Origin of the sequence: Kitasatospora sp. NPDC004745, assembly GCF_042873275.1 — a bacterium.
Taxonomy (GTDB): domain Bacteria; phylum Actinomycetota; class Actinomycetes; order Streptomycetales; family Streptomycetaceae; genus Kitasatospora.
This window is the reverse complement of the sequence record NZ_JBIALK010000022.1, coordinates 110,475-165,715: the sequence shown is the minus strand read 5'-3', so window position 1 is coordinate 165,715 and position 55,241 is coordinate 110,475. Positions and strand designations below refer to the sequence as shown.

53 protein-coding genes and 1 tRNA gene (2 of these 54 cut by a window edge) are annotated in these 55,241 nt (G+C 74.0%); 30 read left to right on the top strand and 24 right to left on the bottom strand.

The window, feature by feature from the left end:
- Both ACFYUY_RS29810 and ACFYUY_RS29805 read right to left on the bottom strand, forming a co-directional pair.
- A protein-coding gene (locus tag ACFYUY_RS29810) for an alpha/beta hydrolase family protein (RefSeq protein ID WP_387905194.1) crosses the window boundary here: on the bottom strand, window positions 1–611 show its 5' portion. 547 nt of this gene lie to the left of the window's left edge; the window shows 611 of its 1,158 coding nt (coding positions 1–611); its start codon is at window positions 609–611; the stop codon falls past the left edge of the window.
- Window positions 612–708: 97 nt separating this feature from the next.
- Window positions 709–1,629 (bottom strand): zinc-binding dehydrogenase, encoded by a 921-nt coding sequence (locus ACFYUY_RS29805; RefSeq protein WP_360213126.1) that lies wholly within the window; start codon window positions 1,627–1,629, stop codon window positions 709–711.
- A 248-nt stretch (window positions 1,630–1,877) separates the two neighbouring features.
- Here ACFYUY_RS29805 and ACFYUY_RS29800 point away from each other — a divergent pair, with 248 nt between their 5' ends.
- Window positions 1,878–2,858: a LysR family transcriptional regulator gene (locus ACFYUY_RS29800; protein WP_360213128.1), complete on the top strand. Its 981-nt coding sequence runs from the start codon at window positions 1,878–1,880 to the stop codon at window positions 2,856–2,858.
- Window positions 2,859–2,965: 107 nt separating this feature from the next.
- On the opposite strand, the gene ACFYUY_RS29795 is transcribed toward ACFYUY_RS29800, so the two are convergent.
- Complete coding sequence (locus tag ACFYUY_RS29795) at window positions 2,966–3,973, bottom strand: serine hydrolase domain-containing protein (protein ID WP_387905192.1); 1,008 nt, start codon at window positions 3,971–3,973, stop codon at window positions 2,966–2,968.
- A 727-nt stretch (window positions 3,974–4,700) separates the two neighbouring features.
- On the opposite strand from ACFYUY_RS29795, the gene hrpA reads away from it, so the two are divergent.
- Both hrpA and ACFYUY_RS29785 read left to right on the top strand, forming a co-directional pair.
- Complete coding sequence (gene hrpA / locus ACFYUY_RS29790; protein ID WP_387905189.1) at window positions 4,701–8,687, top strand: ATP-dependent RNA helicase HrpA; 3,987 nt, start codon at window positions 4,701–4,703, stop codon at window positions 8,685–8,687.
- A 113-nt stretch (window positions 8,688–8,800) separates the two neighbouring features.
- A tRNA-Asp gene (locus ACFYUY_RS29785) sits at window positions 8,801–8,874 on the top strand.
- Window positions 8,875–9,233: 359 nt separating this feature from the next.
- On the opposite strand, the gene bldC is transcribed toward ACFYUY_RS29785, so the two are convergent.
- Complete coding sequence (bldC, locus tag ACFYUY_RS29780) at window positions 9,234–9,440, bottom strand: developmental transcriptional regulator BldC (protein WP_014137253.1); 207 nt, start codon at window positions 9,438–9,440, stop codon at window positions 9,234–9,236.
- Window positions 9,441–9,925: 485 nt separating this feature from the next.
- Window positions 9,926–10,822, bottom strand: coding sequence for a hypothetical protein (locus ACFYUY_RS29775; RefSeq protein WP_387905187.1), 897 nt, complete (start codon window positions 10,820–10,822; stop codon window positions 9,926–9,928).
- A 198-nt stretch (window positions 10,823–11,020) separates the two neighbouring features.
- Between ACFYUY_RS29775 and ACFYUY_RS29770 the strand changes: the two genes are divergently transcribed.
- Window positions 11,021–12,178 (top strand): Glu/Leu/Phe/Val dehydrogenase dimerization domain-containing protein, encoded by a 1,158-nt coding sequence (locus ACFYUY_RS29770; RefSeq protein ID WP_387905186.1) that lies wholly within the window; start codon window positions 11,021–11,023, stop codon window positions 12,176–12,178.
- 383 nt (window positions 12,179–12,561) lie between these two features.
- The gene (locus ACFYUY_RS29765) at window positions 12,562–12,819 is read left to right on the top strand and encodes a DUF3073 domain-containing protein (RefSeq protein ID WP_360213136.1); all 258 of its coding nucleotides are present in this window, start codon (window positions 12,562–12,564) and stop codon (window positions 12,817–12,819) included.
- 201 nt (window positions 12,820–13,020) lie between these two features.
- Here the strand turns inward: ACFYUY_RS29765 and purM are convergent, their stop codons facing one another.
- The 3 genes from purM to ACFYUY_RS29750 form a co-directional block, all read right to left on the bottom strand.
- Complete coding sequence (gene purM / locus ACFYUY_RS29760; RefSeq protein ID WP_360213138.1) at window positions 13,021–14,106, bottom strand: phosphoribosylformylglycinamidine cyclo-ligase; 1,086 nt, start codon at window positions 14,104–14,106, stop codon at window positions 13,021–13,023.
- A 98-nt stretch (window positions 14,107–14,204) separates the two neighbouring features.
- Entirely contained in the window at window positions 14,205–15,788 is a 1,584-nt protein-coding gene (gene purF / locus ACFYUY_RS29755) for an amidophosphoribosyltransferase (protein WP_360213140.1), read from the bottom strand.
- Between the two features lie 294 nt (window positions 15,789–16,082).
- The gene (locus ACFYUY_RS29750) at window positions 16,083–16,937 is read right to left on the bottom strand and encodes a diacylglycerol kinase (RefSeq protein WP_360213142.1); all 855 of its coding nucleotides are present in this window, start codon (window positions 16,935–16,937) and stop codon (window positions 16,083–16,085) included.
- A 126-nt stretch (window positions 16,938–17,063) separates the two neighbouring features.
- Here ACFYUY_RS29750 and ACFYUY_RS29745 point away from each other — a divergent pair, with 126 nt between their 5' ends.
- From ACFYUY_RS29745 to ACFYUY_RS29735, 3 genes are all read left to right on the top strand, one after another.
- Window positions 17,064–18,347, top strand: a complete 1,284-nt coding sequence (locus ACFYUY_RS29745; protein WP_360213144.1) for an adenylosuccinate synthase — start codon at window positions 17,064–17,066, stop codon at window positions 18,345–18,347.
- Window positions 18,348–18,496: 149 nt separating this feature from the next.
- Window positions 18,497–19,099 (top strand): GNAT family protein, encoded by a 603-nt coding sequence (locus tag ACFYUY_RS29740; RefSeq protein WP_360213146.1) that lies wholly within the window; start codon window positions 18,497–18,499, stop codon window positions 19,097–19,099.
- Window positions 19,100–19,152: 53 nt separating this feature from the next.
- Window positions 19,153–19,347 (top strand): DUF397 domain-containing protein, encoded by a 195-nt coding sequence (locus ACFYUY_RS29735; RefSeq protein WP_360213148.1) that lies wholly within the window; start codon window positions 19,153–19,155, stop codon window positions 19,345–19,347.
- 111 nt (window positions 19,348–19,458) lie between these two features.
- Here ACFYUY_RS29735 and ACFYUY_RS29730 read toward each other — a convergent pair whose 3' ends face one another.
- A complete protein-coding gene (locus ACFYUY_RS29730; RefSeq protein ID WP_360213150.1) occupies window positions 19,459–19,614 on the bottom strand; it encodes a hypothetical protein in 156 nt (51 codons plus the stop codon).
- A gap of 260 nt (window positions 19,615–19,874) precedes the next feature.
- On the opposite strand from ACFYUY_RS29730, the gene ACFYUY_RS29725 reads away from it, so the two are divergent.
- From ACFYUY_RS29725 to metG, 3 genes are all read left to right on the top strand, one after another.
- Complete coding sequence (locus tag ACFYUY_RS29725; RefSeq protein WP_360213152.1) at window positions 19,875–20,729, top strand: helix-turn-helix transcriptional regulator; 855 nt, start codon at window positions 19,875–19,877, stop codon at window positions 20,727–20,729.
- Complete coding sequence (locus ACFYUY_RS29720; RefSeq protein ID WP_360213154.1) at window positions 20,726–20,926, top strand: DUF397 domain-containing protein; 201 nt, start codon at window positions 20,726–20,728, stop codon at window positions 20,924–20,926. Before ACFYUY_RS29725 ends, ACFYUY_RS29720 begins: the two co-directional genes overlap by 4 nt.
- 116 nt (window positions 20,927–21,042) lie before the next feature.
- A complete protein-coding gene (gene metG, locus ACFYUY_RS29715; RefSeq protein ID WP_360213156.1) occupies window positions 21,043–22,776 on the top strand; it encodes a methionine--tRNA ligase in 1,734 nt (577 codons plus the stop codon).
- An 87-nt stretch (window positions 22,777–22,863) separates the two neighbouring features.
- On the opposite strand, the gene cutA is transcribed toward metG, so the two are convergent.
- The gene (gene cutA / locus ACFYUY_RS29710) at window positions 22,864–23,208 is read right to left on the bottom strand and encodes a divalent-cation tolerance protein CutA (RefSeq protein ID WP_360213158.1); all 345 of its coding nucleotides are present in this window, start codon (window positions 23,206–23,208) and stop codon (window positions 22,864–22,866) included.
- 163 nt (window positions 23,209–23,371) lie between these two features.
- Here cutA and ACFYUY_RS29705 point away from each other — a divergent pair, with 163 nt between their 5' ends.
- Complete coding sequence (locus tag ACFYUY_RS29705) at window positions 23,372–23,683, top strand: helix-turn-helix domain-containing protein (protein WP_360213160.1); 312 nt, start codon at window positions 23,372–23,374, stop codon at window positions 23,681–23,683.
- A 45-nt stretch (window positions 23,684–23,728) separates the two neighbouring features.
- Here ACFYUY_RS29705 and ACFYUY_RS29700 read toward each other — a convergent pair whose 3' ends face one another.
- The 5 genes from ACFYUY_RS29700 to ACFYUY_RS29680 all read right to left on the bottom strand — a co-directional run bounded on the left by ACFYUY_RS29700 (window position 23,729) and on the right by ACFYUY_RS29680 (window position 27,688).
- Window positions 23,729–24,625 (bottom strand): class I SAM-dependent methyltransferase, encoded by an 897-nt coding sequence (locus tag ACFYUY_RS29700; protein ID WP_360213162.1) that lies wholly within the window; start codon window positions 24,623–24,625, stop codon window positions 23,729–23,731.
- 300 nt (window positions 24,626–24,925) lie between these two features.
- Window positions 24,926–25,843 (bottom strand): hypothetical protein, encoded by a 918-nt coding sequence (locus ACFYUY_RS29695; protein ID WP_387905179.1) that lies wholly within the window; start codon window positions 25,841–25,843, stop codon window positions 24,926–24,928.
- Window positions 25,844–25,931: 88 nt separating this feature from the next.
- Window positions 25,932–26,501 carry a GNAT family N-acetyltransferase gene (locus ACFYUY_RS29690; RefSeq protein ID WP_360213166.1) on the bottom strand — a complete coding sequence of 190 codons (570 nt, stop codon included), beginning with the start codon at window positions 26,499–26,501 and terminating at the stop codon, window positions 25,932–25,934.
- Window positions 26,502–26,665: 164 nt separating this feature from the next.
- The gene (locus ACFYUY_RS29685) at window positions 26,666–27,088 is read right to left on the bottom strand and encodes a DUF350 domain-containing protein (protein WP_360213168.1); all 423 of its coding nucleotides are present in this window, start codon (window positions 27,086–27,088) and stop codon (window positions 26,666–26,668) included.
- A gap of 111 nt (window positions 27,089–27,199) precedes the next feature.
- Complete coding sequence (locus tag ACFYUY_RS29680) at window positions 27,200–27,688, bottom strand: LURP-one-related family protein (RefSeq protein ID WP_360213170.1); 489 nt, start codon at window positions 27,686–27,688, stop codon at window positions 27,200–27,202.
- Window positions 27,689–27,779: 91 nt separating this feature from the next.
- Between ACFYUY_RS29680 and ACFYUY_RS29675 the strand changes: the two genes are divergently transcribed.
- The gene (locus ACFYUY_RS29675) at window positions 27,780–28,304 is read left to right on the top strand and encodes a GNAT family N-acetyltransferase (RefSeq protein WP_387905175.1); all 525 of its coding nucleotides are present in this window, start codon (window positions 27,780–27,782) and stop codon (window positions 28,302–28,304) included.
- 23 nt (window positions 28,305–28,327) lie between these two features.
- Here ACFYUY_RS29675 and ACFYUY_RS29670 read toward each other — a convergent pair whose 3' ends face one another.
- Window positions 28,328–28,603, bottom strand: coding sequence for a hypothetical protein (locus tag ACFYUY_RS29670; protein ID WP_387905173.1), 276 nt, complete (start codon window positions 28,601–28,603; stop codon window positions 28,328–28,330).
- Between the two features lie 117 nt (window positions 28,604–28,720).
- Here ACFYUY_RS29670 and ACFYUY_RS29665 point away from each other — a divergent pair, with 117 nt between their 5' ends.
- The gene (locus ACFYUY_RS29665) at window positions 28,721–30,535 is read left to right on the top strand and encodes an NHL domain-containing thioredoxin family protein (protein ID WP_387905170.1); all 1,815 of its coding nucleotides are present in this window, start codon (window positions 28,721–28,723) and stop codon (window positions 30,533–30,535) included.
- A gap of 104 nt (window positions 30,536–30,639) precedes the next feature.
- Here ACFYUY_RS29665 and ACFYUY_RS29660 read toward each other — a convergent pair whose 3' ends face one another.
- Entirely contained in the window at window positions 30,640–31,950 is a 1,311-nt protein-coding gene (locus ACFYUY_RS29660) for a M18 family aminopeptidase (RefSeq protein ID WP_360213177.1), read from the bottom strand.
- 397 nt (window positions 31,951–32,347) lie between these two features.
- Window positions 32,348–34,177, bottom strand: a complete 1,830-nt coding sequence (locus ACFYUY_RS29655; RefSeq protein ID WP_360213179.1) for an acyl-CoA dehydrogenase — start codon at window positions 34,175–34,177, stop codon at window positions 32,348–32,350.
- A gap of 214 nt (window positions 34,178–34,391) precedes the next feature.
- Here ACFYUY_RS29655 and ACFYUY_RS29650 point away from each other — a divergent pair, with 214 nt between their 5' ends.
- Window positions 34,392–34,898: an SseB family protein gene (locus tag ACFYUY_RS29650; protein ID WP_387905168.1), complete on the top strand. Its 507-nt coding sequence runs from the start codon at window positions 34,392–34,394 to the stop codon at window positions 34,896–34,898.
- Between the two features lie 125 nt (window positions 34,899–35,023).
- Complete coding sequence (locus ACFYUY_RS29645; RefSeq protein ID WP_387905166.1) at window positions 35,024–35,983, top strand: pirin family protein; 960 nt, start codon at window positions 35,024–35,026, stop codon at window positions 35,981–35,983.
- A gap of 102 nt (window positions 35,984–36,085) precedes the next feature.
- On the opposite strand, the gene ACFYUY_RS29640 is transcribed toward ACFYUY_RS29645, so the two are convergent.
- The gene (locus ACFYUY_RS29640; protein WP_387905164.1) at window positions 36,086–36,907 is read right to left on the bottom strand and encodes an integrase; all 822 of its coding nucleotides are present in this window, start codon (window positions 36,905–36,907) and stop codon (window positions 36,086–36,088) included.
- 203 nt (window positions 36,908–37,110) lie between these two features.
- Here ACFYUY_RS29640 and ACFYUY_RS29635 point away from each other — a divergent pair, with 203 nt between their 5' ends.
- Window positions 37,111–37,236, top strand: a complete 126-nt coding sequence (locus tag ACFYUY_RS29635) for a hypothetical protein (protein WP_360213185.1) — start codon at window positions 37,111–37,113, stop codon at window positions 37,234–37,236.
- 29 nt (window positions 37,237–37,265) lie between these two features.
- On the opposite strand, the gene ACFYUY_RS29630 is transcribed toward ACFYUY_RS29635, so the two are convergent.
- Complete coding sequence (locus ACFYUY_RS29630) at window positions 37,266–37,895, bottom strand: TIGR03086 family metal-binding protein (protein WP_360213187.1); 630 nt, start codon at window positions 37,893–37,895, stop codon at window positions 37,266–37,268.
- Complete coding sequence (locus ACFYUY_RS29625; RefSeq protein ID WP_387905161.1) at window positions 37,892–38,761, bottom strand: alpha/beta hydrolase; 870 nt, start codon at window positions 38,759–38,761, stop codon at window positions 37,892–37,894. The genes ACFYUY_RS29630 and ACFYUY_RS29625 overlap by 4 nt, the downstream gene beginning before the upstream one ends.
- 142 nt (window positions 38,762–38,903) lie before the next feature.
- Between ACFYUY_RS29625 and ACFYUY_RS29620 the strand changes: the two genes are divergently transcribed.
- Window positions 38,904–39,569: a TetR/AcrR family transcriptional regulator gene (locus ACFYUY_RS29620; RefSeq protein WP_360213191.1), complete on the top strand. Its 666-nt coding sequence runs from the start codon at window positions 38,904–38,906 to the stop codon at window positions 39,567–39,569.
- Here ACFYUY_RS29620 and ACFYUY_RS29615 read toward each other — a convergent pair.
- Window positions 39,566–40,894 (bottom strand): amidase, encoded by a 1,329-nt coding sequence (locus ACFYUY_RS29615; protein ID WP_387905158.1) that lies wholly within the window; start codon window positions 40,892–40,894, stop codon window positions 39,566–39,568. The genes ACFYUY_RS29620 and ACFYUY_RS29615 overlap by 4 nt on opposite strands.
- Before the next feature lie 32 nt (window positions 40,895–40,926).
- Window positions 40,927–41,157 (bottom strand): hypothetical protein, encoded by a 231-nt coding sequence (locus ACFYUY_RS29610; protein WP_360213195.1) that lies wholly within the window; start codon window positions 41,155–41,157, stop codon window positions 40,927–40,929.
- A 204-nt stretch (window positions 41,158–41,361) separates the two neighbouring features.
- Between ACFYUY_RS29610 and ACFYUY_RS29605 the strand changes: the two genes are divergently transcribed.
- Window positions 41,362–42,345, top strand: coding sequence for an LAETG motif-containing sortase-dependent surface protein (locus ACFYUY_RS29605; protein ID WP_360213197.1), 984 nt, complete (start codon window positions 41,362–41,364; stop codon window positions 42,343–42,345).
- An 84-nt stretch (window positions 42,346–42,429) separates the two neighbouring features.
- Here ACFYUY_RS29605 and ACFYUY_RS29600 read toward each other — a convergent pair whose 3' ends face one another.
- Entirely contained in the window at window positions 42,430–43,068 is a 639-nt protein-coding gene (locus ACFYUY_RS29600) for an ATP-binding protein (protein ID WP_387905155.1), read from the bottom strand.
- 229 nt (window positions 43,069–43,297) lie between these two features.
- Between ACFYUY_RS29600 and ACFYUY_RS29595 the strand changes: the two genes are divergently transcribed.
- From ACFYUY_RS29595 to ACFYUY_RS29545, 11 genes are all read left to right on the top strand, one after another.
- The gene (locus ACFYUY_RS29595; RefSeq protein WP_360213201.1) at window positions 43,298–44,131 is read left to right on the top strand and encodes a hypothetical protein; all 834 of its coding nucleotides are present in this window, start codon (window positions 43,298–43,300) and stop codon (window positions 44,129–44,131) included.
- 180 nt (window positions 44,132–44,311) lie between these two features.
- Window positions 44,312–45,076, top strand: a complete 765-nt coding sequence (locus tag ACFYUY_RS29590) for a YcnI family protein (protein WP_387905152.1) — start codon at window positions 44,312–44,314, stop codon at window positions 45,074–45,076.
- 79 nt (window positions 45,077–45,155) lie between these two features.
- Window positions 45,156–45,821, top strand: a complete 666-nt coding sequence (locus ACFYUY_RS29585) for an SCO family protein (protein ID WP_360213205.1) — start codon at window positions 45,156–45,158, stop codon at window positions 45,819–45,821.
- The gene (locus tag ACFYUY_RS29580; protein ID WP_387905150.1) at window positions 45,818–46,324 is read left to right on the top strand and encodes a copper chaperone PCu(A)C; all 507 of its coding nucleotides are present in this window, start codon (window positions 45,818–45,820) and stop codon (window positions 46,322–46,324) included. The genes ACFYUY_RS29585 and ACFYUY_RS29580 overlap by 4 nt, the downstream gene beginning before the upstream one ends.
- Window positions 46,325–46,339: 15 nt before the next feature.
- Entirely contained in the window at window positions 46,340–48,334 is a 1,995-nt protein-coding gene (locus ACFYUY_RS29575) for a FixH family protein (RefSeq protein ID WP_387905147.1), read from the top strand.
- Window positions 48,335–48,339: 5 nt separating this feature from the next.
- Window positions 48,340–49,662, top strand: coding sequence for an iron uptake transporter deferrochelatase/peroxidase subunit (efeB, locus tag ACFYUY_RS29570; protein ID WP_387905144.1), 1,323 nt, complete (start codon window positions 48,340–48,342; stop codon window positions 49,660–49,662).
- A gap of 159 nt (window positions 49,663–49,821) precedes the next feature.
- The gene (pheA, locus tag ACFYUY_RS29565) at window positions 49,822–50,757 is read left to right on the top strand and encodes a prephenate dehydratase (protein ID WP_360213213.1); all 936 of its coding nucleotides are present in this window, start codon (window positions 49,822–49,824) and stop codon (window positions 50,755–50,757) included.
- Between the two features lie 518 nt (window positions 50,758–51,275).
- The gene (gene serS, locus ACFYUY_RS29560) at window positions 51,276–52,550 is read left to right on the top strand and encodes a serine--tRNA ligase (protein ID WP_360213215.1); all 1,275 of its coding nucleotides are present in this window, start codon (window positions 51,276–51,278) and stop codon (window positions 52,548–52,550) included.
- 59 nt (window positions 52,551–52,609) lie between these two features.
- On the top strand, window positions 52,610–53,470 hold the full coding sequence (locus tag ACFYUY_RS29555; RefSeq protein ID WP_360213217.1) for an HAD family hydrolase: 861 nt from the start codon (window positions 52,610–52,612) through the stop codon (window positions 53,468–53,470).
- A gap of 192 nt (window positions 53,471–53,662) precedes the next feature.
- Window positions 53,663–54,394, top strand: a complete 732-nt coding sequence (locus ACFYUY_RS29550; protein WP_360213219.1) for a FadR/GntR family transcriptional regulator — start codon at window positions 53,663–53,665, stop codon at window positions 54,392–54,394.
- A gap of 64 nt (window positions 54,395–54,458) precedes the next feature.
- On the top strand, window positions 54,459–55,241 hold the 5' portion of the coding sequence (locus ACFYUY_RS29545; protein ID WP_360213221.1) for an MFS transporter. It continues 459 nt past the right edge of the window; only the first 783 of its 1,242 coding nucleotides appear in the window; its start codon is at window positions 54,459–54,461; the stop codon falls past the right edge of the window.

Below are 55,241 nucleotides of genomic sequence, written 5' to 3'. Positions count from 1 at the left end.
GGGCCGTCGATCGCGAGGACGGCGAGGCCACGGGCCAGCAGGGCCTCGGCGACGGCGTGGAACTCCTCCTTGCCGGAGTCCGTCCCCGGCACCACCAGCACCACCGGGAGGCCGCCCGCGACAGCCGCCCGGGGGCGGCGCAGCCAGCCCGCGAAGCCCTCGCCCTCGACGCGTCGCGCGTCCGGTTCGAGGAGGGCCAGCGCCCGCCGCATCGCCTCGTCGGCCTCGGTGGCGGCGCGGGCGGCGGCGGCCCGGTCGGGGTGCGGCAGCAGGCAGGCGAAGTGGAACCAGCGGGCGGCCGCCCGGTAGCCGGTGCCGGCGGTGACGGTCCGGCCCTCGGCCTCGGCCCGGCCGGCGGCCTCGGCGTGCCGCCGGCCGGCGGCGCGGCAGGCCGAGGGCCAGTCGTGCAGGGAGGTCAGGGCGGCGGTCACCCGGGCGTACTCGTACGGGTCGAGGCCGGCGCCGTGGGCGCGCGGGCGGGTCTCCTCGACGAAGGCGGCCGTCAGGCCGGGGGCGTCCAGGAAGGAGAGGTCGGGGGTGTCGGCGGCATGGGGGGTGTCAGCGGCATCAGGGGTGTCGGTGGCATCGGCGGTGTCGGGCGTGACGGTCATCGCGGGCTCGCTTCCGGCGGCGTGGGACGGGCGGGGTGGAAGGGCAGGGGTCGACGGCCGGGTGAAGGGGCGGAACGCCCGGCGGCCGCGCCGGGGCTCAGCCGACGGTCAGCACGGCCTTGCCGCGGATCCGGCGCTCGCGCAGGTCGGTGAGGACGGCGGCGGTCTCCTCCCAGGGCGCGACCCGGCCGAGCTCCGGGGTCAGCCGGCCGCCCGCCGCCAGGCGCACCAGGGTGGCGAGGTCCTCGCCGTCGGGGGCGTCGGAGTCGGCGTAGTGGAAGTGCCGCAGGGTGGCGGACTCCGGGCCGGCGAAGAAGTCGAAGAAGTCGAGCGTGGCGGGCGTCCTGGAGGCCTGGCCGAACCAGATCAGCGTGCCGCGCCGGGCCAGCCGGGCGAGCGCCACCGGCAGGGCGGCCCCGCCGGTGGACTCCAGCACCAGGTCGTACGGGCCGCGCGCCGCCGCGACCTCGTGCACCACCTCGGCCGCGCCCAGCTCGGCCAGCCGGCGGCCGCGCTCCGGGGACGCGGTGACCGCGGTCAGTTCGGCGCCCGCGGCGGCGGCCAGCTCGGTGACGTAGTGGCCGACACCGCCGGAGGCGCCGGTCAGCAGCACCCGGCGGCCGGCCAGCGGGCCCGCGGTGCGGAGCAGGCGCAGCGCGGTGAGACCCGCGAGCGGCAGTGCGGCGGCGCGGACGGTGTCCAGGGTGTCGGGCAGTTCGGCGAGCGAGGAGGTCGGGACGGCCACGTACTCGGCCCAGCCCCCGGCCGGCGGGTGGCCGACCACCCGCCGGCAGACGGCCGGGCCCGATCCGTCGGCGGCCGCCTGGACGACCAGCCCGGCGACGTCCTTCCCGGGCCGCCAACCGGGCCGGGGGGCCTCCAGCTGGAAGGTCTCGCCGCGGTTCACCGAGAACGCCTCGACCTTCACCAGGGCCTCCCCCGGCCCCGGCTTCGGCTGGTCCACCTCGGCGAAGCCGACCGGTACGTCCCGCCGCCCGGTGCCCAGCAGTGCCCTCATCGCGCTCTTCCCTCCACGGCCGCCCGGGCCCTGGTGGCCCGGGAACGGCCCCAGCTCACCGCGCCCGCCGGGGGCCGGTCCAACAACGAGGGGGCGGCGGCGACAACCGCCGGTTGTGCTGCCGGGCCCGGCGGGCCCGCACGGGCGTCGGGGACGGGCCCGGGGGCGGGCGCGTCGGGGACGGGCCCGGGGGCGGGCTCCGGCCGCGCCCGCCCGGCGGGGGTCCGCGCGGCATAGGCTGGCCGGTCATGGATCTCGATCTCGCGCAGGTGCGGGCGTTCGTGACGGCCGCGGAGGAGTTGCACTTCGGCCGGGCGGCCGGGCGGTCGGGCATCACCCAGCAGGCGCTCTCGAAGCGGGTGGCCCGGCTGGAGGGGGTGCTCGGGGTCCGGCTGCTGGAGCGGGACGCCCGCGGGGTGGCGCTGACGGAAGCGGGGCGGCGGTTCCTCGGACCGGCCCGGCGGGTGCTGGAGCAGGGCGAGCGCGCGGTGGCGGCGGTGGGGGGTGCCCGGCGGCCGCTGCGGATCGACGTGTGGGGGCACCTGTTCGCGCCGATGCGGACGGTCGCGCAGGCGCTGGGCGGGGTGCCGGGGCTGGAGGTGGAGCCGGTGCCGGGCCGGGACCTGCCGTCGGTCGCGGCGGCGGTGCTGCGCGGGGAGTCGGACGCCGGGTTCGGCCGGGTGCACGCCCTGCCGGACGGCGGCGACGCCGGGTTGACGCACCGACTGGTCCGGTTGGAGCCGGTGGACGCCCTGCTGAGCACCGACCACCCGCTGGCCGACCGGGAGGTGCTGAGCCCGGCGGACCTGCGCGACGGCGTGCTGCGCTTCCCGGCCGCGGTGGACCGGCTGGACTTCCTGACCCGTTTCGCCGACCGCTTCGGCATCGCCGGGCGGATCGGTTCGACCAACCTGGGCCCGGAGCACTTCGTCGAGCGGATCCGCACCGACCCCGGCTGCTTCTCGCTCGTCCCGGCCGACTGCCCGCTGCCGGAGGCGCACCCCGGCCCGGGCCGGCCGGGGGTGCGGACGGTGCCGCTGGCCGGCCCGACGCCGCTCTACGCGTGGTCGCTGCTCTGGCGCGAGGACGGCGGCGGCGCCGGCCCCGACGCCCTGCTGGAGCCGCTGCTCCGGGCGTTCGCCGCCGAGGCCGGGCGCAGCAGGTGGCTGGAGTACGACCCGGCCCGGGACTGGCTGCCGGACGCCGACGAGGCCGCGCTCACCACCTGAGCCCGCCCGGTCCGGCGCCCGCCCCGCCCGGCCACCCGGACCCGGGCCACGCCCCCGCCCGCTCCCGGCGACCACCCGTCACCCGGGCCGCGGGGACGCCCCGCCCGTCACCCCGCCAGGGCCTGGTACGCCGCCGTCTCGAAGTCGCGCGCGATCGCCGGCGGCGTGGCGGACTCGAACATCCGCTGGGTGAGCAGCACCCCGGTCAGCCGCTCGGCCGGATCGTTGAACCAGACCGTGCCGAGGCCGCCGTCCCAGCCGTAGCGGCCGGGGGCGGCGAGGCCGGTCCGGGCGGTGGTGACGGAGACGCCGAAGCCCCAGCCGGTGAGGTCCTCCCGGCCGAGCAGCGGTCCGGAGGCGGCCAGTTGGGCGGGGGTGAGCTGGTCGGTGGTCATCAGCTCGACGGTCGGCCGGGAGAGCACCCGCACGCCGCGGTGGCTGCCGCCGCCGAGCAGCATCCGGGCGAAGGCCAGGTAGTCGTCCAGGGTGGAGACCAGGTCGGCGCCGCCGTCCGGGAACGCCGCGGGGCGGGCCCAGGCGCTGTCGCCGGTGGCGCCGTCGTAGGGGACGAGCCGCCCGCCGGCGGGGTCGTACAGGTATTCGACGGGCAGCCGGTGGAGCTGGTCGGCCGGGACGACGAAGCCGGTGTCCCGCATGCCGAGCGGGTCGAGGACGCGCTCGCGCAGCACCTCGCCGAGCGGTCGCCCGCAGGCCCGGGCGAGCAGGACGCCGAGGACGGCCGAGCCGGTGTGGTAGAGCCAGCCGGCGCCGGGCTGGTGGAGCAGGGGCAACTCTCCGAGCCGGCGCAGGAACTCGTCCGGCTCCGGCTGGTCGGCCCGGGGCGCCCGGACGTTGACCCCGCGCTCGGCCAGGGCCCCGACGATCGGGGCGGTGGGCGGGAGCATGGCGAGGCCGTGGCCGAGCCGGAAGGTGAGCAGGTCGCGCAGGGTGATCGGCCGCGCGGCGGGCTCGGTGTCGTCGAGCGCGCCGTCCGGGCGGCGCAGCACCCGGCGGTCGGCCAGCTCGGGCAGCAGGTCGTCGACCGGGTCGTCGAGCCGCAGCACGCACTCCTCGACGAGGGTGAGGGCGGCCACCGCGGTGACCGGTTTGCTCATCGAGGCGATCCGGAAGGGTGTCCCGGCGCATCGGGGTGGTGCCGGCGAGGTCGTGGTGGCCCAGGACCTCCACGTGTTCGTCGCCGTCCCGGGCGACGGCGGCCACCAGGCCGGGCACCCCGCCGCCCTCGACGTGGCCGGTCAGCACCCGGTGCATCCGGCCGAGCCACTCCTCGGACAGTCCCGTCGGTCCGCCGCTCATCACCCACCGCCCTCCGGGCCGCCGACGGCCCGTCACGTCCGTTGTCGCCCACCACTGTGGCGCACGGGACCGACGGACCGGGCGCACGTCGCCGCCGACCGGGCGCGGCCCGGGGCCCGACGGGCGCGGAGCCGGCTGGTCGGCGGCGGCCGAGCCGTCCGCCGCGTAGGAGGTGATGCCCCTGGCGTCCGAGTCCGGCTTCGCCCGGACGGCTGGAGCCCGGATCCGCCTCGAACCGTTGCCGCCCCGAACCGCTGTCGCCCCTCCCGATCACCCGCCCCCGCGCCCGCCCCGGGCGCCCCTCCCGATCACCCGCCCCCGCGCCCGCCCCGGGCGCCCCGCCCGATCACCCGCCCCCCGACCCGCCCCCCGACCCGACCCCGATCGCTCCGATCCGATCACCCGCACCCGATCACCCGCTCCCGACCCGACCCGCCGTTCGCGCTCGGCCACCGGCGACTGTGACACTGGAGGGGCTCGAAAACCGAGGTGCGCGCCGCCGCCCCTCCTTGCGAACCTAGAGGGATGCCCGCAGTGAGTTCTCCCGCAGTCCAGTCCGCCGCCGCCCCCGCCGACGGGCCAGGGATCGGCGAGCTGGCCGCCCGCCTTCCGGAACTGACCCTGCGCGACCAGGTCCGGATCGGGCGCCGGCTGGAGGGGGCCCGCCGGGTCCGCAAGCCCGAGGCCCGGCAGAAGGTCGCCGCCGAGATCGCCGCCGACATCGAACGCGCCGAGCTGCTGGTCGAGCAGCGCCGCAGCGCCGTCCCGGCGATCACCTATCCCGCCGAGCTGCCGGTCAGCCAGAAGAAGGACGACATCCTGGCGGCCATCCGGGACCACCAGGTGGTGATCGTCGCGGGCGAGACCGGCTCGGGCAAGACCACCCAGATCCCCAAGATCTGTCTGGAGCTCGGCCGGGGCGTGCGCGGCCTGGTCGGCCACACCCAGCCGCGCCGGATCGCCGCCCGCACGGTGGCCGAGCGGGTCGCGGAGGAGCTGGACAGCCCGCTGGGCGAGGCGGTCGGCTGGAAGGTCCGGTTCACCGACCAGGTCGGTCCGGACACCCTGGTCAAGCTGATGACGGACGGCATCCTGCTCGCCGAGATCCAGACGGACCGCGAGCTGCGCCAGTACGACACCCTGATCATCGACGAGGCGCACGAGCGCAGCCTCAACATCGACTTCATCCTCGGCTACGTCAAGCAGCTGCTCCCCCGCCGCCCGGACCTCAAGGTCGTGATCACCTCCGCGACCATCGACCCGGAGCGCTTCGCCCGGCACTTCGGGGACGCGCCGATCATCGAGGTCTCCGGCCGCACCTACCCGGTGGAGGTCCGGTACCGCCCGCTCGTCGAGGAGGGTGCCGAGGACGAGGACGCGTCCGACGCCGACCGCGACCGGGACCAGGTCCAGGCGATCTGCGAGGCCGCCCAGGAGCTGCAGGCCGAGGGCCCGGGCGACATCCTGGTCTTCCTCTCCGGCGAGCGCGAGATCCGGGACACCGCCGACGCGCTCAACCGGCTGAAGCTGAAGTCGACCGAGGTCCTGCCGCTGTACGCCCGGCTGAGCTCGGCCGAGCAGCACCGGGTGTTCCAGCGCTCCGGCAGCCGCCGGATCGTGCTCGCCACCAACGTCGCCGAGACCAGCCTCACCGTCCCGGGCATCAAGTACGTGATCGACCCGGGCACCGCCCGGATCTCCCGCTACAGCCACCGCACCAAGGTGCAGCGGCTGCCGATCGAGGCGGTCAGCCAGGCCAGCGCCAACCAGCGCAAGGGCCGCTGCGGCCGCACCTCGGACGGCATCTGCATCCGGCTGTACTCGGAGGAGGACTTCCTCTCCCGCCCCGAGTTCACCGACGCCGAGATCCTGCGCACCAACCTGGCCTCGGTGATCCTGCAGATGACGGCGGCCGGCCTCGGCGACATCGCCGCCTTCCCGTTCCTGGACCCGCCGGACTCCCGCAACATCCGGGACGGCGTGCACCTGCTGCACGAACTGGGCGCGCTGAACCCGGACGAGAAGGACCCGCGTAAGCGCCTGACCCCGCTCGGCCGCCAGCTGGCGCAGCTCCCGGTGGACCCGCGGCTGGCCCGGATGGTGCTGGAGGCGGAGCGCAACGGCTGCGTGCGCGACGTGATGGTGATCGCCGCGGCGCTCTCCATCCAGGACCCGCGCGAGCGCCCCGCCGAGAAGCGCCAGGCCGCCGACGACCGGCACCGCCGGTTCAACTCGGAGACCTCCGACTTCCTCGCCTACCTGTCGATGTGGCGCTACGTCCGGGAGCAGCAGAAGGAGCTGTCCTCCTCGGCGTTCCGCCGGATGTGCAAGGCGGAGTTCCTCAACTACCTGCGGATACGGGAGTGGCAGGACATCTACACCCAGCTGCGCACCGTCGCCCGGCAGCTGGGCGTGGCGGTCGAGGAGCCGCAGCCCGGCGCCGAGCCGGACGCCGACCGGATCCACCAGTCGCTGCTGGCCGGCCTGCTCTCCCACATCGGCCTCTTCGACGCGGAGAAGCGCGAGTACGGCGGTGCGCGCGGCGCCCGCTTCGCGGTCTTCCCGGGCTCCGGCCTGTTCAAGAAGCCGCCGCGCTGGGTGATGTCGGCCGAGCTGGTCGAGACGTCCCGGCTCTGGGCGCGGATCAACGCGAAGATCGAGCCGGAGTGGGTCGAGCCGCTGGCCGGCCACCTGATCAAGCGGAGCTACAGCGAGCCGCACTGGGAGAAGAAGGCCGGGGCCGTCCTGGCGTACGAGAAGGTGACCCTCTACGGGATGCCGGTCGTCGCCCAGCGCAAGGTCAACTACGGCCGGATCGACCAGGAGCTCTGCCGCGAGCTGTTCATCCGCAACGCCCTGGTCGAGGGCGACTGGGAGACCCACCACCGGTTCTTCGCCGAGAACCGCCGGCTGCTCGGCGAGGTCGAGGAGCTGGAGAACCGGGCCCGCCGCCGCGACATCCTGGTGGACGACCAGACCCTGTTCGAGTTCTACGACGCCCGGCTGCCGGAGGACGTGGTCTCCGCCCGGCACTTCGACGCCTGGTGGAAGAAGGCCCGGCACGAGCAGCCGGACCTGCTCAACTTCGAGAAGTCGATGCTGATCAACGACGCCGCGGACGGCGTCACCGAGGCCGACTACCCGGACCACTGGCAGCAGGGCAAGCTCCGCTTCCAGCTGACCTACCAGTTCGAGCCGGGCAGCGACGCGGACGGGGTGACCGTCCACATCCCGCTGCCGGTGCTCAACCAGGTCACCGCGGAGGGCTTCGACTGGCAGATCCCCGGTCTGCGGGCCGAGCTGGTCACCGCGTACATCAAGTCGCTGCCGAAGGCGATCCGGCGCAACTTCGTCCCGGCGCCGGACTTCGCGAAGGCCGCGCTGCGCGAGGTGAAGGACCGCCAGGAGCCGCTGCTGCCCTCCCTGGAGCGCGCGCTGAAGCGGCTGACGGCCGTCACCGTCCCGCCGGAGGCCTGGGACGACGAGCGGGTCCCGGACCACCTCAAGGTGACCTTCCGGGTGGTGGACGGCCGCCGCAGGCTCGCCGAGTCCAAGGACCTGGAGGAGCTGCGGCTGCGGCTCAAGCCGAAGCTGAAGGAGACGCTGTCCTCGGCGGCGTCGGGCCGGGGCATCGAGCAGGGCGGGCTGACGGCCTGGCCGGCCGGTCTGCCGGTGCTCCAGCGCACCTTCGAGCAGCGCTCGCGCGGCCACTCGCTGCGGGCCTACCCGGCGCTGGTGGACGAGGGGGAGACGGTCGGCGTCAAGCTGTTCGACACCCCGCAGGCGCAGGCGCAGGCGATGTGGGAGGGCACCCGCAGGCTGCTGGTGCTGACGACCACCTCCCCGGCCAAGTCGATCCAGGGCCGGCTGGGCAACCAGGCGAAGCTGGCGCTCTCGCACAACCCGCACGGCTCGGTCGCCGCCCTGTTCGAGGACGTGGTGGCCTGCGCGACGGACCGGCTGATGACCCTGGCGGGCGGCCCGGCCTGGGACGAGGCGGCCTTCGGCAAGCTGCACGACAAGGTGCGGGCCGACCTGTACGACCTGTCGGCCGACACCACGCTGAAGACGGCCACCGCGCTGATCGCCTTCCACAAGGCCTCGACCCGGCTGAAGACGGTGAGCAGCCCGGTGCTGCTGAACGCGGTGAACGACGTCCGGCTGCACCTGGCCTCCCTGGTGCACCCGGGCTTCGTCACGGGCACCGGCTGGCAGCGGCTGCCGGACCTCAAGCGCTACCTGCTGGCGGTGGACCGCCGGCTGGAGGCGCTGCCCAACCACCCGCAGCGGGACGCCCAGCACCTGCTGAAGGTCCAGCAGGTGCAGCAGGCGTACGGGGAGCTGCTGGCGGCCGTTCCGGCCGGGCAGCAGCCCTCCGCAGAGGTGCTGGCGATCCGCTGGATGATCGAGGAGCTGCGGGTGAGCTTCTTCGCCCAGTCGTTGGGGACGCCGAGCCCGGTGTCGGAGAAGCGGATCATGAAGGCGATGGAGGCGGCCCGGGCGGCGCTCTGAGCTGGGCGGTCCTCAGGGGCCCTCAGGTCCCGGTTCGACCTGGGGGCCCGACATGGGCTACAGTCTGTCTTGTTCGCAGCGCGGCAAGCGAGTGAACGAGATCAGAAAACTCTGGTCCCGTGGAGCAGTTGGTTAGCTCGCCACCCTGTCAAGGTGGAGGTCGCGGGTTCAAGTCCCGTCGGGATCGCCGCAGTGCGAGAGGCCCGGAACCGTCAGGTTCCGGGCCTCTCGCGTTTTCGCGCGGGCGCTTTCCGCCGGCTTCCCTACGCCCGGACAGGTCTAGACCACAAGCCCCGGACGTGTGACCGTCGTCACCCCCCATTTCCCGATCATGACTCCGTCACACGCCCATCACGACCCCGCTAATTTAATATGTAAAATTGCACTGCTATTCACTGTAAATCCCCCCCGCCCCACGCACATCGAATCGTTATCCGGAGTTCAGCATTCCGCCCCCGGCGCGGCCGGCCCCGGGCATGGCAAAGGGGCCGCTTACCGGACCCGGCGGAGTCCGGTAAGCGGCCCCTTTAAAGAGCCTTCGGCCTATCAGGCCTCAGTGCGCTGAGCGGGAATCCCGGCCAGCAGAGCGCGCACCTCCGCCTCGCGGTAACGGCGGTGACCGCCGAGCGTGCGAATGGACGTCAGCTTGCCCGCCTTGGCCCAGCGGGTGACCGTCTTCGGGTCCACGCGGAACATGGTGGCAACCTCTGCCGGCGTCAGCAGCGGCTCAGCATCAGGGGTACGAGCGGTCATGAGCGGCCTCCTCGGGAGAACCGAACCAGGGCGGTTCTATCCTTCAAATTCTGCACCTTGGCCCGCGATGCCCGAAATGGCATAGACGGGCCGAGTCGGTTATAGGACGAACGGCTTGTCCTGGTGTCTACAACTACACCATCCGTCCAGCCCTATCGACCAAACCGCCAAAATTGACCCCTCACGGGTTCAAGGCTGACGGATGGCGATGGACCACCCAATAACGGACAGTCACGCGGTCGTGACGTCCGGTTACGGAGGGACCAGACCCTCCGTTTCCCCGCAAAGCACGCATCGACTCCAGAACCACCCAAAAGTGGGCACGCTCACGTGAAGTTGGGCTGGTTGTCCCATTTTTGCACATAGGGGTAAGTTCGCGTCAACGGTGAGTAGTGTCACGTTCGACAGCTATTGACCCGAACCAGGACCTTGGTCATGCGGTCCGGGCCGTAGGACCCTTCCAGTCATACACGGGCCCCACGGGGTCAGTTCGCGTACCGCAGCGCCAGCACCCGCCGCCACCGCGCCGTCAGTTCCCCGTACGCCCGCATCGCCTCCGCGGCGTCCCCCGCCCGCAGCGCGCGCAGCCCCTCCTCCAGCTCCCCCGCCGAACGGTCCGCCAACAGCCGCTCGGGCCCCAGCAGATGCACCAGCCCCCCGTAGTCCAGCTCCACCAGCGAGCGCGGGTGGAACTCCTCCAGCCACCGCCCGACCCGCTCCGCCCCCCGGACCAGTTCCCCGTCCGGCACCTCCTCACGCAGCGCCCGGTAGGCCCGGGCCACCCGCCGCCGCGCCTGCGCCATCGGCACCAGGTAGAACAGCGCCGCCGCCCGCGCCGGACCGCCCGGCTCCGCCGCCGGCACGAAGCAGCGGTCCTCGTCGCCGAACGGCAGGAACCAGCGCACCGGCACCTCCCACCGGCTCGTCAGGATCCACGGCCGGGCGTCCGGGTGCTCGGCCCGCCAGCGCTCGTGGTCCGCCTCGGCGGCCGCCCGGGCCACCGGCGGCACCGCGGTGTCCAGCAGCGTCACCGGGGCGGCCGCCCGCAGCTCCTCCAGGGCCTGCCAGCTGCGCAGCCTGGTCGCCCACGGGCAGACGTAGAGCACGCCGTCCACCACCCGCACGAAGGCCCGCTCGCTCTCCCGCTCGGGCAGCGCCCGGGGCGTCCGGGCGACCAGCTCCGCGAGCGCCCCGCGCTGCTCCTCCAGGGCCGCCCCGGCCACCGGCTGCGCCGCGTCCCCGGCGTCCGGCCCGTGTTCCGCCGCGTAGGCCTGCCACCGGGCCCGCTCGGGCTCCGGGTAGGCGGCGAGCGGCTCGTAGACCCGCAGGTGGGCGGCGTAGGGCGGCAGTACCGAGGTGCGTACGACGGTCACGTCCTGCATGGTCGCACGCGCCGACCGGCCCCGGGAGGGCGCGCTCCCGAACCGTTCGCGCCCGCACCGCGGACCGCGGCCCGTCTCACCCCTCGGACAACCGGCACAAGCTCGGACAAGAGGGCCGATCGCCACCGCACGCGCGACTACGCTTCGCCTTAGGCGCCCGCACCACAGCAGCGGGCCTTCGATACTGGAGTCACCACAGTGACCGACGTACAGACCCCCGCCACGCACCCCGCACCCGGCGTGCTCAGCAGGATCTTCCGCACCGAGCAGGACGGCGCCCCCGGCGACGGCCACGAGCAGGTCGTGCTCTGCCACGACCGGAGCTCCGGGCTCAAGGCGATCATCGCCATCCACTCCACCGCGCTGGGCCCCGCCCTCGGCGGCACCCGCTTCTTCCCGTACGCCTCCGAGGAGGCGGCCCTGGAGGACGCGCTCAACCTGTCCCGCGGCATGTCCTACAAGAACGCGCTGGCCGGGCTCGACCTCGGCGGCGGCAAGGCCGTCATCATCGGCGACCCGAACAAGGACAAGAACGAGGCCATGCTCCGGGCCTACGGCCGCTTCGTGGAGTCCCTGCGCGGCCGCTACATCACGGCCTGCGACGTGGGCACCTACGTGCAGGACATGGACGTCATCGCGCGCGAGACCGAGTTCGTGACCGGCCGCTCGCCCGAGCACGGCGGCGCCGGCGACTCCTCCATCCTGACCGCCTTCGGCGTGTTCCAGGGCATGCGCGCCACCGCCCAGGCCCGCTGGGGCCAGCCGACGCTGCGCGGCCGCCGGGTCGGCGTCGCGGGCGTCGGCAAGGTCGGCCACTACCTGGTCGGCCACCTGGTCGCGGACGGCGCCACGGTCGTCGTCACCGACCCCTTCGAGGCCGCGGTCAACCGCGTCCGCGCCGCCCACCCCGAGGTGGAGGTGGTCGCCGACACCGCCGCCCTGCTGCAGGCCAAGCTGGACGTCTACGCCCCCTGCGCCCTCGGCGGTGCGCTGACCGACTCCGTCGTCGCGGCGCTGGGCGAGTTCGGCACCTCGATCGTCTGCGGCGCGGCCAACAACCAGCTGGCCCACCCGGGCGTCGAGAAGGACCTCGCCGACCGCGGCATCCTCTACGCGCCGGACTACCTGGTGAACTCCGGCGGCGTGATCCAGGTCGCCGACGAGATCGACGGCTTCAACTTCGAGCGGGCCAAGAACAAGGCCACCAGGATCTTCGACACGACCCTGGAGATCTTCACCCGCGCCACCTCCGACGGCGTGCCGCCGGCGGTCGCCGCCGACCGCCTGGCCGAGAAGCGGATGCGCGAGATCAGCGCGCTGCGCACGGTGCTGCTGCCGGGTGCCCGCCGGGCCTGATCCGGCCCGGTCCGGACCCGGGGTGCGCGGGGGGCGGTCTTCTTCCGTCCCCCGCGCATCACGATGTGGAACCGGATTCTCACTTCTGCGCCCGATCGGGTGATCCAACGTCCCCCTAGGGGGGATAATCGGTCCTGGAACGACGGACCTCAGACACCTCCGGACAGCGCGCAAACCGCCGCAAAACCTCCCCTGACCTGGGAAGACCTGGTCTCGGGTGCAGTCGGTGCGCGCCACGTCACACCGACGACGTACCGTCCAGCGGCGGAAACAGGTACCGTTAATGCTCCAAGGGACGGTCCTCCCATTCGGGCAGGCCGGACCTGATCATGAACACGTGTCAGACTCGGGGCCGTGAGCCCCATCGTTGAGGGGGTCGACCCATGGGGCGCGGCCGGGCCAAGGCCAAGCAGACGAAGGTCGCCCGCGAGCTGAAGTACAACAGCGGCGGGTTCGACGCTAACCGTCTGTCCAACGAGCTGGGCGTATCGCCGTCCACCGCTTCGATCGAGCCGGAGCCGATCGAGGAGGAGGAGGACGACGACCCGTACGCGGAGTACGCCGCCCGCTACGCCGACCTCGACGACGAGGACGACAGCGGGCCGGGTACCGGGCCGTCGCAGGCCTCCCGCCGCTCGTAACCCGTAGTCCCGCCGACCGGTCCGGGCGCCCCAGGGCGCCGGGCCGGTTTTCGGCGTTCCCGCGCACGCCCGCCCCACCGCCCTCCCGGACACGGTCCCGGCGCGCCCGCCCCGCCCTCCGCGCACGGCCGCTCACGGCCCCGGACGGCACGAGGGGCCCCTCCGGCGCACCGGAGGGGCCCCTCGTCGTTCCGGCCGGGATCAGCCCGCCGTGAAGCCCTCGTAGGCGTTGTAGAGGGCCGCGCCGCCCTCGTGACCGTCGCCGCGCTCGACGATGTCGCCGAGCAGCCAGGCCTCGACGCCGCGGTCCTCCAGGATCGACAGCACGACGTCCACCGAGTGCGGCGGGACGACCGCGACCATGCCGACGCCCATGTTGAGCGTCTTCTCGATCTCCAGGGTGGCCACCTTGCCGACCTCGGCGACGGTCTGGAAGACCGGCAGCGGGGTCCAGGTGCCGCGGTCCAGGCGGGCGTGCAGGCCGTCCGGGACGACCCGGGCCAGGTTGGCCGCCAGGCCGCCACCGGTGACGTGCGAGAAGGCGTGCACCTCGGTCGCGCGGGTGAGCGCCAGGCAGTCCAGCGAGTAGATCCGGGTCGGCTCCAGCAGCTCCTCGCCGAGGGTGCGGCCGAACTCCTCGACCTTGCGGTCCAGCTTCCAGCCGGCCTCGTTCAGCAGCACGTGGCGGACCAGCGAGTAGCCGTTGGAGTGCAGGCCGGAGGCGGCCATCGCGATCACCACGTCGCCGGCCCGGACGCGGTCCGCGCCGAGCAGGGCGTCGGCCTCGACGACGCCGGTGCCGGCGCCCGCCACGTCGTACTCGTCCGGGCCGAGCAGGCCCGGGTGCTCGGCGGTCTCGCCGCCGACCAGGGCGCAGCCGGCCAGCGCGCAGCCCTCGGCGATGCCCTTGACGATCGCGGCGACCCGCTCCGGCACGACCTTGCCGACGCAGATGTAGTCGGTCATGAACAGCGGCTCGGCGCCGCAGACCACCAGGTCGTCGACGACCATGCCGACCAGGTCGTGGCCGATGGTGTCGTGCTTGTCCATGGCGGCCGCGATGGCCACCTTGGTCCCCACGCCGTCGGTGGCCGAAGCCAGCAGCGGCCGCTCGTAGCTCTTGAACGCGGACGCGTCGAAGAGGCCGGCGAAGCCGCCGAGACCGCCGACCACCTCGGGGCGGTTGGCCTTCTTCACCCACTGCTTCATGAGCTCGACGGCGCGGTCGCCCGCCTCGATGTCGACGCCGGCGGCGGCGTAGGTGGCGCCGTTCTGGTTGCTGGTCACTGCGGTGCGGCCCTCTCGGGTCTGGGGGGTTGTTCGGGAACAGCCGGGGGGCTGAACAGCGGTGGGGCCCCGGTTCGCGGGACCCCACCGTGGTGACGCTACGGGCGGCGCAGCGCGTCGGCCGCGCCCGCCCCGCCGAGCAGCGACTGGACGCCGTCCAGGTCGCTGCCGCTGGTCGGCTTGCCGCGCACGGCGGGCGGCTGCTGGCCGCCCTTGATCTCGGCCTCCAGCAGGAGCTTGCCGAGCAGCGCCGGGTCCGGCAGCTCCATCGGGTACTCACCGTCGAAGCAGGCCCGGCAGAGCCTGTCCTTGGGCTGCTTGGTGGCCTCGATCATGCCGTCGATCGAGATGTAGGAGAGCGAGTCCGCGCCGAGCGTGCGGCCGATCTCCTCGATGGTCATGCCGTTGGCGATCAGCTCCGCGCGGGTGGCGAAGTCGATGCCGAAGAAGCAGGGCCACTTCACGGGCGGCGAGGAGATCCGGATGTGGACCTCGGCCGCGCCGGCCTCGCGGAGCATCTTCACCAGCGCGCGCTGGGTGTTGCCGCGGACGATCGAGTCGTCGACGACCACCAGGCGCTTGCCCTGGATGACCTCGCGCAGCGGGTTCAGCTTGAGCCGGATGCCGAGCTGGCGGATGGTCTGGCTCGGCTGGATGAAGGTGCGGCCCACGTAGGCGTTCTTCACCAGGCCGGAGCCGTACGGGATGCCGCTGGCCTCGGCGTAGCCGATCGCGGCGGGGGTGCCGGACTCGGGCGTCGCTATCACCAGGTCGGCCTCGACGGGGGCCTCCTTCGCCAGGCGGCGGCCCATCTCCACGCGGGAGAGGTGGACGTTGCGGCCGGCGATGGAGGTGTCGGGGCGGGCCAGGTAGACGTACTCGAACACGCAGCCCTTGGGCTTCGCCTCGGCGAAGCGGGAGGTGCGCATGCCGTTCTCGTCGATGGCGATGAGCTCGCCGGGCTCGACCTCGCGGATGAAGGAGGCGCCGCAGATGTCGAGCGCCGCCGTCTCGGAGGCGACCACCCAGCCGCGCTCCAGCCGGCCGAGCACCAGCGGGCGGATGCCCTGCGGGTCACGGGCGGCGTAGAGCGTGTGCTCGTCCATGAAGACGAGCGAGAACGCGCCCTTGACCTTGGGCAGCACGACCTTGGCCGTCTCCTCGATGGAGAGGTCCGGGTGGCCGGCGAGCAGCGCGGTCACCAGGTCGGTGTCGTTGGTCGCGGCGGTCCGCCCGGAGCGGGAGACGTGCTCCTCGCCGGGCAGTTCGGCGACCATGGCCGCCAGTTCGGCGGTGTTCACCAGGTTTCCGTTGTGCCCGAGGGCCAGCGAACCGTGCACGGTCGCCCGGAAGGTCGGCTGGGCGTTCTCCCAGACCGAGGAACCGGTGGTCGAGTAGCGGGCGTGTCCGACGGCGATATGCCCGTGCAACGACCCCAGCGAGGCCTCGTCGAAGACCTGGGAGACGAGTCCCATGTCCTTGAAGACGAGAATCTGGGAGCCGTTGCTCACTGCGATGCCCGCGGATTCCTGACCGCGGTGCTGCAGGGCGTAAAGGCCGAAGAACGTGAGCTTGGCGACCTCCTCGCCGGGAGCCCAGACACCGAAGACGCCGCAAGCGTCCTGGGGGCCTTTCTCACCGGGAAGAAGATCGTGGTTGAGTCTTCCGTCACCACGTGGCACGCCTTCGAGTCTAGGGCAGTTGGCACAGGCTTCCGGAACGCGGGATGCCGCGTTTGTCGGGCGATCGGCCAGTAACGCGCGTAGACAAAACCCCTTACGGGGTGGGGATTTCGGGTGGGGGGAATTCCGGCGGGTGGCGGTTGGCCTTGCGGTTCGCGCCTGTTGGGGCGTTCCGTGTGCGGAGCGGTCGGGATCGCGGCGGCGGCGAACGTGAGCCTGCTCACCCGGCGTTCACTCCCGCTTCACCGGCCCCCGCGCGCCGCCCCGGCGGCCACCGGGAGCCGGCGCGCGCCGTCAGGCGGCCGGCAGCAGCAGCCCCCAGGCGCCCGGGTGGACCGTCCAGGTGCGGGCGCGGACCGGGCCGACCGCGCGGCCGTCCGCCTCGTAGCCGAAGCCGCGGCCGATCACCGAGACGCTCGCCGCCCTCGCCCGCACGAGCGCGCCGGGCGCGCGGACCACCACCTCCATGACGCCGGCGCCGTCCGACTCGCCGCCCGGCAGCGTCACCTGGACCAGCCGGACCGGACGGTGCACGTCGGCCAGCAGCCGCCCGTCGGCCTCGACCCGGACCCGGGGGCTGAGCTCGGCGGCGGGCCGCCCCTCGGCCGTGAGGGCGTTCGCCTGCTCGGCCGCAGCCAGTTTCGCCCATAGCGAACGCCAGCCGCCCGAACGGCCGCCCGGCCTGCGCGCCCCGGCACCGGTGATCCGCACCCCGCCCAGGGCCACCCCCCCACCGTCGTCCACCAGCAGGTCGAGCTTGCGCGACGCCCCCGACAGCACCGCCCGCGCCGCCCGCACCGGCTCGCCCGGCACGCCGAGCGCGCGGGCCGCCGCCAGCTCCTCCGCCCGGCCGACCGGAACCATGCCCACCGGATCCGCGCCCAGCTCACGGTGCCGGTGCAGCGCCTGCAGGACCCGCTGCAGCGCGAGGTCGGAACCGATCACCACCGGTCGCCTGCGACCCCGGTGCGAAAGCACCCGGTCGAGCTCGGACGTGCTCTCCGGGTAGACCACCTTGACGTCCGCACCACCGCAGAGCACGTCCTTCGCGATCCGCACCGACTCGCCGTCGGTCTGCCGGGCCGCCGGGTCGAGGAGCAGCAGAAGCGGCTCGGGGCCGCCGTTCGCAGGCGTGGACAGGGACGACACGACCGGTCCTTCCTCAGGTAATCTCTCGGTGCAAGAGCCCCTTGCGCTACTGCGCCAGGGGCTTCGTCTATCTCGGGGCAGACTGCGGCCTACGCAGGATGCCCCAACCGGAAGGGGTGTACGCCTGTGCCGGCACTCGTGCTCGTTGGCGCTCAGTGGGGGGACGAGGGCAAGGGGAAGGCCACCGACCTCCTCGGCGGCTCCGTCGACTACGTCGTCCGCTACCAGGGCGGCAACAACGCCGGTCACACGGTGGTCATCGGCGACCAGAAGTACGCCCTGCACCTGCTCCCTTCCGGCATCCTCAGCCCGAACGTGACGCCGGTGATCGGCAACGGCGTCGTGATCGACCCGGGTGTGCTGCTCTCCGAGCTCAACGGGCTCAACGAGCGCGGCATCGACACCTCCAAGCTGCTGGTCTCGGGCAACGCCCACCTGATCACGCCGTACCACCGCACCCTGGACAAGGTCACCGAGCGCTTCCTCGGCAAGCGCCGGATCGGCACCACCGGCCGCGGCATCGGCCCGACCTACGCGGACAAGATCAACCGCGTCGGCATCCGGGTCCAGGACCTGTTCGACGAGTCGATCCTGCGCCAGAAGATCGAGGCGGCGCTGCACGACAAGAACCAGCTCCTGGTCAAGCTGTACAACCGCCGCGCCATCCCGGCCGACCTGGTCCTCGAGGAGTACCTCGGCTACGCGGACAAGATCAAGCCCTTCCTCGCCGACACCACCCTCGTCCTGGACGAGGCGCTCAAGGCGAACAAGGTCGTCCTGCTGGAGGGCGGCCAGGGCACCCTGCTCGACGTCGACCACGGCACGTACCCCTTCGTGACCTCGTCGAACCCGACCGCGGGCGGCGCCTGCACCGGCGCCGGCATCGGCCCGACCAAGATCGACCGGGTCATCGGCATCCTGAAGGCGTACACCACCCGGGTGGGCTCCGGCCCGTTCCCGACCGAGCTGCTCGACGAGGACGGCGAGGCGCTGCGCCGCATCGGCGGCGAGCGCGGCGTCACCACCGGCCGTGACCGCCGCTGCGGCTGGTTCGACGCGGTGATCGCGCGCTACGCCACCCGCGTCAACGGCCTGACCGACTTCTTCCTCACCAAGCTGGACGTGCTCACCGGCTGGGAGCAGATCCCGGTCTGCGTCGCGTACGAGATCGACGGCCGGCGGGTCGAGGAGCTCCCCTACAACCAGTCGGACTTCCACCACGCCAAGCCGATCTACGAGACGCTGCCGGGCTGGACCGAGGACATCAGCAAGGCCAAGTCCTTCGCCGAGCTGCCGAAGAACGCGCAGGCCTACGTGAAGGCACTGGAGGAGATGTCCGGCGCGCCGATCTCGGCCATCGGCGTCGGCCCGGGCCGCGACGAGACGATCCAGATCAACTCGTTCATCTGATCCCCGGCTCCGGGAGCGGAGCGGGCAGGGTCGCAGTGGAGGGCCCCGCGGGACGCGTCCCGCGGGGCCCTCGCCGCGTCCGCGCCCCCAATTTTGCACTAGTGCAGAAATGCATTGCCCCTAGTGCAGACTCGCGCTAGTTTCGGATCATGACCGCACAGCTGCCCGCCCCCGTCACCCTCACCGGCCGCCACGTCCGCCTGGAGCCCCTCGGCCGCCACCACCTGTCCGAGCTCTGGGCCGCCGTCGGCCCCGACCCGGAGGTGTGGCGCTGGATCCCCTCCCTCCCGCCCACCACCGAGCAGGAGCTGGGCGAGGCCCTCGACGTCCGGCTCGCCGAGGTCGCCGCCGGGACGGCCGTGAAGTTCGCCGTCGTCGACCTCGCCTCCGGGCGGGCCGTCGGCATCACCGGCTACTACGACTTCTCCGCCACCGACGAGCTCGTCGAGATCGGCGGCACCTGGTACGCCCGGTCCGTGTGGCGCACGGCGGTGAACACCGAGTCCAAGCTGCTGCTGCTCACCCACGCCTACGAGGACCTCGGCATGGGCCGGGTCTACTGGAAGACCGACGCGCTCAACGAGCGCTCCCGCAACGCCATCCAGCGCCTCGGCGCCCGGTTCGAGGGCGTCCACCGCCGGGAGCGGCTGCGCGCCAACGGCGTCTGGCGCGACACCGCCTACTTCTCGATGCTCGCCGACGAGTGGCCGGCCGCGAAGTCGCGGCTGCAGGAACGCCTCGCCCGCGGCTGATCGTTGACCGGGCAGGGGCCCAGCGCCCGCCACCTCCACCACGGGAGCCACCCATGACCGACTGGCAGCGGCCGTCCCTGAGCGGCGACTCCGACGACTGCCTGGAGATCCGGACCGTCGACGGCATGGTCGAGATCCGCGAGTCCGGCGGGGCCGGGGTCGTCGTCCGCACCACCCCGCAGAAGTGGGAGGCCTTCCTCCTCGGCGTGCAGGCCGGCGAGTTCGACCACTTCGTCGCCGACGCGTAGCGGCCGGCCCGCGCCCCGGCGCCCCTCGCCGGTCGGGGGGCGCGGGGCCCGGAGCCGCGGGGCCGGCGGGGCCGGCGAGGTCGGCGGGAAAGGCCACCGGACGGCCGGGGCCTAGTTCTTGTCGGCCGGCGCGGAATGGGGCGCGACGAACTCGGCCTTTGCGCGACGCGGTTCGCGGGGCTGGGCGTTGACCAGCCAGACCAGCCAGCCGACGAATAGGACGGCGAGCAGCAGGGCCGACAATCCGGCGACGAGGAGAGCGTTCACGGGCGGTCTCCGGTCGGTGATGTCGGGGCGTCCCGACCGTGCATCTGGTGTGTATTTACTGCTGATTGGCAGCTGTTTAGGCGACAACAAGTCAGCGAGTGACACGCCACGACCATAGGGTCAGGGTGCAAGACTTGCTACCGAGCGAGTGGACGTTCACTCCATCGTGGGGTATCCCCCATTTCAGTAGCTAGGGCCGGGTGTGCGCGGCACACTTCACCGGAAGCATCGACCGAACCCGCGATCCGGAGAAGAGAGTCATGCCACCCCGCCTGTCTCCGACCGTGCGCCAACAGCGCCTTGGCATCGAGCTGCGCAAGATGCGCGAACGCGTGGGCGTGACACCGAAAACCCTCGCGGCCAGGCTGGGCACCGACCTGCCCAAGATCTCCCAGATGGAGAACGGCAAGGCCGGCATCAGTGCCGAACGGCTGCGGATCTGGGCGCGCACCTGCGACCGCACCCATGACGACGGCTACCTCGACGCCCTGCTCTCGATGACCCAGGACCGGCGCAAGTACTGGTGGGACAGCTACCGCGGACGGCTGCCCGGCGGGATCATCGACATCGCCGAGATGGAGCACCACGCCGAGTCGCTGGCCATCCTGCACACCACCTTCGTCCCCGGACTGCTGCAGACCGAGGCCTACGCCTCCGCGGTGTTCGCCCGGCTGCGCCCCCCGCTGTCCCCGCACGACGCGGACACCCGGACGGGATTCCGGATTCGGCGCCAGCACCTCTTCACCGAGCGCCCCAAGCCGTACAGCGCTTTCATCCACGAATCCGCGCTGCGGATGCAGTTCGGCGGGCCGGAAGTGCTGCGCGGGCAGTTGCGGAGCGTGCTGGAGAATTCCGAGCGGCCCGGGCTGGAGATCCGGGTGATCCCGTTCAGCGTGCACACCTTTCCCGGTTCCGGGGAGAGCCTGTATCTCGCGCGCGGGCCGGTGCCCGAGCTCGACACCGTCCAGATCGACCTTTCGAACGGCCCGAAGTTCGTGCACGCCGACGCCGAATTGCGGACCTACCGACGGATCAAGGAGGAGACCGCGGGGGTCGCGCTCGGGCCGGTCGAGTCCCGGGACTTCATCCGGGCCTTACTGAAAGACTTCACATGAACACGTGGCGCAAGTCGTCGTCCAGCGGCGAGAGCAACGAATGCGTCGAGGTCCGGGCCGCGGGCGGGCTGGTGGAGATCCGCGAGTCCGACCGGCCCGAGACGGTCGTGCGGACGACACCGCGCAAGTGGGCCGCCTTCGTCCGCGGGGTCAAGGCCGGGGAGTTCGACCCGTACGCCGACTTCACCCCGCTCTGAAACCGGGCTGCGCCCCGGCCCCGCGGCGGTAGGCTGGGCAGCCCACAGTGGACCCCTGCGCCTGGCACAGCACCCCGGGTGGGGTGCGCGTGCGGGAGAAATCGGAGCATCCGAGGATGGCTCGCCACCTGATCACCAGCGCCCTTCCGTACATCAACGGGATCAAGCACCTGGGCAACATGGTCGGGTCGATGCTCCCGGCGGACGTCTACTCCCGCTACCTGCGCCAACGCGGCCACGAGGTGCTGTACATCTGCGCCACCGACGAGCACGGCACGCCCGCCGAACTGGCCGCCCAGGAGGCCGGACTGCCGGTCGCCGAGTTCTGCGCGCAGGCGCACGGGGCCCAGAGGGCGGTGTACGACGGCTTCGGGCTCTCCTTCGACCACTTCGGCCGCAGCTCCTCGCCGCAGAACCGGGAGATCACCCAGGAGATCGCCCGCGAGCTGCAGCGCAACGGCTTCATCGAGGAGCGCGCGATCCGCCAGGTGTACTCCAACACCGACGGCCGCTTCCTGCCGGACCGCTACATCGTCGGCACCTGCCCGCACTGCGGCTACGACAAGGCGCGCGGCGACCAGTGCGAGAACTGCACCCGGGTGCTGGACCCGACCGACCTGGTGGACCCGCGCTCGGCGATCAGCGGCAGCTCCGACCTGGAGGTCCGGGAGACCAGGCACCTGTTCCTGCTCCAGTCGAAGCTGACCGAGGAGGTCGAGCAGTGGATCGCCGCCAACGGCGACCACTGGCCGGTGCTGGCCTCCTCGATCGCCCGCAAGTGGCTCACCGAGGGCCTGCAGGACCGCTCGATCACCCGCGACCTGGAGTGGGGCGTACCGGTGCCCGCCGACGTGTGGCCGGAACTGGCCGCCGAGGGCAAGGTGTTCTACGTCTGGTTCGACGCCCCGATCGAGTACATCGGCGCCACCAAGGAGTGGTCCGACGCGGCGCCGGCCGGGGTGACCAGGGACTGGCGGTCCTGGTGGTACGAGGCCGACGAGAGCGTCCGGTACACCGAGTTCATGGCCAAGGACAACGTCCCGTTCCACACCGTGATGTTCCCGGCGACGATCCTCGGCTCGCGCCGCCCCTGGAAGAAGGTCGACTACGTCAAGGCCTTCAACTGGCTGACGTACTACGGCGGGAAGTTCTCCACCAGCCAGAAGCGCGGCATCTTCACCGACGTCGCCCTGGAGCTGCTGCCGGCCGACTACTGGCGCTACTTCCTGATGGCGCACGCCCCCGAGTCCGACGACTCCAGCTTCACCTGGGACCTCTTCGCCTCGGTCGTCAACAAGGACCTCGCCGACACCCTCGGCAACTTCGTCAACCGGGTGCTCTCCTTCAGCCGCAAGCGCTTCGGCGACGACGTGCCCGCCGGCCACCTGCCCGGCGAGGCCGAGGAACGGCTCGGCGAGCAGATCGCCGCGCTGCTGGCGGAGTACGAGGCCCAGCTGGACGCGCTCAACTTCCGCAAGGCGGCGCAGGGGCTGCGCGCGCTGTGGAGCGCGGGCAACGCCTACCTGGACGAGAAGGCGCCCTGGCTCCAGGTGAAGACCGACCCGGACGCGGCCGCGCTCACCCTGCGCACCGCGATGAACCTGATCCACCTGTACGCGGTGGTGTCCGAGCCGTTCATCCCGACCGCCGCCGCGGCGATGCGCGGCGCGTTCGGACTCCCCGAGGACTCCCCGGCGGCCACGCTCACCTGGGTGTCCGCGGACCACGCCCGGGCGCTGGACCTGGTGCCGGCCGGGACGGCGTTCACCGTGCCGCCGGTGCTGTTCGCCAAGATCACCGACGAGGACCTGGCCGGCTGGACGGCCCGCTTCGGCGGCCAGGAGGGCTGAGCCCGTACCCCGCGCGGGCCCGTCCGGTCCTCCGGCCGGGCCCGCGCGTCCGTCCGCTCCGATCGCTCCGGCCGGGACTCCGCCCGGTCAGCGCCCCGGGCCCGGCCCGGCCGTCTCCGTGACGACCCAGTCCAGGTAGCCGGGGTGGCCCGCGACCACCGGGACGGCGATCACCTCCGGCGTCTCGTAGTCGTGCCGGTCGGCGAGGAACGCGCCCAGCCGGTCGGCGAGTTCGGCCCTGGTCTTGAAGTCGGTCCGCCACTCGGCGGCGTCCTGCACCTCGCCGTCCCACCAGTAGACGGACCGGACGGGGTACACCTGGGCGCACGCGGCAAGCCGCTCCCGGACGGCGGCGGACGCCAGGGCGCGGGCCCGCTCCTCACTCTCGTGGGTGGTGGTGACCACGACCAGGCGGTGCTCGGTTACTGCCATGCCGCGACGGTACCGCGACGGCCCTCCGGCCGTGCGGCGCCGCCGCGCGTCCGCCGTCCCGGGCCGCCGTACCGGACCGCCGTGGCGAGCCGTCACCGCGCCGCCGTACGGCGGGTGTCGGCCGGAACCCCGCCGTCGACGGCCGCCGGTACGATCTCCAGCCATGGATCCCGACCTGGTCACCGCCCTGCGGGCGATCGCCAATCCGACGCGCCTGCAACTGCTGGCGTGGCTGCGCGACCCGGAACGCCACTTCCCGGTGGCGGACACCGCCGTCGACCCGCACGAGGTCGGGGTCTGCGTCAGTCTGATCCACGCCAAGGCCGGCCTCGCCCGGTCCACCGTCTCCGCCTACCTGGCCGAACTCCAGCGCGCCGGTCTCCTGCGGGCCACCCGCCTCGGCAAGTGGACCCACTACCGCCGCGACGAGGACCGCATCGCCCGGCTCATCACCACCCTCGGCCAGACCCTCTGACCTGGTCGCCGGCGGGCGGGGTCGGCGGGCGGCCGGGGCGGGCGGTCAGGGCCGGCGCGCCGTGTGCACGGTCGTCGCCGAGAGGTAGAAGGCGTCCGGGCGGTGGAGGATGCCGGTGGGGGCGTCCTCGGCGAGCAGCGCCTCCAGGGTGGCCCGGTCCTCGGGATCGAGGGTCCCGGCCAGCTGGTCCCGGAGCCGGCTCAGCTGGGCGTGCAGGTGCTCGCGGGCCGGGCGGGCGAGCGGGGCCGGGTGGTCGACCAGGAAGGTGCGGGTACCGCCGGGGACGAGTCCGGCGCGGCCGAGCATCGCCGGCCAGTCCTCCACCTCCGCGGTGGCGCCCGGCAGTTCGGCGCGCATGGTGCTGAAGCCGTCCTCGTGCGCCGCGTCCAGCCGGGCCTGGAAGCCGGCCCGGCCGAGGCCGAAGTCGCGCGGCAGGTAGCGCAGTGGCAGGCCGCGTTCGGCGACGGCGAGCACGCCACCGGGCCGCAGCAGGCCGGCGAGGGAGGTCAGGGCGGCCTGCTGGTCACCGAGGTGGTGGATCGCGTTGCCCGACCAGATCAGGTCGGCCTCGCCGAGCTTGTCGAACTCGGCGGGCAGGTCGGCCTGCTGGACGCCGAGGCGGCCGCCCGAGCGGGCCCGGGCGCGCTCCAGCAGGGCGGCCGACTGGTCGACGGCGACCACCTCGGCCTCCGGGAAGGCGTCCGCGAGCTGCCCGGCGACCACTCCGGGGCCGCTGCCGACGTCGAGCACCCGCCGCACGGCGGCCCGGTCGGCGCCGGGCAGCGCGCGCAGCCACTGCGCGGCGGCGGCCACGGCGGGGGCGCGCAGCTCGGCCTCGCGCTCCAGGTGGTCCGCGAGCGCGTCCCAGTCGAAGTCCGCGGCGGGGACGTGCCCGTGGTGGTGGCCGTGGCCGTGCTGGTGCTGGTGCTGGTGTCCGGACATCGTGGTCACTCCGATCGTGGCTGGGCTGACGGTGGTGCGGGAGGAGCCTCCCCGCCGGGGCGGGTGCGGCGGGGCCGGGCGCTCGGTAGCGGGCGGTGGCCGGTCCGCATCGGGCCCCGGCGCCCTGCGCCCCCCGGGGCCAGCGGCGCCATCGGGCCGAGCACCGTCCGGCCCTGCCGAACCCACCGGGCCCGTCGGACCTGCCCGGACCAGCCGGGTGCACGGCGCCGACCGCCACCGCCAGGCTGCGACGCCTCCGGGCGATTCGGCAAGCTTTGTTGCCGTTTCCGCAAATCCGCCTCAGCCGCCGGTCCGCCGCCAGTACGACCGGGTCGCCACCGCCAGCGCCACCCCGTACCCCGCGAACGCCACCGCCCCGACCCACCCCACCTGCAGGGCCTCCGCCCCGGAGGCGAAACCTCCCCGCCGGACGTCCAGCACTCCCGTCGTGCACAGCGCCAGGTAGCCGATCCCGGCCACCCCGTACGGCGCCAGCGTGGCCGCGCCCACCAGGGCCGGGGCGAGCGGCAACCAGCGCGGCACCCGGCGGCCGCACAGCCCCGGGGCCCAGCGCGGGAACACCTGCCCCCAGGGGCGCACCAGCCCCCAGAGCAGGAACACGCCGAGCGCCGCCAGCAGCACGGTGCCGTCGATCCCCCAGGACTCCAGGGTGAGCCAGAGCCCGGAGGCCCCGTCCCGCGCGTACATCGCGTCCATCTCGTCGCCGTCGATCCCGGCGAAGCTGCCGCCGAACGCCCAGATCGACTTCATCGCGACGTACGGAGCGAAGGCCAGGGTCCCTGCCCAGGCCGCGAGTTGGACGGCCGCCGGGGCCTCCGAGGGGGCGACCGTCCGGGCCGCGGCAGGCCCCCGCCGACGGGCCGCCGACCCCAGCAGCAGCGCCCCGGCCGCCGCCAGGGCGTGCTGCACGGCACCCGGGACGCTGTCCACGGCCTGCCCGAACAGCAGCGCCAGCACGTCCATCAGCAGGCCCCAGGCCGCCACCGCGGCCAGCCCGCAGAACGGCCACAGCACCGGCCGCCAGGCCGGCTGCCGCCGCACCGCCACCCCCGCCGCAGCCGCCGCCGCACCCGCCCCGGCGACGAGCCACCCCAGCCGCGGTGCACCGAACAGCGCCACCCCGCCGACCGCGCACCCCGCGCCGAACCCGGCGTAGACGACGCCCCAACCGACCACCGGCCATCCGCTGCGCACCATGGCCCCAGCCTCGCCCGCACCCCCGCGCCGCGGCCTCCACCCCGGCGATGATCCGGCTCCCCCGGCCGGGGGAGCCGCGGGCCCGGGCCTATCCCCTGGGCGCCGCGAAGCAGTGGACGACGACCGTGCGGTCCGCGCCCCACCGCTGCTCGCCGCTGCCGAGCCAGGTCCAGCCGAGCCGGCGGTAGAACGCGGTGGCCGGGGCGTCGGTGGCGAGGACGTCCAGGACTGGGTGCAGGCCGAGCATCCGGGCGTGCACCACGGCGGTCGCCATCAGACGGGCGCCGATCCGGTGGCCGCGCGCCCCGGGGGCGACGAAGAGGCGGCCGATCACGGCGGTGAGCTCCGGCCTGCCGCCGGTGCGGTGGCTCCACAGCGCGGGGGCGACGTCGCCGGGGGCGCTGCGGGAGAGGCCGACGTGGCCGGCCGGGCGGCCGTCCAGGTCGGCGACCCAGGCGGCGAGCAGCCCCTCGGGGGTCAGCCAGGCGGCGGGGCGGTCGGGCCAGTCGGCGGGGTAGCCGTCGGTGGTGTGGACGTCGCCGAGCAGCCGGACGCACTCCGCGAGGTCGGTGACGCGGCGCCGTCTGACGGCCACCGCGGCTCCGGCCCGCCGTGAACCGGACGCGACGACGTCGGCGCGTTCTTCAAGGTCAGCCATGCCGGTACGTTACCGGCCGGGCCCCGGCTCCGCAGCAGGCCGGCGGCGCCCACCGCCCCCTCCTCGCGGCCCGCCGGTGCGGCCCGACGCGGCGTCAGCCACGGCCCCGGTCGGCACGGTTCGACCGGCGCACCCGTCCGTGCCGGCCACCCGGCCGCCGCGGCTCAGGCGATCGCGGCCGACACCACCGCCGCCACCGCGATGTTGCAGCTGGCGGAGACCCAGACCGCGGGGTGCGGCTCGGGCTCGACCAGGATCGCGCCGAGCTTCCCGGGGGTGAGCAGGTCCACCGCCCAGAAGGCGACGGTCATCAGCACCAGCCCGAGCAGGCCGTAGCAGGCGGTGGAGACCAGGCCCTTGGCGAAGTCCTCGTAGGTGTACATGATCGCGGTGAAGACGATGCCGCCGATGCCGAGCAGGGCCGAGCTGAGCAGGACGGCGGCGTTGCGGTTGCGCTCGACCCAGATCTGGTGGCCGAGCCTGCCGGGCGTCAGCAGGTCGACCAGGCCGACGCCGAGGAGCAGCAGCACCACCCCGACGGCTCCGTAGGCGGCCGCCGCGCCGAGCCCGTGCAGGATGTCGTTCATGGTGGTTCCAGCCCCCGGTCCGCTCGCCGTCCCCCGACCGCACCGGTCAAGGGTTGGCAAAAGATACCCCACGCGGGTGAGGGCGGGCCGGGGATCCGGGAACCCCCGCGGTCAGTCCTCCTCGGCCACCAGGTGGTCGACGCAGGCCGCGACGGCCAGCAGCAGACCGGTGTCGGCGCCGTCGGCGATCTCCACGCCGTAGGTGTCCCGGACCCGGAACCACTTGCGGGAGATCCGGGCGAGCTCGTCGCCGTGCTCGTTCTCGACCCGGTAGTCCTTGTCGATCAGGTTCCCGTGGATCTTCAGCTCGCCGCCGGAGGCCAGCTCCACCAGGTACTTGTCGCGGAACGGGGTGAACAGCTTCTCCCGGACGGTCGCGACCACCTCGCCGTCCGCGTCCTCGATCTTCATCGCGTCACGGACGGTGAAGGCCTTCTCCTTCACCACCGCGACCACCCGGCCGTGCGCGTCCTTCAGCTCGAAGGTGTGCCGCAGCCGCAGCACCTTGCCGTCCACCAGGTACGCCTTGTGGCCCCGGTCGTCCTCGATCCAGTAGTCGTCGCCCACCGCGAACAGCTTCTCCCTGACCAGGTACCGCACAGCGGCCTCCTCCGTGTTGACGTGGCCCCCATTCGACCCGATCCCCCCACCCGCCGGGAAGCACCGCCACACGACGGCGTTCAATACCGCCATGACCGCCCCGCGACGACCCGACACCACGGCCCCGCTGCACAGCGGGCGACTCGACCTGCTCCCGATCGGCCCGGAGCACGCCGGGGAGATGGCCGCCGTGCTCGCCGACCCCGCCCTGCACGCCTTCACCGGCGGCGCCCCGGCCACCGCCGAGGAGCTGCGCGCCCGCTACGCCCGGCTCGCCGCGGGCTCCCCCGACCCGGCGGAGGTCTGGGGCAACTGGGTGCTGCGGCTGCGGGCCGACGGCTGCCTGACCGGCTACGTGCAGACCACCGTGCGGGCCGGGACCGCCGAACTCGCCTGGGTGGTCGGCACCCCCTGGCAGGGCCGCGGCCTGGCCACCGAGGCCGCCCGCGCGCTGCTCGCCCACCTGACCGCCGCCGGGATCGGCACCGTGACGGCCCACGTCCACCCCGACCACCACGCCTCCGCGGCGGTGGCCCGCGCCCTCGGCCTCGCCCCCACCGGGGAGCGGCAGGACGGGGAGCTGCGCTGGCGGGCGGAGCTCCCCGTCCGGCCGTAGGGCTCGGGCGCCGGGGTGCGCGGTCACTCCTCCCCGGGTGCCGGGTGGGGGTTGATGGCCTGCCCGTCGACGGGCTGCCCCCAGTAGTCGTCCCCGAGGGCACCCACGCAGTAGCCGGAGCCCTCCACCCAGCCGCCGGCGTCCCGGCACTGCTCGGCGGTGACGTCGCGCGGCGCAGCCGCGGCCGGTGCGGGGGCGGCCGGTGCGGGGGCGGCCGGTGCGGGGGCGGCCGCACCGGCGGCCAGCAGGACGGCGGTCGCGGCGGTCAGCCCCGCCCGGATCAGGAGTGAGGTGGTCATACGGGCAACGACAGCACGGAGCCGCCGGCCGCCCCCGCCGACACGCCCGCCACCCCGCACCCCCGCCCCGCCGGCGCCCCGGAATGCCGCCCGGGCGCGATGCGGTTGGATACAGGCATGGCATCTCGTGCACGTGTACGCGCCCCCGAGCTGGTCGGGGCAGGCGGTTGGCTGAACACCGGCGGCAAGGAGCTCACGCTCGCCGACTTCCGGGGCAAGATCACCGTCCTGGACTTCTGGACCTTCTGCTGCATCAACTGTCTGCACGTCCTGGACGAGCTGCGGGAGCTGGAGGAGAAGCACCGCGACACCGTGGTGATCGTCGGGGTGCACTCGCCGAAGTTCGTGCACGAGGCGGACCACCGGGCCGTGGTGGACGCCGTCGCCCGGTACGAGGTGCACCACCCGGTGCTGGACGACCCGGCGCTGGCGACCTGGAAGCAGTACGCGGTGCGGGCCTGGCCGACGCTGGTGGTGATCGACCCGGAGGGGTACGTGGTCGCCCAGCACGCCGGGGAGGGCCACGCCCACGCGATCGCCCGGCTGGTGGAGGAGCTGGAGGCGGAGCACGCCGCGAAGGGCACGCTGCGCCGCGGCGACGGCCCGTACGTGGCGCCGGAGCCGACCGCCGGGGACCTCAAGTTCCCCGGCAAGGCGGTCCGCCTGGCCGACGGCCACTTCCTGGTCGCCGACTCCGGCCACCACTCGCTGGTGGAGCTGGCCGAGGACGGCGAGACGGTGGTGCGGCGGATCGGCGACGGGCAGCGCGGTCTGGTGGACGGCACCAGCCCGCGGTTCAGCGAGCCGCAGGGCCTGGCGCTGCTGCCGGCGGGCTCGGAGTACGACGTGATCGTGGCCGACACCGTGAACCACGCACTGCGCGGGGTGCGGCTGGCGGACGGCAGCGTGACCACCCTGGCCGGCACCGGTCGCCAGTGGTGGCAGGGTTCGGCGACCACCGGCCCGGCCCTCGAGGTGGACCTCTCCTCGCCCTGGGACGTCGCCTGGTTCGACGGCGCGGTGTGGATCGCGATGGCCGGCGTGCACCAGCTGTGGTCCTACGACCCGGCCGCCGGCACGGTCGGCGTCGCGGCCGGCACCACCAACGAGGGCCTGGTGGACGGTCCGGTCGCCGAGGCCTGGTTCGCCCAGCCGTCCGGTCTGGCGGTCTCCGCGGACGGCGAGCGGCTCTGGGTCGCGGACTCCGAGACCTCCGCGCTGCGCTGGGTTTCACGTGAAACGGGCACCGTGCACACCGCCGTCGGCACCGGGCTGTTCGACTTCGGCCACCGGGACGGCGCGGCCGGGCAGGCGCTGCTGCAGCACCCGCTCGGCGTCACGGTGCTGCCGGACGGCTCGGTGGCGGTCAGCGACACCTACAACCACGCGCTGCGCCGCTTCGAGCCGGTGAGCGGTGAGGTCACCACGCTGGCCACCGACCTGCGCGAGCCCTCCGGGGCGGTGCTGGTGGACGGCGACATCGTGGTGGTCGAGTCGGCCCGGCACCGGCTGACCAGGCTGCGGCTGCCGGAGGAGGCGGTGCGGGTCGAGTCGGTCGCGCACCGCACCCAGCGGGCGGCCACCGAGGTCGCCCCGGGCGCGTTCCGGCTGGACGTGGTGTTCTCGGCGCCGAGCGGCCAGAAGCTGGACGAGCGGTACGGCCCGTCCACCCGTCTGCTGGTCAGTTCGACCCCGCCCGAGCTGCTGGTCTCCGGTGCCGGCGCGGACAGCGACCTCTCCCGCGAGCTGGTGCTCTCCGAGGCGGTCACCGAGGGCGTGCTGCACGTCTCGGCGATGGCGGCGTCCTGCGACGACGACCCGGAGATCGAGTTCCCGGCCTGCCACGTGCACCAGCAGGACTGGGGCGTGCCGGTGAAGCTGACCGCCGACGGCGCGCGCCGGCTGCCGCTGGTGCTCGCCGGCATGGAGTAGGGCCGGCACTGCCCGGCGGGCGGCACCGGCCGGTACGGGACGGCACACGGCGGAGGGGCCCGGCGGAGCGCGTACGCTCCGCCGGGCCCCTCCGTGCTGTCCGGTCAGCCCTCCAGGAAGGCCTTGATCGCGCTGGCCAGCAGGTACGGGTCCTCCGCGCCGCACAGCTCGCGCGCCGAGTGCATGGAGAGCGCCGCGATGCCGCAGTCGACCGTCCTGATGCCCAGGCGGGCCGCCGTGATCGGGCCGATGGTGGTGCCGCAGGGCATCGCGTTGTTGGAGACGAACGACTGCCACGGGACGCCGGCCCTCTCGCAGGCGGCCGCGAACACCGCCCGGCCGACACCGTCGGTGGCGTAGCGGTTGTTGACGTTCACCTTGAGGATCGGGCCGCCGTTGGGCATCGGGTGGTGGCCCGGCTCGTGCCGCTCGGTGTAGTTCGGGTGGACGGCGTGGCCCATGTCCGAGGAGAGGCAGACCGTCCCGGCGAGGGCGCGGGCGCGGTCCTCCGGGGTGCCGCCGCGGGCGTACACGGTGCGGTCCAGGACGTTGCCGAGCAGCGGGCTCTGCGCGCCGGTGTCGGACTCGCTGCCGGTCTCCTCGTGGTCGAAGGCGGCCAGCACCGGGATGTACGGCAGGTCGGCGGCGCCCTCGGCGGAGGCGACGGCGGCGAGCGCGGCGGTGGCGGCGTGCACCGAGAGCAGGTTGTCCAGGCGCGGGCCGGCCAGCAGCTCGCGGTCGCGGCCCAGGTAGGAGGCGGGCTGGACGTCGTGCGTCATGAGGTCCCAGCCGGCCACGTCGGCCGGGTCCACCCCGGCGCGCTCGGCGACGTAGGAGATCAGCGAGCCCTCGTCGACCGGGCCGAGGCCCCAGATCGGGGTGAGGTGGCGCTGCTTGTCGAGCTTCATGCCGTCGTTGACCTGGCGGTCCAGGTGGATGGCGAGCTGCGGGACGCGCAGCAGCGGCTCGTCCAGCTGGACCAGCCGCCAGCTGCCGTCCTTCAGGGCCAGCCGGCCGGAGAGGCCGAGGTCCCGGTCGAGCCAGGTGTTCAGCGGAACGCCGCCGTAGATCTCCACCGCGACCTGCCGCCAGCCGGCCGAGCCGGTGTCCGGCAGCGGCTTGACCCGCAGGTTGGGCGAGTCGGTGTGGGTGCCGACCACCCGGAACGGCGTCTCGGGGCCGGCGCCCGCGGGCAGGTACCAGGCGATGAGCGCCCCGCCGCGGATCAGGTAGCGGCCGCCGGCGGCGCCGTCCCAGGCGTCGGTCTCGGCGACCTGCCGGAAGCCTGCCTTCTCCAGCCGCTCGGCGGCGCTCGCGACCGCGTGGTACGGGGACGGCGAGGTGCCGAGGAACGCGATCAGATCGTCGCTGTGCGTCCGGTCGAAGAATGCCTGGCGGGCGGCGGCGGTCGACATACTGCTCCTGAGTCGAGGGAGGGTCGAAGCCGGATGGGGAGTCGGCTTCGCACCTTGAGCATATGCCCGTACACGGACAGGGCATTCGGAACGTCCCAACGGATGCGGAACGCGGACGGAACCGTGAAGTGACGCCGCACCGGGCGGCGCACACCCAGGGATCCCCTCCGGTCGCGCACGGTCATCGCGGGTGCGGGCGGGTCCGTGCCCGCCACCACCCCGACGGGGCCGAGCGGATGACGTGCCGTCAGTTCGCGGCGGCCCCGACGTTCCACCGCCGGAAGGGAGTTGTACCACGGGGCCGGGGGACCACGGGCGCCGGGGACGCCGAAGGGCCCGGCGGGAAGCCGGGCCCTTCGGTGTGAGGGTTTCGTCGGGCGGTCGGTGGGTGCGGGCCTTAGAAGGCCTCCTCCGCCAGCTCCATGATCTCGTTGTCGATGCCCTCGGCGATCAGGCGCTGCGGGGTGACGGTCGGCAGCACGTTCTTGGCGAAGAAGCGGGCGGCCGCGACCTTGCCCTGGTAGAACGGGACATCCTTCTCCGAGGCGCCGGCCTCCAGCTTGGCCAGGGCCACCGCGGCCTGGCGCAGCAGCAGCCAGCCGACCACGACGTCGCCGGAGACGAGCAGCAGGCGGGTGGTGTTGAGGCCCACCTTGTACATGTTCTTGACGTCCTGCTCGACCGAGGAGAGGTCGGCCAGCAGCTTGCCGACGATGGCCTCCAGGTCGCCGGCGGCCTTGGCGAGCAGGGCGCGCTCGTCGGCCAGGGCGTCGCCGCCCTCGGCGGAGCCGAGGAACTTCTGGATCTGCTCGGACAGCGCGGTCAGCGCCTGGCCGCCGTCCTTGACGATCTTGCGGAAGAAGAAGTCCTGGCCCTGGATCGCGGTGGTGCCCTCGTACAGGGTGTCGATCTTGGCGTCCCGGATGTACTGCTCGATCGGGTACTCCTGCAGGTAGCCGGAGCCACCGAAGGTCTGCAGGGACTGGGCGAGCTGCTCGTAGGACTTCTCCGAGCCGTAGCCCTTGACGATCGGCAGGAGCAGGTCGTTCAGGCGCTCGGCGGCCTCGTCGCGCTCGCCGCGGAGCTTGGCCGCCATCATGTCGTCCTGGGTGGACGCGGTGAACAGGACCAGCGCGCGCATGCCCTCGGCGTAGGCCTTCTGGGTCAGCAGCGAGCGGCGCACGTCGGGGTGGTGGGTGATGGTGACGCGCGGGGCGGTCTTGTCCAGGAACTGCGAGATGTCGGCGCCCTGCACGCGCTCCTTGGCGTACTCCAGCGCGTTCAGGTAGCCGGTGGAGAGGGTGGCGATGGCCTTCGTGCCGACCATCATGCGGGCGAACTCGATGATCTTGAACATCTGGCGGATGCCGTCGACGGTCTCACCGAGCAGCCAGCCCTTGGCCGGGTGCTTGGCGCCGAAGGTCATCTCGCAGGTGTTGGAGGCCTTGAGGCCCATCTTGTGCTCGACGTTGGTGGCGTAGACGCCGTTGCGCTCGCCGAGCTCGCCGGTCTCCCAGTCGAAGTCGAACTTGGGGACGATGAACAGGCCCAGGCCCTTGGTGCCGGGCTTGCCGCCCTCGGGGCGGGCCAGCACCATGTGGATGATGTTCTCGGACATGTCGTGCTCACCCGAGGTGATGAAGCGCTTCACGCCCTCGATGTGCCAGGAGCCGTCCTCCTGCTTGATCGCCTTGGTGCGGCCGGCGCCCACGTCGGAGCCCGCGTCGGGCTCGGTGAGGACCATGGTGGAGCCCCAGAGGCGGTCGGTCATCCGCTTGGCGACCTCGAGCTGCTCCGGGGTGCCCTCCTCGGCGATGACGCCGGCGAAGGCCGGGCCGGAGGAGTACATCCAGATGGCCGGGTTCGAGCCCAGGATCTGCTCGGCGAAGGCCCAGATCAGCGAGTTCGGGGTGACCTGGCCGCCGATGGACTCCGGGATGCCCAGGCGCCACCACTCGGCGTCCATGAAGGTCTGGTAGCTCTTCTTGAACGAGGCGGGGACCGGCGCGGTGTTGGTCTCCGGGTCGAAGACCGGCGGGTTGCGGTCGGCGTCGGCGAACGAGGCGGCGAGGTCGTTCTCGGCGAGGCGCGAGATCTCGCTCAGGATGTTCTTCGCGGTCTCGACGTCCATGTCCGCGAACGGTCCGGTGCCGTAGACCTGCTCGCGACCGAACACCTCGAAGAGGTTGAACTCCACGTCCCGCAGGTTGGACTTGTAGTGACCCATGGCCGTTTTCTCCGGTTCGTCGCTTCCGGGAGACCGCCGCGTTCGGGCGCCCCGTACCCACCAGTAGGCATCATGATGCTACCCAGCGGTAACTTGGGCAAGCCCCCGGCGGTGAATCCGCTATGAACGTGGTCACGTCCCACAAGCCGGGCCGACCACTCCTTGTCAGGATCGACGCCCGCACGAGCGGCCGCGCTCCCGCTAGCCTGTCCGTGTGTACGGATATGACCAGAACGCATACCCGGGCGACCCCTACCAGCAGCAGGCGGGTCCGCAGCCGGGCATGAACGGCATGCCCGGCGCCGACGCCTACGGCGCGCAGTCGCAGACGTCCCAGCAGCAGTCCCTCTACCCCGAACCCTCGCCGCCCTCGCTGGCGGACGCCGTCCGGGCCTTCACCACCGGCTCGATGGCGGTCGAGGACTTCCAGGCCATCTTCATCACCTCGAAGGTGCACTGCCCGCGCGGCGACCGCCCCGGCTTCCTGGCCCTGCACAACACGCCGACCCCGGTGATCCCGATGTTCAGCTCGCTGAAGGAGCTGCGCCGCTACGCCGGCAAGGACTCCAAGCACTTCACCGTCACCGGCGCCGAGGTGCTGGACCTGCTGCCGACCGGCTACGGCTTCGCGCTGGACATGGAGGGCGAGCACCGGATGGTGTTCGACGCCAAGGCCGTCGAGCAGATGGTCGACTTCACGATGCGCCGGATGTACGGCTAGCCCACCCCGGAGGAGGAGCCCCGGCTCCTTCGTCACCACTTGGTTCAATTTTCAACTTGCTTGTTGTTGAGGATTGAACTATTCTCGTGGACGTAGGCCAGAGGAACCCCCCGAAGGAGGCCGACATGCCCGCCGTGACCGTCGAGAACCCGCTCGTTCTGCCGCGCGTCGCCACCCCGGACCCCGCCACCACGAGCGCCCGTCCGGTCCTGACCGTGGTCACCGCACCCGAGGGCTACGAGGGCGAGGGCTTCCCCGTCCGCCGCGCCTTCGCCAAGATCAACACCAAGTACCTCGACCCGTTCATCATGATGGACCAGATGGGCGAGGTGGAGTACGCCGCCGGCGAGCCCAAGGGCACGCCCTGGCACCCGCACCGCGGCTTCGAGACGGTCACCTACCTGATCGACGGCGAGTTCATCCACAAGGACTCGCACGGCGGCGGCGGCCACCTCGGCGGCGGCGACACCCAGTGGATGACGGCCGGCTCGGGCCTCCTGCACATCGAGACCCCGCCCGAGTCCCTGGTGGCGACCGGCGGCCTGTTCCACGGCATCCAGCTGTGGGTCAACCTCCCCGCCTCCGACAAGATGACCGCACCGCGCTACCAGGACATCCACGGCGGCCACGTCAAGCTGCTCTCCACCCCGGACGGCGGCGCGATCCTGCGGCTCATCGCCGGCGGAATCGACGGCCACCAGGGGCCGGGCGTCACCCACACCCCGATCACCCTGATGCACGCCAGCATCACCCCGGGCGCCCGGGTCACCCTGCCCTGGCGGCCCGACTTCAACGCGCTCGCCTACGTCCTCAACGGCGACGGCACCGTCGGCGCCGAGGCCCGCCCGATCCACACCGGGCAGGCGGCCGTGTTCGGCGAGGGCGACACCATCACCATCACCGCCGACGCCCGGCAGGACTCCCGCCACCCCAACCTGGACGTGATCCTGCTCGGCGGACAGCCGATCCGCGAGCCCGTCGCCTGGTACGGCCCGTTCGTGATGAACAGCCACCGGGAGCTCCAGCAGGCCATGGAGGACTTCCAGGCCGGGCGGCTCGGCTCCATCCCGACCGACGCCTCCTGACACCGGCGCCCGGCCCGCACGACGACGGCCCTCCGGCCCCCCGCACGGGGCCCGGGGGGCCGTCGTCGTGCCGCGCACCCCTGCGCGGTGCCGCGCGCACCGCTACAACAGGGCGTACAGCGCCGAGGCGTCGTCGTGCGCCTTGCCGCGCGGCCAGCGCTCGCAGGCGGCGTCGGCCCGCTCGACCTCGCGGACCTGGGCGATCAGCTCGGCCGGCCCGGACTCCGCGAGCAGCCGCAGCACGTCCGCCCAACTGCCCAGCCCGAAGCGCTCGGTGTAGCGCGAGGCGCCGTCGGTGAGGGCGGCCAGCGCGCGCAGCCGCTCCAGCCGGACGAAGCCGGTCTCGGCGTGCCCGGCGGCCTTCGGACTGGCCGCGGCGATCCACGGGCCGTTGCCGCGGTTGCGGGCGGCCCGGACGGCGAGCGCGTACTCCAGGTGCAGCGCGGCCCGCTCGGCCGTGCCGGGGACGGTCGACCAGACCTGCTGGCGCAGGCCCTCCCCCCCGGGGAAGCGCTGGTTGTCCCCGATCACCTTCGGCGGGCCCTCCTTGTACTCCAGCACCAGCAGCGAGTCGCCGAGCACCAGGTACTCCAGCGACTCGCCGTGCCGCCGGGCGGCGACCACCATCGCGGCCGGGGTGTTGGGGTGCCCGAGGTCGCAGCGGCCGCCGTGCAGGGCGGCCGTCTCCACGATGGCGTCGGACAGGCACTCGGCGATCGAGCGGTCCACCCGGTCGGTGAGCCGGGCGAGCAGGTGCACGCCCAGCCGGCGGACGTACCAGGCCGTCCCGTGCCGGCACCCGGACTCCAGGCCGGTCGGCGAACTCGCACCGTCCAGCAGTACCAGCGCCTCCGGCGAGGCCGCCGCGAAGTCCTCGCTCTCGCGGTCCGGCCGCCGTGCTTCCCCTGCGAGCTGTAGCTGCATCCCGACAGTGTGGCCGCCGCCCCCGGCCCACGCCCAGACCCGTGCGCCGGAGTGGCGCGGGCCGGTCCCCGCCGCCCGGTGGCAGCCGGGGCAATTCGGCCATACCGTCGGATAAGGACTGGACAATTCGGCCAATCAGGGCCACTCAGGTTTGGTAGCACCTTCGGGTGTCAGGGCGGCCCGGGACTGACGAGGAGCAGGACATGGTCTGGCAGTTCATCGTGCTGGTGGCCGCCTCGCTCGGCTTTCCGACCGCCGCGCTGCTCTTCCTGATCGGCGGGCCGCGCTTCCCCGACGAGCAGCGCGGCGGCCGGCACGCGCGGACCTGACCCTCCGGACGGAACGGGCCCCGGCCGGGTCAGGGCCGCCAGGCGGGGTCGCGGCCCAGCAGCGCCAGCGCGCGCTCGAACCGGCCGCCCCGCGCGTCCGGCTCCAGCCGCGGACCGAAGGCCTTGCCCGGGGTCCGGTTCTCCGGCGCCGCCGGGACGGCCTCGGCGACCGCCGACAGGGCGGCGGCCAGCGCCTCGTCGGCGTCCACGGCGGAGACCAGCGGGGCCCGGGCGCCGACCGCGGCGGCGACGTCCCAGCCGTGCACCAGGGTGTCGAGCAGGTGGAAGCCCACCGCCAGGTCCGTGGGGACGGCCGCGTCGGGGCGGATCTCCGGGAGCCGGACGGCCGCCCGGCCGGCCGCCGCGGCCTCCCGGAACGCCGCGGTCAGTTCGGCGCCGGTGCGCCGGAAGGCGCCCGCCGGATCGTCCCCCACCGGGGCGTCCGCCCAGAGCGCGAGGTCGGGCCCGGCTCCGCGGGCGGCCGCGGCGAACCCCTGGTGCTGGCCGACGACGTGCGCCAGCAGCCGGCGCAGCGGCCAGCCCGCGCACGGGGTCGGCAGGTCGAGCTGCTCCGGCCGTACGGTGTCCACCACCTCGGCGGCCAACTCCAGGGACCGGGCGTGCAGTTCGACCTGTGCGTGCAGTCCGACGAGCTTCATGCGGCGGCGACCTCCGGGCCGGCGGCGGACAGGAATCCGATCACCTGGTCAACGACGGCCGGTTCCGCGACGATCCGGCGGTGGCCGAGGCCCCGGGTGACGACCAGGTCCAGCCGATCGGCGTAGGCCTCCTTGAGCCGGTGCGCCTGGGCCAGCGGGACGACGTCGTCGCCCTCGTCGTGCAGCACCAGGACCGGCAGGTCGACCGCCGCGCTCCGGCGGGCGGCGTCGTAGCGCTCCCAGACGCCCGCGTCCCCGCCGAACAGCTCGCGTTCGACGCGGTGGCGCAGCGCGCGCTCGACGGCACCGTTCAGCCCGAGCCCGGCGCAGAAGGCGGCGGGGAAGAAGCCGACCTCGGACACCCCGGAGACGGCCGCCAGCCGGCCCGCCCGCAGGCCGTCGGCCAGTGCGCCGAAGGCGGCGCAGACGCCGAGCGAGTGGGCGACGACCCCCTCGAACGGGCCGTACCGCTCCTGGAGCAGCAGGGCGAGCTCGCGGAACTCCAGCACGCTGGTGGTCCGCCCGCAGGAGTCGCCGTGGCCGGGGGCGTCGAAGGCGACGGCGCTGAGGCCGAGCTCCCGCAGCCGGGGCACGAAGGGGGCGAACCGGGAGGCGCGGGAGCGCCAGCCGTGCAGGAGCAGGACGGGCCGTTCGCCGTCGCCCCAGCGGTACCCGACCACGGGCTTGCCGTTCACGACGAGGCGCTCGGTGGCGGCCTCCCGGTGGACGTCCTGCTCGGCCGGGCGCACCCGGCTGCGTCGCAGCGGGCGCTGGAACAGCTCGAACGCGGCCCGGCCGGCCGGGCCGGGGGCGAGCCGTGCGGCGGGGTTGAGGACGGTGCGGATCAGTGCCTGGGCCGGGTCCATCGGGTCTCCCTGTCGGTGCTGACGGGCGTGGGGCCGTGCTCGGGGCGAGATATTAGCACGATCGTTCGTGCAGTTTTATGGGCCGGGACGGCCCCGCCCACTACCCTGGGCAGCACGCACCGGACGAGCACGGGGGTGGACGATGGCCGGACCGACCACGGACGGCAGGGTCCTGCGCGGCGAGGAGACCCGCCGGGCCGTCCTACGCCGAGCCGTCGCCGTCGCCTCCGTCGAAGGCCTCGACGCCCTCTCCATCGGCCGGCTCGCCACCGACCTCGGCCTCAGCAAGAGCGGCGTCTTCGCCGGCTTCGGCTCCAAGGAGGAACTGCAGCTCGCCACCGTCCGGGCCGCCCGCCGGATCTTCGCCGACGCCGTCGTCGCCCCGGTCGCCGACACCCCGCCCGGCCTCGGCCGGGCCCGCGCCCTCTGCGAGAGCTGGCTGGCCTACTCCCGGGCCCGGGTCTTCCCCGGCGGCTGCTTCTTCTACGAGGTCACCGCCGAGTTCGACGCCCGCCCGGGGGCCGTCCGGGACGCCCTCGCCGAGTGCGCCGTGGAGTGGCACGGCGTGCTCGCGGACGCCCTCGCCCGGGCGCGCGACGCCGGCGCGCTGCGGCCCGGCACCGACCTCGACGACCTCGCCTTCGCCCTGGTCGCCGTCCTGGAGACGGCCAACGCCCAGGCCGTGCTGCACGAGGACGACACCCCGTACCAGCGGGCCGGCCGCCTCCTGCTGCGGCTGCTGCGCGCCGAGGCCACCGACCCGGCCGACCCGGACCTGAGCCCGGGCCCGGCCCAGGGCGCGAACTAGGCAGTCTCCGCCAGCACCCGTTCCAGCAGCGCCGCCCGGCCGAGCAGCGCCTCGTCGCCGCCCGCCGCGCCGACCACCTGCAGGCCCAGCGGCAGCCCGTCCGCCGTCCGCCCGGCCGGCAGGCTCACCGCGGGCAGGCCGAGGTGGCTCCAGGGCAGCGACATCACCGCGTCCCCGGTGGTGTGCAGGCCCGCCGGCGCACCGCCGGTCGCCGAGGGCGCCAGCCAGAGGTCCACCCCGGCCGCGGCGGTCGCCCCGGCGACCCGCTCCCGCAACCGCTCCCTGGCCTGCAGCGCGGCCGCCCGGTCCTCGGCCGCGACGCCCTGGCCGACCCGGATGCTCGCGACCGTCTCCGGCCGGTACAGCCCGCCGAACCGGGCGAACCAGTCCGCGTGGCTGCGGGCCAGTTCGAAGCGGTTGATCGTCTGCAGCTGGCGGGTGATCTCCGCGAAGTCCGGGAACAGCGGCACCCGGCGCACCGTCAGCCCGGCCCGCTCCAGCCGGGCCAGCGTCGCCTCGAAGGCCCGCAGCGCCGCCGGTTCGGCCCGCTCCAGGTAGGACCCGCCCGGCACGCCCAGCACCGGCGCCCCGGCCCGCTCCTCGCCGGCCCAGCCCTCGCCGGCCCGCCAGTCGTCGCAGAGCAACGCGGCCGCCAGGGCCGCCCCGGCCAGGTCGGCGGTGAACACCCCGAGGGTGTCGAAGCTCGGCGCGTTCGGGAGCACCCCGGCCGTCGGGATCCGCCCGTACGTCGGCCGGAAGCCCACCACCCCGCAGTACGCGGCCGGCCGGATCACCGACCCCACCGTCTGGGTGCCGACGGCCAACGGCACCAGCCCTGCCGCGACCGCCGCCGCCGAGCCGCTGCTGGAGCCGCCCGGGGTGTGCCCCGGGTGGTGCGGGTTGCGGGTCGGGCCGGGCGCGCTCGCCGCGAACTCGGCGGTCACCGTCTTGCCCGCGACCAGGGCGCCCGCCGCCAGCAGCCGGTCCACCACCACGGCCTGCGGGCCGGCCAGCACCCCCGGCGGCAGCGCCGAACCGCCGTGCGTGGGCAGGCCGTCCACGTGCACGACGTCCTTGATGCCGACCAGCACCCCGTACAGCGGCGGCCGCCCGGCCCGGTCCGGGTACCGCGCGGACAGCGCCCGCGCCCCGGCGCTCAGCCGGTCGTGCCGGCCCGGCTCCGGGACGAACGCGTGGATCAGCGGGTCGACCCGCTCGACCAGCCCGCAGAACCGGTCGACGTGCTCGGACGGGTCCCGGCTCCCGGAGCGCAGTTCGGCGGCCTCACGACTCAACGACCTTGGCCGGACGAGGGGTTGTTCCATGCCGATCACGATAGACCGGGCGCCGGCGACCGTTACGGGTGCTCGGCCGCCAGGTACGGCTGCTCGCGCAGGAAGTACGCCCCGCAGGTGTGGCAGCAGAGTTCGGGGGTCTTGCCCCAGTCCACCGCGTCCCGCACCTGCGCGGCCGCATCGAGCTCCCGGCCGCACATCGCCACGTTCTCCGCCCCCCGGACCATGTGCCACAACCGCACTTCGCCGGCCGCACCCCCGGCCCCGTACTCGGCTCGCATCTGGTGCATCATCCATCCATCGTCCGACCGCCCCCCGGCTCCGGCAACCGGGGCACGGACACGCTCCGCAGCCGTGCGATCGGAAAATGCCGATCCCGATCGAATTCAGCCACCGGAACCCGATAGGGTCACGGGCGCGACAGCCGACGGCGCCATTCGCCGAGGCTCAAGTCGCCCCAAAACGGACTCATTTCACCCAAAGCTGGAGCACTCATCGTGCGCTCTTCCCGCCTTCTGGCCGCCTCCACCCTGGTCGCGCTCTCCCTCGGCGCCACGGTCGGCGCCGCCTCCGCCGGTGCCGTCGGCATCACCCCGACCGCGACCGCCACTCCGAGCGCCACCGCCACCCCCAGCGCCACGGCCACTCCGAGCGCCACCGCGACGGCGACCCCGAGCGCCACCGCGACGGCGACCGCCAAGCCGCCGACGAACCTGCCCACCCCGCCGGTGCCGGCCCCCAGCGGCGGCCCCTGCCACGGCGTCCTCCACCAGGACCTGAAGGTCACCGGCTCCGGGCTCGCCAAGGCCACCCTGGTCAAGGGCGGGCCGGCCCAGGAGGCCACGGTCACCTTCGAGAACACCAGCACGGTCGACCTCAAGAAGGTCGACGGCTACTTCCTCTTCAGCGACGCCGGCCAGACCGAGGGCGCTGCCAACCCGGTCACCTGGGGCAAGGAGTCCTTCACCATCCAGGTGAAGCTGCCCGGTGGCGACTGGAAGACCCCCGCGCCGGAGAGCGTCAAGGGCAACATGTCCTACCTGATGGTGGACCTGGGCGAGTACAAGATCGCCAAGGGCGAGAAGCTCACCTTCCAGGTGCGCCTCGCGGCCACCGACAAGGCGCTCGTCTCCCCCTACTTCGCCCAGCTGAGCGTCAACTCCGAGACCTTCGAGCGCAAGGACGTGCCGGGCGCCCCCGCCACCGACAGCTGCCTCAACTTCGGCGGCGACTACCGCGTCAACGACCTCTTCAAGGTCGTCGACGCCGCCGCCCCGGGCACCCCGGCCACCGGCACCACCGCCACCACGGCCGCCGCCCGCCCCGCCGCCTCGGCCTCGCCGTCGGCCGGCCCGCACCTGGCCGAGACCGGTGCCGACTCCAACACCCTGCCGATCGCCCTCGGCGGTGCCGCGGTGCTGGCCGCCGGTGCCGGCACCCTCTTCTTCCTGCGCCGCCGCAAGGCGGGCTCGCAGGGCTGAGCCGTCCGCGGATGAACGACCGAGGGGCCCGGAGTGCTGCACTCCGGGCCCCTCGGCGTCGGCCCGCTCCGGCCCCGGCCCGCGTCAGGAGGCCGCCCGCAGCAGCGCGCCGTCCTGCCACTTGAGGATCTTGTCGAAGCTCACGATGGCCCCCCGCAGCGGATGGTTGCGCAGCTGGACGTGGTCGGTGAGCGCGTGGATGAGGAAGAGGCCGCGACCGGACTCGGCGGTGAGGTCCGGGAGGGCGTCCAGGTCGACCGGCCGCAGGCTCGGCGTTGGGGGGCGGGCCGGCAGCACGTGGGTGTCGTACGGGTGGCCGTCGCGGCGGGGGCGGTGGGCGGTGAGCACCCGGGCCGGGACGGTGGCGCGACCGCGCCGGGGGCGGCGGTGCGCGAGCGGCCGCAGCACCGGGGGCGCCGGCCGGCGGTGCGGCAGCGGCGGCACGGCCACCGCCGCGGGGGCGGGCAGGCCCGGTCCGGAGTCGACGACCTCGATCCGCAGCCGGTCGCCGCTGATCGAGGCGGTGACCTGGAAGCCGTCGTCGGGCCGGCCGGCGGCGCCGTGCTCGACGGCGTTGGCGCAGGCCTCGCTGAGCGCGACGCCGAGGTCGTGGGCGACCTGCGGGTCGACGCCCGCGGTCGCCATGGCGCCGAGCAGGATGCGGCGGGCCAGCGGAACGCTGGCCGGGTCGCGCTTGAGGTGCAGAGTCCACCAGATGTCCACGGGAGGTCCCTCCTGGCTGCGGCTCCACATACAACTAGGTATCTCCGGGCGATTCCGCGGTGAACCGTGCCCGGGGGCCGCTGCCGCCCGTTCGGCGGATGGACTGGGGCCGTGGTCTGTGCCGAGTGGCGCACTCACCGCCCTGCACGCCGCCGCCGAACGGGGCATTCGTAGGGATTTCCCACCCTGCCCGCGTCGGCGGTGTACGCGATGAGATGATGTCCCGGCCATGACTGCCCTCGCCGCCGCCCCGCTCCCGGGCGCCCCCGCACCGGACGCGCCGGTCGGGGCCGCCGCCTGGGACCTGCGGCTCCTCAGGGCCGTCCCGTTCGCGCTGGTCTGCACCCTGATAGCGGCCGCCGGGCACGCCCTGGCCGGCGGCGGGAACGTACCGCCGACGGCGCTGGCGACGGGCTTCGCCGCGGTGCTGGTGCTCGCGGTGGCGTGCGGCGGGCGGGAGCGCTCGCTGGCGGCCATCGCCGGTGCGCTCGGCGCGGGCCAGCTCGCCCTGCACTGCCTCTTCCACGGCCTCGGCGGCCAGGCCGCAGGCATGGCCGGGATGGCCGGGATGCACCACGGCGGCTCCGGCCCGCTGACCCTGCCGCAGGTGGCCGGCCGACTGATCTGCAACGAGGGCCGGCCCGGCACGCTGGCCGGCCTGCCGGGCGCCCCGTCCGCGGAGCAGCTGGTCTCCTCCGCCGGCCTGGACCCGAACGCCTACGCCGTCGCGCCGTGGTGGCAGGGCGGCGTGTTCGGGATGACGCCGTCGATGCTGGCCGGGCACCTGGCCGCCGCGCTGGTGGCGGGCTGGTGGCTGCGGCGCGGCGAGGCCGCCCTGTGGCGCCTGGTGCGGGTGGCCGCCTCGGCGGCCCGGGAGCACTGGGCGGCGCCGCTGCGTTCGGCCCTGGTCCTGGTGGCCGCGCTGCTGCGCGGGCTGTTCGGCGCGGCCGGGCCGGTGCGCCGGTTCGCCGCCCGGGGCGGGGAGGTCCTGCTCCCGGCGGGTGCCGCGCTGCGGCACAGCGTGGTGCGGCGCGGTCCGCCGTGCGGGGCCCCCGCGTACTAGCCCGTCCCGGCTCCTTGGTGCCGGTTCGCGCGGGTGCGCGGCGTCCGGGCCGTTCCCGCGTCCTGCTCGCGGCGGCCCCCGGTTCAGCCCCCACGCCCCCCGCACGGCCCCGCCGAGGCACGGTCCCACCGTCGCCCGGGAGCGGGCCGGCCACCGAGCTCCGATCGGAGACCCCGCATCATGCGTTCCCTTCCCACCCGTCGTCTCGCCGCCGTCGCCCTCACCGCCGCCGCCTCCGTGGTCGCGCTGGCGGGCCCCGCGTTCGCGCACGTCACCGTGAACCCCGGTGCGGCCCAGCAGGGCGGCTACACGGCCGTCGACTTCCGGGTGCCGAACGAGAGCGACACCGCCTCGACCGTGAAGCTGGAGGTCAACCTCCCGCTGGACCACCCGCTGGCCTCCGTCCGGACCCTCCCGATGCCGGGCTGGACCGCGACCGTCGAGAAGGCCAAGCTCGACAAGCCGCTGAAGGTCCACGGCAGCGACGTCAACGAGGCCGTCTCCAAGATCACCTGGACCGCCGACGCCGGCACCAAGATCGCCCCCGGCCAGTTCCAGGAGTTCCGGGTCTCGCTCGGCCCGCTGCCGACCGACGCCGACAGCCTGGTCTTCAAGGCCCTGCAGAGCTACGACAACGGCGACGTCGTCCGCTGGATCGACGAGTCCAAGGACGGCCAGCCGGAGCCGGCCAAGCCCGCCCCCGTCCTGAAGCTCACCAAGGCCGCCGCCGGCGACGGCCACGACGACTCCCACGGCGTCACCGCCTCCCCGACCGCGGCCGCCCACGGCGACAGCTCGGACCACGCCGCGGCCGCGGACGACGGCAAGAAGGCCGACGACTCCACCGCCCGGGTGCTCGGCGTGGTCGGCATCGTGGTCGGCGTGATCGGCACCGCCGTCGGCGTGCTCGGCCTGCGCCGCCGGAGCAGCGGCTCCGCCAACTGACCCGTCCGCCGGCGGGGCGGCCCCGGGCACTCCCCGGGGCCGGCCCCGCCGGCGCTCCACCGCGCACGATCGGAACCCCATGCCCCGCACCACCCGCACCACCCGCCTGGCCGGCGCGGCCGCCGTCGCGCTCGCCGCCGCCCTGACCCTGTCCGCCTGCGGCTCCTCCGGCGGCTCGGCCCCCGCCAAGGTCACCCAGCAGAAGGCCGACTCGCCGTACCAGGGCACGGTGCTCAGCAAGAACTTCGAGAAGCCCGACCTCCAGCTGACCGACACCTCCGGCCAGCCGTACGACCTGCGGCAGAAGACCGCCGGCAGGAGCACGCTGCTGTTCTTCGGCTACACCAGCTGCCCGGACGTCTGCCCGACCACCATGGGCGACATCGGCGTCGCGATGAAGGCCCTGCCCGCCGAGGAGCGGCAGAAGATCGACGTCGTCTTCGTCTCCACCGACCCGCAGCGCGACACCCCGAAGGTACTGCGCACCTGGCTGGACTCGATGGGCACCGACTTCATAGGCCTCACCGGCGACCTGGCCAAGGTCAAGACCGCCGCCCGGTCGCTCGGCATCATGATCGAGGACCCGGTGGTCAACCCGGACGGCACCGTCACCTCGACCCACGGCGCCCAGGTGCTGGCCTTCCTCCCGTCGGACGACAAGGCGCACGTGCTCTACCTGAGCGGCACCGAGGAGAAGACCTACGAGCACGACCTGCCCCTGCTCGCCAAGGGAGTCGCGGCGTGAGCGCGCGGACCGGCCGCCCGGCGCTCGGCTTCCGGCGCACGGCGCTCACCGGCGCGGTGCTGGCGACGGCCCTGGGCGGCGGCGCCATCCTGGTCGCCTGCGGGGCGGGCGGCCAGGACGGCGCCGGCGGCGGGCCCGCGCGGCTGAGCTTCGCCGACTCCTACATCCCGCTCCCGCCGGCCGGCGGGATGGCCGCCGGCTACCTGACCGTGCGCAACGACGGCGGCCGGGACCAGCTGGTGAAGGTCAGCAGCCCGGGCGCGGAGTCCGTCACCATGCACCGCTCGACCCCGTCCAGCATGGAGCAGGTCGAGAGCCTGGACGTGCCCGCGCACGGCGCGCTGCAGTTCGCCCGCGGCGGCACCCACCTGATGATCATGGGATGGCAGAAGGCCCCCGCGCTCGGCGACGAGCTGGAGCTCGACCTGACCTTCGCCAGATCCGGCACCCTGTCGGTCAAGGTGCCGGTCAAGGAGCTCACCTACCGACCCGGCCACAGCTAGAGGGGACCCGCCAGCATGGAGAAGGCCTCCCACCGCCGCATCGCCGGACTGCTCGGAGTGCTCGGCGCGCTGCTCGCGCTGATGCTCGCCGGCGCCGGACCGGCCTCCGCGCACGCCACCCTGGAATCCACCGACCCGCACCAGAACTCGGTGGTCGCCGCAGCCCCGCAGGCCGTCACGCTGACCTTCAGCGAGTCCGTCTCGCTGTCCGGCGACTCCGTCCGGGTGCTCGACCCGGCCGGCAAGGCCGTCGACAGCGGTGACCCGGGGCACGCCGACGGCAAGTCCAACACCGCCCGGGTCGGACTGCGCGGCGGACTCGCCAACGGCACCTACACGGTGGCCTGGCGGGCCGTCTCGGAGGACTCGCACCCGATCGGCGGCGCCTTCACCTTCTCCGTCGGCGCCCCCTCGGACACCTCGGTGTCCGCCACCGCGCTGCAGGGCGCCAAGGCCGACGGCCTGGTCGCCGCCCTCTACGGCACCGGTCGCACCGTCGCCTACGCCGCGTTCGCCCTGCTCGCCGGCGTCGCCGGGTTCGTCCTGCTCTGCTGGCCCGGCGGGGCGGCCCGGCGCCGGGTGCAGCGGCTGCTGATGACCGGCTGGACGGCGCTGCTCGCCTCCACCGTCGCGGTCCTGATGCTGCGCGGCCCGTACGAGCGCGGCTCCGGGATCGGCAAGGCGCTCGACCTCTCCCTGGTGCGCGCCACCCTGGACGAGCGGATCGGCACCGCGCTGGCCGCCCGGCTGCTGCTGCTCGCCGCGAGCGGGGTGTTCCTCTCGCTGCTGGTCGGCCAGCTGGGGCAGCCCGCCCGGCCCGCCGCGACCGGTGCCGGGGGCCCGGAGGCGGCGGCCGACGCCGAGGACGCCGAACTGCGGGAGCTGGAGCAGCGGGCCGCCGAACGGCCCCAGCGCGAGGCCCGGCTCGGCCTCGGGGTCGCCGGGCTGGTGCTGGCCGTCGCCCTGTCGGCGACCTGGGTCGGCGCCGACCACGCCGCCGTGGGCATCCAGGTCTGGCTGGCGCTGCCACTCGGCATGCTGCACCTGATCGCGATGGCGCTCTGGCTGGGCGGCCTGGCCGCGCTGCTGGTCGGCCTGCGCGAGGGCGTCGGCGCCGAGGTCGTCGACCGCTTCTCCCGGATCGCCTTCGGTGCGGTCGCGGTGCTCGTCGCCACCGGCCTCTACCAGTCCTGGCGCGGCCTGGGCAGCTGGGGCGCCCTGACCGGCACCGAGTACGGGCGGCTGCTGCTGGTGAAGACTGGCTGCGTGCTCGCCATGCTGGGCGTCGCGTGGACCTCTCGCTCCTGGCTGTCCCGGCTGCGCTCGGCCCCGGCCGAGGCCGCCGAGGTCGAACCCTCCGAGGTGCCGGAGCCGGTCGGCGCCGCGGCGCGGTCCGCGGACCCGGTCCGGCAGGCCCAGCTGGAGCGCCAGCAGGCCGCCCGGCAGAGCGCCGGACGCGACCGCGGGCTGACCCCGACCCGCGCCGGACTGCGCCGTTCGGTGCTGGTCGAGGCGGCGGTCGCGGTGGCCGTCCTGGTGGTCACCACCCTGCTCACCAACTCCCCGCCCGGACGGGTCGCGGGAGAGGTCAAGGCCGGGGCCGCCGCCCCCGCCCCGGCCGGCCCTGCGGCGGGGGACGCACCCGCCCCGCAGACCGAGCCCGGCCGCACCGTCGAGCTCAAGCTGCCGTACGACACCAAGGGCCGGACGCCGAACGCCAAGGGCACCGCGACCGTCACCCTCAACCCGGCCCGGACCGGCCCCAACGAGGTGCACCTCAAGCTGGACGGCGCGGACGGCCAGCCGGTGGAGGTCCCGGAGGTGGAGCTGGCCTTCACCCTGCCGGACCGCGACCTCGGCCCGCTGCCGGTGGCGCTCACCCCCGAGGGCACCGGCCGGTGGAGCGGCTCCGCACAGCTGCCGCTGACCGGCACCTGGGTCGTGTCGGTGCAGATCCGCTCCTCCGACATCGACCAGACCACCCCCACCCAGCAGTTCAAGATCGGCTGACCTCGATGGAGCACACCACGCCCGACCGCGCCACGCCGGACGGCGCCCCCGCGGACACCCCGGCGGACGCCCCCGCCGGCGGCACGGGCCGGTCCGGCCTCACCCGGCGGGCGCTGCTCGGCACCGCCGGCGCCGGACTGCTGGCCGGCGCCGGCGCGGGCGTCGCCGGCGCCGTCGTCCTGGACCGCTCCGGCGGGGCGCAGGCCCCGGCACCGGGCGGCGCGCTCGGTGCGGCCCGGGTGCCGTTCCACGGCGAGCACCAGGCCGGCATCCTCGAACCGCAGCAGGCCCGGGTCCAGCTCGCCGCCTTCGACCTGGCCGACGGCGTCGGCCGGGACGGCCTGCGCACCCTGCTCCGGCGCTGGACCCGCACCGCCGAGCGGCTGACCGCCGGGGAGCCCCCCGAGGACTCCGACGACCAGGTGGCGCTGGACGCCGGCCCCTGCGCGCTCACCGTCACCGTCGGCTTCGGGGCCGCGCTGTTCGACAAGGCCGGGCTGGCCGACCACCGGCCGCAGGCGCTCGAACCGCTGCCGGCCTTCCCCGCCGACGCGCTCGACCCGGCCCGCGGCGACGGCGACCTCTTCGTCCAGATCGGCGCCGACGACGCCCTGGTGGCCGTGCACGCGCTGCGGGTGCTGCAGCGGCAGGCGGCCGGGACGGCGGCGCTGCGCTGGCAGTCGGCCGGCTTCGCCCGCACGCCGGGCGCCACCGCGCGCCCGGTGACGGGCCGCAACCTGATGGGGCAGATCGACGGCACCAACAACCCCAGGCCCGGGGAGGACGGCTTCGCCGCCAAGGTGTTCTGCACCGCCGGTCCGGACCAGCCGGCCTGGCTGGCCGGCGGCTCCTACCTGGTGTTCCGGCGGATCCGGATGCTGCTGGACACCTGGGAGGCCCTGCCGCTGGACCGGCAGGAGCGGGTGATCGGCCGGCGCAAGTCCGACGGCGCCCCGCTCGGCGCCCCCGCCGGGGCCGGCGAGCGCACCCCGGTCGACCTGGCCGCGCAGGGGCCGGACGGCGCACTGGTGATCCCCTCCGACGCGCACGTCCGGGTCGCCGCCCCGGCCGCCAACGGCGGGGCCGCCATGCTGCGGCGCGGCTTCTCGTACCACGACGGCCTGCTGCCCGACGGGTCGCCGGACGCCGGGCTGCTGTTCCTCGCCTTCCAGTCCGACCCCCGCCGGGGCTTCACCCCGGTGCAGCGCAAGCTGTCCCGGGGGGACGGCCTCTCCCGCTTCCTGCGGCACGAGGCCAGCGGCCTGTACGCCGTCCCGCCGGGCGTCCCCGCGGGCGGCTACCTCGGCCAGCAGCTGCTCGACGGGTAGGGCCCGTCGGGCGGATCCCGCCGGACGGGCCCCGGCCCACGGGCCCGTCGGCCCCCGGTCCCGGCTGCTGGAACGCTTTCCTGCCCGGACCGCGAAGTCGTTATGGTGGCTGTTTCGGCACCACCCTGCCCCGGTTCCACCCGTTTCCCAGGAGGCGTCATGTCGGCCACCCGCTACACCTACCTCGGCCCGGCCGGCACCTTCACCGAGGCGGCGCTGCGCACCCTGCCCGAGGCGGCGACCCGGGAGCTGGTGCCGCTGGCCACGGTGCCGCTGGTGCTGGACGCGGTGCGCGGCGGGGAGGCCTCCGGGGCGTTCGTCCCGATCGAGAACTCGGTGGAGGGCGCGGTCACCGCGACCAACGACGAACTGGCCGCCGGCGCCCCGCTGATGATCTACCGCGAGGTGCTGCTGCCGATCTCCTTCGCGCTGCTGGTACGGCCGGGCACCGAGCTGTCCGGGGTCAAGACGGTGACCAGCCACCCGGTGGCGCAGGCCCAGGTGCGCCGCTGGCTGGCGGCCAACCTGCCGGAGGCGCAGTGGGAGTCGGCGGCCTCCAACGCGGACGGCGCCCGGCTGGTCGCCGAGGGCCGCTACGACGGGGCGTTCGCGGGCGAGTTCGCGGCCCCGATCTACGGTCTGGACCCGCTGGTCAAGGACATCGCGGACGCGCAGACCGCGACCACCCGCTTCGTCCTGGTGGGCCGCCCGGGCCGGGTCTCCTCGCCGACCGGCGCGGACAAGACCTCGATGGTGGTCTGGCTGCCGGACGACCACCCGGGCGCGCTGCTGGAGCTGCTGCAGGAGTTCGCGGTGCGCGGGGTCAACCTGATGCGGATCGAGTCCCGGCCGACCGGCGAGGGCATCGGCAACTACTGCTTCGTGATCGACTGCGAGGGGCACCTGTCCGACCGCCGCGTGGCCGAGGCGCTGATGGGGCTCAAGCGGATCTGCCCCCAGGTGCGCTTCCTCGGCTCCTATCCGCGCGCCGACCGGCAGGAGTCCACGCAGCGGCGGCCGGGCACCTCGGACGCCGATTTCACGGCGGCCGCCGACTGGCTCTCCCGCTGCCTCGACGGGCGCGGGGACGTCTGATCGACGCCCCTTGTCTTTCCGGCGTCCTTCCGACCTTTTCCGATCGTTTTCGCCCGGTTCTCCGGGGCCGGGCGCATGACCGCACCCGTCGTCCACAGGGGGCGGCGACGCCGGATCCCGCCGTCCACAGGGGCGGGGACTATCCACAGCCGAAAGTTATCCACAGGCCTGGGGATGAGTCGACAAACCGGTATAGCCACTGCAGCTTTCGGTCGGATCATCGGGAAGCGGCGCAGAGATGACTAATCGGACCAGAGTCACCCGTGTGCCAGCAAATCACCCGAACGAGTGCTTCAATTCCCTCACTCGGGAAGGTCAAATGAGGTTTGAAACCTCAATTCTCTGGTTTCGACACCCGGACGCCTCCACTCCCCTTCGATCCACAGGCCAGGGCCGGAGGCTGTGGATAACCGGGGCCCGGTCGAGTTCCCACAGAAGTTATCCACAGGCTGTGGGCGGTTATCCCCAGGGGAAAACCGGTACCGGTGGAGGAGTCCCCGCCCGGTACGCTTGGGCCTGTGATTGACCTTCGCCTGCTCCGTGAGGACCCTGACCGAGTGCGCGCCTCGCAGCGCGTCCGTGGCGAGGACGTCGACCTGGTCGACGCCCTCCTCTCCGCCGACGAACGGCGCCGGTCCTCGGGCAGTCGCTTCGACGAACTCCGCGCCGAACAGCGGGCGCTCGGCAAGCAGGTCGCCCAGGCCAAGGGCGACGAGAAGACCGCCCTGCTGCAGCGCACCAAGGAACTGGCCGCCGAGGTCAAGGCCGCGGACGCCGAGCAGGGCGCCGCCAAGGAGGAGGCCGACCGCCTGCTCCGCTCCCTGGCGAACCTCATCGACCCGGCCGCCCCGGTCGGCGGCGAGGAGGACTTCGTCACGCTGGAGGAGATCGGCACCCCCCGCGACTTCGCCGCCGAGGGCTTCGAGCCCCGCGACCACGTCGAGCTCGGGCAGATCCTGGGCGCGATCGACACCGAGCGCGGCGCCAAGGTCGCCGGTGCCCGCTCCTACTACCTGACCGGCGTCGGCGCGCTGCTGGAGTTCGCCCTGGTCAACATGGCGATCGCCCGGGCCACCGCGGCCGGCTTCATCCCGATGATCACCCCGACCCTGGTCCGGCCGGCCGCCATGGACGGCACCGGCTTCCTCGGTCAGGCCGCCGAGAACGTCTACCACCTCGCCGAGGACGACCGGTACCTGGTCGGCACCAGCGAGGTCCCGCTCGCCGCGTACCACATGGACGAGATCCTCGACGCCGACAAGCTGCCGCTGCGCTACGCCGGCTACTCGTCCTGCTTCCGCCGCGAGGCGGGCACCTACGGCAAGGACACCCGCGGCATCATCCGCGTCCACCAGTTCGAGAAGGTGGAGATGTTCGTCTACACCACGCCGGAGGACGCGGAGAACGAGCACCGCCGCCTCCTGCAGTGGGAGAAGGACTTCCTCAACGCGCTGGAGCTGCCGTACCGGGTCATCGACGTCGCCTCCGGCGACCTCGGCGCCTCGGCCGCCCGCAAGTTCGACATCGAGGCCTGGATCCCGACCCAGGGCAAGTACCGCGAGGTCACCTCGACGTCCAACACCACCGAGTACCAGGCCCGGCGCCTCGCCATCCGGATGCGCGAGGAGGGCAAGACCCGCCCGCTGGCCACCCTGAACGGCACCCTGGTCGCCGTCCCGCGCACCATCGTGGCGATCCTGGAGAACCACCAGCAGGCCGACGGCTCGGTCGTCGTGCCGGAGGCGCTGCGGCCGTTCCTCGGCGGGCGGACCGTCCTCGAGCCGGTCAAGTAGCCCGGTCGAGTAGCACCGAGCCACCCGCAGCACCTGCAACTCCCGGGAGACGTACGGCCATGAGCACCACCAGCCCCAGCCCCCTCTCCCGGGACGGCGCACGTCCGGACGGTGGCGGCCTGCCCTACCGGCTGGTCGCCACCGACCTCGACGGCACCCTGCTGACCAGCGCGGAGACCGTCTCGGAGCGCACCCGCGCCGCCCTGGCCACGGCCACCGACGCGGGTGCCCTCCACATCGTGGTGACCGGCCGCTCGGCCGTCTGGGCCCGGCCGGTCTTCGACGAGATCGGCTACACCGGGATAGCGGTCTGCGGCCAGGGCGCCCAGGTGTACGACGCCGGCGCGCACAAGCTGCTCACCTCACTCACCCTGGACCGCCGGCTCGCCGCGCTCGCCCTCGCCGAGATCGAGGCCGAGACCGGCCCGCTGGCCGTCGCCGCCAGCCAGGACGGGCTGGACGGCCAGGTGCTGGCCGGGCCCGGGTACGAGCTGCTGATCGGCTCCGACCTGCCCGTCGTCCGGGTCGACCGGGGCGAGCTGCTCGCCTCCCCGGTCAGCAAGCTCTACGTCCAGCACCCCGGCATGACCGACGACGCGCTCGCCGAGGCGGCCCGCCGGGTCGCCGGCCACCTGGTCGGCGCCGTGATGGCCGGTGCCGGTGTGGTCGAACTGCTGCCGCTGGGCCTGTCCAAGGCCACCGGTCTGGCCGTCGCCGCCCGCCGCCTGGGCGTCCGCGGGGCCGACACCATCGCCTTCGGCGACATGCCGAACGACGTGCCGATGTTCGGCTGGGCGGCGCACGGCGTGGCGATGGCGGACGCCCACGAGGAGCTGCTCGCGGTCGCCGACGAGGTCACCGCCGGCAACGACGAGGACGGCGTCGCCGTCGTCCTGGAGCGTCTCTACCCGGCCCGCTAGGGCCCTCGTCCGCCCCCGCCGGGCCCCTGCACCCGAGGCCCCGCCTTCGGCCGGCCGCGTCTCGCCGCGTGCCGTTCCGCGGCTGTTCACGCCCAGTTGTAGGATGACCGGGCAAGCAGTTGTAGGATGACCGATGACCGGCTCGGAGGCCGGTGTCCGCAGACGGTCCGCACCGCAGAGGGAGGTTCCGGCATGACCAGCGACGGCAGCAGCCTGCAGGCGGCCGGACGGCGCTCCCTGGTGGACACCGCGATCGACCAGCTGCGCGAGCAACTGGCCGGCGGGGCCTGGCCGGTGGGGTCGCAGATCCCCACCGAGCACGAGCTCGCCGAGCGGCTGCAGGTCGGCCGCAACACCGTCCGGGAGGCGATCCGGGTGCTGGTGCACGCCGGCATGCTGGTCTCCCGGCAGGGCGAGGGGACGTTCGTCCGCTCCACCAGCGACCCGGCGGCCGTCCTGCGCGGCGTCCAGCGCTCGGGCGTGCGCGACGTCCTGGAGGTCCGGGCCGCGCTCGAGGCCGAGGCCGCCCGGCTGGCCGCACTGCGGCACACCCCCGAGGACGTCCGGCGGATGCGCGCCGCGCTCGCCCGTGAGGCCGAGGTGATCGCCTCCCAGCCCGAGCGGGCCGGCCGCGAGGCCACCGTCGAGCACGACCTGGAGTTCCACACCGCCGTCGTCGAGGCCGCCCACAACCCGGCACTGACCGAGGTGTACCGCTACTTCGGCGCCTCCGTGCGCGAGTCGATGACCACGGCCTTCGGCGACCACGAGATGCCCGAGGTGGTCGTGGCCACCCACGAGGCGCTGGTCGACGCGATCGAGAGCGGCGACCCGGACCGCGCCGAGGCGGCGTGTCGTGCGCTGCTCGCCGAGCCGACCGCGGCCGTCGAGCAGCTCCTCGCGGCCATCGCGGCCCGGAAGTAAGGCACCCGCCCCTTCCGCCGTCCGCACCCCTCGCAGCACATTCACGAAAGAACACAGCACACCCATGGCCGTCACCCGTGCCCAGCAGCCGGTCGTCACCTCCTCCGCCCCGCTCCCCGTCCGCAGCCGGCTGGCCCACCCCGCCCTGCTGCTGACCGGCATCGTGCTCGTCGCGCTGAACATGCGCGCCTGCCTGGCGGCGATCTCCCCGATGGTCGGCGAGATCCAGCGGACCTTCGGCCTCTCCACCACCGCCAGCGGCCTGATCACCACCGTGCCGGTGCTGTTCCAGGGCGTCGGCGCCCCGCTCACCCCCCGGCTGACCCGGCGCTTCGGCACCGAGCGGGTGGTGCTGGGCGCGGTGCTGGTGCTCGGCGCGGGCGTGCTGCTGCGGGTGCTGCCCTCGGTGGGCGCGCTGTACGCGGGCTGCGTGGTGATCGGCGTCGCCATCGCCGTGCTCAACGTGTCGATGCCGGGCCTGGTCAAGCGGGAGTTCCCGGACCGTGCGGCCACCATGACCGGCGTCTACTCGACCACCATGCTGGTCGGCGCGACCCTCGCGGCCGGTACGTCCGTCCCGCTGGAGCACGTGCTCGGCGGCGGCTGGCAGGCCTCCCTGGGCGCCTGGTCGCTGCTGGCGCTGGTCGCCGCGGTGGCCTGGCTGCCGCAGGTGCTGCGCTCCCGGCAGGAGCGGACGGCCGTCGCCGCCGCGGCGGCCCGGCCGGGCCGACCGGTCGAGGGGATCTGGCGCTCGCCGCTGGCCTGGCAGATCAGCCTCTTCATGGGCATCTCGTCGCTGCTGGTGTACACCCTGGTCGCCTGGATGCCGACCATCCTGGCCGACCAC

Coding starts and splice junctions, on each gene's coding strand:
- ACFYUY_RS29625 (WP_387905161.1), bottom strand. CDS start 38,761: ATGGACCCGGCCCAGGCACTGATCCGCACCGTCCTCAACCCCGCCGCA.
- ACFYUY_RS29550 (WP_360213219.1), top strand. CDS start 53,663: ATGACCAGCGACGGCAGCAGCCTGCAGGCGGCCGGACGGCGCTCCCTG.
- efeB (WP_387905144.1), top strand. CDS start 48,340: ATGGAGCACACCACGCCCGACCGCGCCACGCCGGACGGCGCCCCCGCG.
- ACFYUY_RS29595 (WP_360213201.1), top strand. CDS start 43,298: ATGACTGCCCTCGCCGCCGCCCCGCTCCCGGGCGCCCCCGCACCGGAC.
- pheA (WP_360213213.1), top strand. CDS start 49,822: ATGTCGGCCACCCGCTACACCTACCTCGGCCCGGCCGGCACCTTCACC.
- ACFYUY_RS29705 (WP_360213160.1), top strand. CDS start 23,372: ATGGATCCCGACCTGGTCACCGCCCTGCGGGCGATCGCCAATCCGACG.
- ACFYUY_RS29800 (WP_360213128.1), top strand. CDS start 1,878: ATGGATCTCGATCTCGCGCAGGTGCGGGCGTTCGTGACGGCCGCGGAG.
- ACFYUY_RS29765 (WP_360213136.1), top strand. CDS start 12,562: ATGGGGCGCGGCCGGGCCAAGGCCAAGCAGACGAAGGTCGCCCGCGAG.
- ACFYUY_RS29725 (WP_360213152.1), top strand. CDS start 19,875: ATGCCACCCCGCCTGTCTCCGACCGTGCGCCAACAGCGCCTTGGCATC.
- ACFYUY_RS29740 (WP_360213146.1), top strand. CDS start 18,497: ATGACCGCACAGCTGCCCGCCCCCGTCACCCTCACCGGCCGCCACGTC.
- ACFYUY_RS29630 (WP_360213187.1), bottom strand. CDS start 37,895: ATGAAGCTCGTCGGACTGCACGCACAGGTCGAACTGCACGCCCGGTCC.
- ACFYUY_RS29620 (WP_360213191.1), top strand. CDS start 38,904: ATGGCCGGACCGACCACGGACGGCAGGGTCCTGCGCGGCGAGGAGACC.
- ACFYUY_RS29610 (WP_360213195.1), bottom strand. CDS start 41,157: ATGATGCACCAGATGCGAGCCGAGTACGGGGCCGGGGGTGCGGCCGGC.
- ACFYUY_RS29795 (WP_387905192.1), bottom strand. CDS start 3,973: ATGAGCAAACCGGTCACCGCGGTGGCCGCCCTCACCCTCGTCGAGGAG.
- hrpA (WP_387905189.1), top strand. CDS start 4,701: ATGCCCGCAGTGAGTTCTCCCGCAGTCCAGTCCGCCGCCGCCCCCGCC.
- ACFYUY_RS29700 (WP_360213162.1), bottom strand. CDS start 24,625: ATGTCCGGACACCAGCACCAGCACCAGCACGGCCACGGCCACCACCAC.
- ACFYUY_RS29665 (WP_387905170.1), top strand. CDS start 28,721: ATGGCATCTCGTGCACGTGTACGCGCCCCCGAGCTGGTCGGGGCAGGC.
- ACFYUY_RS29675 (WP_387905175.1), top strand. CDS start 27,780: ATGACCGCCCCGCGACGACCCGACACCACGGCCCCGCTGCACAGCGGG.
- ACFYUY_RS29585 (WP_360213205.1), top strand. CDS start 45,156: ATGCCCCGCACCACCCGCACCACCCGCCTGGCCGGCGCGGCCGCCGTC.
- metG (WP_360213156.1), top strand. CDS start 21,043: ATGGCTCGCCACCTGATCACCAGCGCCCTTCCGTACATCAACGGGATC.
- ACFYUY_RS29670 (WP_387905173.1), bottom strand. CDS start 28,603: ATGACCACCTCACTCCTGATCCGGGCGGGGCTGACCGCCGCGACCGCC.
- ACFYUY_RS29685 (WP_360213168.1), bottom strand. CDS start 27,088: ATGAACGACATCCTGCACGGGCTCGGCGCGGCGGCCGCCTACGGAGCC.
- cutA (WP_360213158.1), bottom strand. CDS start 23,208: ATGGCAGTAACCGAGCACCGCCTGGTCGTGGTCACCACCACCCACGAG.
- ACFYUY_RS29575 (WP_387905147.1), top strand. CDS start 46,340: ATGGAGAAGGCCTCCCACCGCCGCATCGCCGGACTGCTCGGAGTGCTC.
- bldC (WP_014137253.1), bottom strand. CDS start 9,440: ATGACCGCTCGTACCCCTGATGCTGAGCCGCTGCTGACGCCGGCAGAG.
- ACFYUY_RS29690 (WP_360213166.1), bottom strand. CDS start 26,501: ATGGCTGACCTTGAAGAACGCGCCGACGTCGTCGCGTCCGGTTCACGG.
- ACFYUY_RS29655 (WP_360213179.1), bottom strand. CDS start 34,177: ATGGGTCACTACAAGTCCAACCTGCGGGACGTGGAGTTCAACCTCTTC.
- ACFYUY_RS29720 (WP_360213154.1), top strand. CDS start 20,726: ATGAACACGTGGCGCAAGTCGTCGTCCAGCGGCGAGAGCAACGAATGC.
- ACFYUY_RS29695 (WP_387905179.1), bottom strand. CDS start 25,843: ATGGTGCGCAGCGGATGGCCGGTGGTCGGTTGGGGCGTCGTCTACGCC.
- ACFYUY_RS29590 (WP_387905152.1), top strand. CDS start 44,312: ATGCGTTCCCTTCCCACCCGTCGTCTCGCCGCCGTCGCCCTCACCGCC.
- ACFYUY_RS29775 (WP_387905187.1), bottom strand. CDS start 10,822: ATGCAGGACGTGACCGTCGTACGCACCTCGGTACTGCCGCCCTACGCC.
- ACFYUY_RS29555 (WP_360213217.1), top strand. CDS start 52,610: ATGAGCACCACCAGCCCCAGCCCCCTCTCCCGGGACGGCGCACGTCCG.
- ACFYUY_RS29645 (WP_387905166.1), top strand. CDS start 35,024: ATGCCCGCCGTGACCGTCGAGAACCCGCTCGTTCTGCCGCGCGTCGCC.
- ACFYUY_RS29805 (WP_360213126.1), bottom strand. CDS start 1,629: ATGAGGGCACTGCTGGGCACCGGGCGGCGGGACGTACCGGTCGGCTTC.
- ACFYUY_RS29660 (WP_360213177.1), bottom strand. CDS start 31,950: ATGTCGACCGCCGCCGCCCGCCAGGCATTCTTCGACCGGACGCACAGC.
- ACFYUY_RS29735 (WP_360213148.1), top strand. CDS start 19,153: ATGACCGACTGGCAGCGGCCGTCCCTGAGCGGCGACTCCGACGACTGC.
- ACFYUY_RS29635 (WP_360213185.1), top strand. CDS start 37,111: ATGGTCTGGCAGTTCATCGTGCTGGTGGCCGCCTCGCTCGGCTTTCCG.
- ACFYUY_RS29615 (WP_387905158.1), bottom strand. CDS start 40,894: ATGGAACAACCCCTCGTCCGGCCAAGGTCGTTGAGTCGTGAGGCCGCC.
- ACFYUY_RS29640 (WP_387905164.1), bottom strand. CDS start 36,907: ATGCAGCTACAGCTCGCAGGGGAAGCACGGCGGCCGGACCGCGAGAGC.